Origin of the sequence: Streptomyces sp. 4N124 (genome assembly GCF_052245395.1) — a bacterium.
GTDB lineage: Bacteria > Actinomycetota > Actinomycetes > Streptomycetales > Streptomycetaceae > Streptomyces.
Map to the genome: position 1 here is coordinate 1 of NZ_JBQQBS010000060.1, position 56,129 is coordinate 56,129.

Here is a 56,129-nt window from a genome sequence, read left to right on the forward strand (position 1 = left end):
TTCATAGTGTTTCGGTGGTCATAGCGTGAGGGAAACGCCCGGTTACATTCCGAACCCGGAAGCTAAGCCTTACAGCGCCGATGGTACTGCAGGGGGGACCCTGTGGGAGAGTAGGACACCGCCGAACAAAATTTGAGAAAACCCCCGTACCGATAACCGGTACGGGGGTTTTCTGCGTTCAGCTACCGTGTCAGGCATGAACTACAAGGTCCGTTCCATACGTGCCGACGAATGGCCCGCGGTGAAGGCCCTGCGGCTGCTCTCCTTGCAGGATCCCGTGGCGCATCTCGCCTTCCTGGAGACCTACGAGCAAGCCGTGGCGCATCCCGACTCCTTCTGGCAGGAGCGGGCCGCGTCGAGCGCCGACGGAGCGTCGGGTGCGCAGCAGATCATCGCTGAGGGGCCGGACGGGGAGTGGGTGGGCACTCTGACCGTGCTGATGGAGGAGGCCGGGGTGACGGACTGGGCCGGGTTTCCCGTCGAGCGCAGGCAGGGGCATGTGGTCGCGGTGTTCGTGCGGTCTGACCACCGTGGCATCGGGCTGACCGAGGTGCTCTTCGACGCCGGCCTGGAGTGGGCGTGGGCGCAAGGCGCCGAGCGGGTGCGGCTCATTGTGCATGAGGACAATGAGCGGGCTCAGCGGCTGTACCGGAAGGTGGGGTTTGTGCCGACCGGGGTGACTGTGCCGTTGCCGCAGGCTCGGGGGGAGCGCGAGTTGGAGTTCGCGATCGAGCGCGAGTGATGCGCGAGTGATGTGGGACGGCGTGCGGTGACGTCAGACCGGGAGTTCGTCGTGCGGCCAGCGGGTGCGGGCCTGTTCCCGGGAGCGGAGCAGGGCCAGGGTGGGCAGGCCCCGGTCCGCTCCGGTGGCCAGCAGCTCCGGGAGCTGGGGGAGTGGAGCCACGGCGGCGACGTCGTCGAGGACGAGCGTCAGTGGTGGGTCGAGGCGACCGGAGGATGACCGTTCGGCCATGCGCCGGCCGCGCTCGACCACGCTGGAGACGAGGGCCGTCAGGAAGGGCATCGCGCCGGGACTGGTCCTGGGGTCCTCGATGGATTCACCCACCACATAAAGCGTGCCCCCTTCGTCGACGAAGGAATCCAGGGCGAGGGCGTCGCTTCGGTTGGGCGTGCAGGTCTCTCGCACGTTGATCGTGGAGAGGGCGGAGAGGGCCCTGGTGGTCAACTCCTGTGCCATGTCCCTGCGTTCGGGATGCGCTGTGAGGGTGGCTTCCAGTTCGCCGGCGGCTCCCGGGGCTGCCTTCGGGTTCGTACGGAGGGTTCGTACGGCGTCCTGGACCTGCATGCCCTGTGACCAGCGGTGGACGTGGCGGATGGTGCGGCCGTCGATGGCGGCGGCGTGCAGGTAGCTCCGTAGGAGCGTTTCGGCGGTGTCGGCCATGGCCTGGTCGATCTTCGCGGTCGGGCGGACCGGGCCGAGCAGCGCCGCCGCTCTCGCGACCGCCGTCGCCTTGTCCTCGCAGCCGGCTGTGGGGGACCAGTGGAGGCGGGCCGGGGTGTCGCAGAGGTGCGTGGGGTCGTAGAGGAGGGTGGGGCCGAGTTTGGCTCGGAGGTCTTTGGTGTCCTGCCAGACGGATGGGTTGGACGTGATGACCAGGGTGGGGCCCGTCGCGTCTCGTACGGCTTGGGTTGCGGTGGTCTGGCGGGTTTCCCTGGGGGCTACGACGATCTTTTCCCGCCCGCCCACTCCGCCCGCCCCGCCCATCTCTTCACCGTTGACCGGGAAGGGGGCCGATTCCACCGGTGGCGCCGTCTCCTGCGGCAGCACCGCAGGCTCAGGCAGCGACTTCGGCTCGGGCTCCGCGCGCGGCATCGGAACCTCCTGGACGAGAGGTTCCTGCACCGGTGCCGTCCGTTGCACTCGCCTGTTTGCCCGGACCACCCGCCATCTCGCCACCGTGCCCATCACGAACACCGTGAGGACGACCAGGATCATCAGCTGGCCGATGAACAGGCCCCAGAAGAGGCCGTAGCCGGAGAGTTGGGCGGCGGGGGTGTCGGGCCAGGCGCCGGTGATGTCGTGGGGATGGGCGATGAGGTGGCGCATGGCGAGGGGGGTGCGGGTGAAGGTCACCGCCTCCGGCCAGGCGCCGTGGGAGAGCACGCCGGCCAGGCCCGCCGCCGACCAGATCAGCAGGGTCATGCCGAGGAGGAAAGCGAGTATGCCGATCAGCAGGCCGTCGGGGATGCCGCCCTGGGCGTTCTGACGGTGATTGCGGTCGTCGTGTCTCATGTCACGCTCTTCTCCACGCTTTTACGCCACCGTCGACTCCGAAGAGCCGTCCAGGTCACCCAGGTGTTGCTCCACGAAGGCCGCCGCCCGCTCCTCCGCCTCCAGCTCGGCGGCGCGCAGGGCGTCGTCCGTGAGGTGGTCGGTGGTGGACTCGGTCATGGCGCGGTCGGTGAAGACGAGGGGCCGTTCCGTCTCGGTGACCAGGTGTTTGACGACCTGGACATTGCCGTTGACGTCCCACACCGCGATGCCTGGAGTGAGCGTCGGGATGATCTCGACGGCCCACCTCGGCAGGCCCAGTACCCGGCCTGTCGCCCTCGCCTCGTCCGCCTTCTGGGCATAGATCGTCCGCGTCGACGCCATCTTCAGGATCGCCGCCGCCTCCTTCGCCGCCGCCCCGTCCACCACATCGGAGAGGTGGTGGACCACGGCCACGAAGGACAGGCCCAGCCGTCGGCCGAACTTCAGCAGGCGCTGGAAGAGCTGGGCCACGAAGGGGCTGGCGATGATGTGCCAGGCCTCCTCGACCAGGAAGATGCGCTTCTTCCGGTCGGGGCGGATCCAGGTGTGCTCCAGCCAGACGCCGACGATCGCCATGAGGATCGGCATGGCGATGGAGTTGCGGTCGATGTGGGACAGGTCGAAGACGATGAGCGGGGCGTCCAGGTCGATGCCGACCGTCGTCGGGCCGTCGAACATGCCGCGCAGGTCACCGTCGACGAGACGGTCCAGCACCAGCGCCACGTCCAGGCCCCACGCCCGTACGTCGTCTATGTCGACGTTCATCGCCTCGGCCGACTCCGGCTCGGGGTGTCGTAGCTGCTCGACGATGTCGGTGAGGACGGGCTGGCGTTCGACGATGGTCTCGTTGACGTAGGCGTGGGCGACCTTGAGGGCGAAGCCGGAGCGTTCGTCCAGGCCGTGGCCCATCGCGACCTCGATGATCGTGCGCAGGAGCGCGAGCTGGCCCGTGGTCGTGATCGCGGGGTCCAGGGGGTTGAGGCGGATGCCGTGGTCCAGGGCCGCCATCGGGTCCAGCCGGATAGGAGTTATCCCCAGCTCCTGCGCGATCAGGTTCCATTCGCCGACGCCGTCCTCGCCCTGGGCGTCGAGGACGACGACCTGGCGGTCGCGGAAGCGCAGTTGCCGTAGGACGTACGTCTTCTCCAGGGCCGACTTGCCGTTGCCGGACTCGCCGAGGACCAGCCAGTGGGGGGCGGGGAGCTGTTGGCCGTAGAGCTGGAAGGGGTCGTAGATGTAGCCCTTGCCGGAGTAGACCTCGCGGCCGATGATCACGCCGGAGTCGCCGAGGCCGGGGGCGGCGGTGGGGAGGTAGACCGCCTGGGCCTGGCCCGTGGAGGTACGCACCGGGAGGCGGGTCGTCTCGACCTTGCCGAAGAGGAAGGACGTGAAGGCGTCGGTGAGGACGGACAGCGGATCCCGCATCAGGTCCTACCTCCGGATGCCGGTGGCGAAGGGCAGTGTGTTGACGAACGCGCGGTGGTGCTCGCGGTCGCACCACTCGATCTTCAGGTACGACTTCCCGGCCGAGGCCCTTATGGTCCGCTTGTCGCGCGCCAGGGCTTCCGGATTGCGGGAGGAGACGGTGATGTAGCCGACCAGGTTGACCCCGGCCGCGCCGCTCGCGAGGTCTTCTCCGCGTTGGTCGAGACGGTTGTGGGAGGCGATGTCGCGCGGGTCGACAGTGCGGTTCATCTTGGCCTGGCGGGATGCCTCGGCCTCGTCGTTCGTCTTTTCGGTCAGCATGCGTTCAATGGCTACCTCGGTGGGCTCGAGGTCCATCGTCACGGCGACCGTTCGGATGACGTCCGGGGTGTGGACGAGGAGCGGCGCGAGGAAGTTGACGCCGACCGGGGTCATCGGCCACTCCTTCACCCAGGCCGTGGCGTGGCACCAGGGCGCGCGGGTGGAGGACTCGCGGGTCTTCGCCTGGAGGTACGTCGGCTCCATGGCGTCCAGCTCGGCCGGCCAGGCGTTGCGCTTCGTCATCGCCTGGATGTGGTCGATGGGGTGGTCCGGGTCGTACATGGAGTGGATGAGCGAGGCGAGACGGCCCTGGCCCAGCGGCTGTCGTACGCGGATGTCGGCTTCCTGGAGCCGGGAGCAGATGTCGGTCAGCTCACGGGCCATGACGACCGCGAGGCCCGCGTCCCGGTCCGCCTTGCCGCCGTGCGGGCGGGCCGCGCGTGCCATGGCGTTCGCCTCGGCGGCGAGTTCGCGGGAGTAGTGCATGCAGGCGACGAGGTAGGCGCGGTGCTGCTCGCTGCTCGTCGACACCATCGACTGGAGCTGGTCGTACGACTGTGACAGCCAGCCCGGTGCGCGGTCGTCGCCGCGTACGGCGACGTCCTTGGCGTGCGCGTCGGGGTCGGCGGGGAGGGTGCGGGCGAGCATCTGCAGCCGCGTGACGAATCCGTCGCCGTTCGCCACGTGCTTCAGCAGGGTGCCGAAGCGGTCGACGAGGGCTTCCTGGTCCTCGCTGTCGCGCAGGCCGACGCCGGGGCCCTCGATCTCGATGGCGGCGGTGACGGTCTTGCGGTCCGCGTGCAGCAGTACGGCGATCTCGTCGGGGCCGAACGGAGCGGCCAGCCAGGTGATACGGCCGATGCCCGGCGGTGGGCCCACCTCGATCTCACGGCCGTCGAGCTGGATGCCGGCCTCCATGACGCCGGAGCGGTACACGGTGCCCTGCTTGAGAGTGCGCTTGTACGTGCGGTTGATCTCGTACCACTTGTAGAACGTCCGGCGCTTGAACGGCACGTAGACCGCGGCCAGCGCGAGCAGGGGGAAGCCCATCAGCAGCACGATGCGCAGGGACAGGACGGGGACGAGGAGGCCGCACATCATGCCGAGGAACGCGCCCGCGATGATCAGCACGATCTCACCGGTCTCACGATTCCGGCCGACGATCGCGTTCGGCCGGGCGCGGCCGATCAGATATGTACGGCGGGGCGTGACCGGATGGGACAGGTGGGACTCGGTCGTCAACGCCCTTCACCTCCCGTGCGGTTGGTACTGCTGTTGCGTGTGTTGCTGGCGTGAGGTGTATTGACGTTGCTGCTCGAACGGGGGGCGGGTGCGGCGGAGGGGACGGATCCGCCGCCGTTCGAGTTGCGCGAGCTGTGCGCGGCGACGCCGCCGGAGGCGGGGTTGGCGGGGCGGGGCGTGTTGGCCTGGTTGCCGCCGCCGTTGTTGTCGGCGCGGGAGCTGTGCGTCTTGATGCCCTGCGCGACCAGGGTCGCCGGGGAGCTGATGACCGCGGCGGCCTTGCCTTCGGCGCCCTGCATGATGCGGTTGTTGCGGGAGCCGGCGATCTCGTCGCCGAAGCCGGGGACGAAGCGGTAGATCATCGCCGACGCGAAGATGGCCAGCAGGATGATGGCGAGGCCGGAGACGACGGCGGAGAAGGCGTCGGGGCCGTCGTCGGTCGACAGCGCGCCGGCGAGGCCCAGCACGATCACGATCACCGGCTTCACCAAGATCACCGCGATCATGATCCCGGCCCAGCGGCGGACGTGACTCCACAGGTTCTTGTCGACCAGGCCCGCGTAGACCACGGTGCCGAGGAGCGCGCCGACGTAGAGCAGGGCGGCTCTGATGACCAGCTCCAGCCACAGGACGCCGGCGGCGAGGATCGACACGAGCGAGACGACGATCAGCATGATCGGGCCGCCGCCGATGTCCTCGCCCTTCTCCAGGGCGCCGGAGAAGGTGCCGAAGAAGGTGTCCGTCTGATCGCCGGTGGTCTTCGCGAGGACGTCGGTGACGCCGTCCGTCGCCGATACGACCGTGTACAGGATCAGGGGCGTGAACGCGGATGCCAGCACCGTGAGCCACAGGAAGCCGATGGCTTCGCCGATCGCCGTGGAGAGGGGGACGCCCCGCACGGCTCGCTTGGCCACGGCCAGCAGCCAGAGCAGCAGCGTGAGGATGGTCGACGCCGCGAAGACGACGGCGTACTGCTGGAGGAATTTGGCGTTCGTGAAGTCGACGTTCGCGGTGTCCTGTACGGCGTCGCTGAGCTTGTTGACGGTCCAGGCGGCGGCGTCTGCGCAGCCCTTGGCGAGGGAGGAGAGGGGGTCGAGGGTGGAGGTGGGGTCGTTGAGGGTGGATCCGCCGCCGGTGCCGCTGCTGTTGTCGCCGCGTTCGCAGTAGTCCTTGGCGGGACCGTGGATCAGGTCGCACGGGTCGTTGCTGGGCGTAGGCGTGGGAGCGGCGAAGGCACGGGTGGCCGTGAGTAGCGCTGTCGCCTGTACGGCTGCGACGGCAGCGGTCAAGGTGAGTACGCGGCGGCTAGCGGGCATACGTGAACCCTCCGTACTCCTCGACGGCCTTGGCCATCTCGTCGGCGCTGGAAGCCCTGTCGTCGCCGGGTACAGGCGCGGGGCCGTCCTTCTGAGAGTGCGTCACGATCTTCCAGTCGCCGCCGGTCCACTCGAGATTCATGGTGATGGTGAACCAGTTGTTGGTGACTGGGTTCGTGGAGTTCTCGCCTGCGAGGCCCAGGAGGCCGCTGCACCAGACCTCCACGGTTGCGTTGTTGCCGGAGGCTTCGGTGACTTTGGTGCCGATCGGGCTCGTGCGGGACACGAATGTGTAGCCCTGCGGTGTGGAGCCGTCCTCGTTGAGACCGACGTTCTTGTTGAAGGCCGACGTGTAGGCCTGGTCCAGCGTCGCCTCGAACGATGAGACGCGGGAGGGCGTGATGATGGTCTGCAGGATCGCGTCGCGCCGGGTCTTGCTGAACATCTCGGCGGATCCCAGCGCGACCGAGTAGTTGGCCGCCGCGCTCTCCGCCCCCTGCTGGTTGTGCGCGTACCCCGTCGGAATCCCGCCCGCCGTCGACTCCACCGGCCGCTCCCCGCTCGCCGCCGTGCTCCCCGCTTCCGGCTTGCCGGCGCTCGTTTCGCCGCCCGAAGGGGAGTCGTCTCCTCCGCGGTTGGCGAATGCGATCGCGGCGATGAGGAGGACCACCACGCCCACCACCGTGATCAGGCTCCGCGAGGAGGACCGTGGGCCGCGCCTCGCGCCGCCGTAGACGTCACCGCCGCCCCCTTCGGGCAGCCGCGTGCGGGTGTGCCCCGTGCCGCCGTAACCCCCGGAGGGCTCGTGCTCGTCTCCGAGACTCATGCGCCGTACGCCCCCTCGATGTCATAGCGGACCGCGTAGATGTACGACGGTAGCCGTGCTGGTTCCCGCATGGGCGCGGTGTGGTGACTCGACATCAGGGACATCAGGGAAACGCAACCTCAGCCGGGGGCACGACGGGCGGGTGGGTAGGGGGAGGGGGACCGGACCGGCGCCCGGAGGGGCAGGTCGCTAGACGGCCATGCCGTACACGATGGTGAAGAGTGTGCCGAGTGAGCCGATGATGAAGACTCCGGTGAGGCCGGCGACGATGAGGCCCTTGCCCTGTTCCGCGCTGAAGGTGTCGCGCAGCGCTGTCGCGCCGATGCGCTGCTTCGCGGCGCCCCAGATGGCGATGCCGAGACAGAGCAGGATGGCGACCGCCATGACGACCTGGATCATCGTCTTCGCTTCGGCCCCCAGCGCCCCGAAGGGGCCCCAGTCCGGAGCGATCCCGCCGATGATGGTGTTGATGTCTCCCTTGTCGGCCGCAAAGAGCATGTAAGTCACCGCCCCTGTTGGGTAGTTCCGCATCCCCTGCGGTGCGCAGAGGTCAGGCCTCATTCTCGCCGACAATTCCGCTGTCGTATGTCGACTTGGCGTCATTGATGGGCGGGATTCGTACGAATAGCTCGTACGGTCACTCTGTGTATCACGGCGGGTTACGCCGGGCAATGAGGCCTGAGCGGAACCGTCGTGTGGTTCCGTCGTTGACCTCTCTTGCGATCATGCGCGGAAGGATGTTCTCCGGGTGAAGGCTATCCTCCGCCGGCCCGGGCGTACGAACGGGCCGCGGCTGAGCAGTCGTGGCCCGCCGGCGAGGTGACTGGGCGTCAGCGGGGCTTGATGCCGTGCAGCATGTGGTGGACCAGCTCGTCGACGCCGTCGAGGGCGGCCTCCGGGGTGAGCAGGCAGGCGGCCGTCATGGAGGCGAGTCCGTGGAGTGCGGCGCCGGTGAAGAGCGTGAGGTGCTCGGGGTCCGCCTCGATGATGTCGCCGCGCTGCTGGGCGTCGGCGAGGACGCGTGCCAGTGAACCGATCGTGCGGTCGACGGCGGCGGCCATCTGCTCGGCGGCGTCCGGTTCGTGCTTGCGGGCGTACATCAGCTCCAGCAGGGCGGCGTTGTCGATGGAGAACCGGAGATAGGTGCGGGCGAGCGCCGTGAGTCGGGGCTGGAGCGGCTGTGCGGGGTCGTCGGCGGTGTCCAGGGCCTGGGCGAGCCGCTCGTATCCGCTGAGCGCGAGGGCGTTGAGCAGGGCCTGCTTGTCCTTGAAGTGCCGGCCGGGGGCCGCGTGGCTGACGCCGATCTCGCGGGCCAGCTCGCGCAGGGACAGCTCGGCGACGCCCTTCTCCCGCAGGGTGCGCTCGGCGGTGGCGAGCAGGGCGGAGCGGAGGTCTCCGTGGTGGTAAGGGCGGCTGGCTGCGGGCATGGGGTTCATCGTAACTCGATGTAGGCGACGTCAGCTTTGTTGGCGATGCCATCTTTGTTGACATTGACAGCATTGTTGGCGCCGCCTACATTCGAGGCATGACTGAGAAGAAGACGGAAATGAGCAAGCAGATGGACAAATGGGATGTCGCGCGCCTCCCCGGCCTCACCGGCCGCACCGTCGTCGTCACCGGCGCCAACAGCGGCATCGGGCTGACCGCGGCGGACGCGCTGGCCCGCGTGGGGGCGCATGTGGTGTTCGCCGTACGGGATCTGGAGCGCGGGCGGGCGGCAGCGGCGACCGTGTCCGGGAGCACGGAGGTGCGGCGGCTGGATCTGGCCGATCTGCAGTCCGTGCGTGACTTCGCGGACGGATGGCGGGACCCGATCCACGTCCTGATCAACAACGCGGGCGTGATGATGCTGCCGCGGCAGCGGACCCGGGACGGCTTCGAGATGCAGTTCGGCACGAACCATCTGGGCCACTTCGCCCTGACGAACCTGCTGTTGCCGTATGTCCAGGACCGGGTGGTGACGCTGTCGTCCGGCGCGCACCGCTGGGGAGCGGTGACCATCGCCTTCGACGACCTGAATCTGACGGCCGGGTACACGCCGCGCCGGGCCTACGCCCAGTCCAAGCTGGCGAACCTGCTCTTCACGCTGGAACTGCAGCGGCGGCTGACGGAGTCGGGGTCGTCGGTGCGGGCGTATGCAGCCCATCCCGGGTACGCGGCGACCAACCTCCAGAGCCACGCGGCGAATCCGGTCGCCCGCGCCGGGATGGCGTTGGGCAACAGGTTCTTCGCTCAGGACGACCGCGCGGGCGCCCTGCCCACGCTGTACGCGGCGACGCAGGATCTGCCGGGTGCGAGCTACGTCGGACCGGACGGGCTGGGCGAGCTGCGCGGCGCGCCCACGCTGGTGGGCCGTACGCAGGCGGCGAGCGATCCGGCGGTGGCCCGCCGCCTGTGGACGGTGTCGGAGGAACTGACCGGAGTGACCTGGCCGTTGAGGCAGCCGGCCGCCCAGCGATAGGGGGACCGACCGCTACGCCGTCAGCCCTCCGGCTGCGTCACGGTCAGCGCCCACCGAAGGGTGTCCGCCGAGGCATCCACACCCACGCCGAAAGACCCGGTAACCACGCCGGCGGGCAGGGTCACCGAACCCACCCCCGCCGTCCCGGCAGGACAGTCGACCGAGAACGCGGCGACCTGCACGCCCTGCGAATCCATCGTCACCCGCACACTTCCGCCGCCCTCGCAGGCCACCGTGAGCACGGTCGGCAGCCCCCGCCACGCGCCCCCCGACACGACACCGCCGTCCCCCGTCCGCTCGTCCACCCAGACCAGGCCCTCCGGACCGGGATGGGGCAGCAGGCCGTCGTCGCTCGACGCGGCGGCCGGACCCGCCGCACCCCCGTCAGCCCGCAGGCCACCAGCACCGTCACGGCCAGCGCACGACTCGTCCGTCTCAACTTCGCTCCCCTGTCGATGTGTTGCGGAACCCACAGTCTGCCGGGGCGCGTGGTGTCGTACATGAGTACGGGTACTCATGGGAGGTGGTCGACCGATGCCGGTGTCGGTGCCCAGTCTGCTCGGGGTCTTTGCCCATCCGGACGACGAGTCGCTGTTCTCGGGTGGAGTCCTCGCCCGGCATGCCGCCGCGGGCGCCAGGACCGCCGTCGTGACGGCGACCTGGACCGAGGGCACCCGGCGTGGTGCGGAACTCGCCGAGGCGCTGGGGATCCTGGGTGCGGGCGGGCCGCGGATGCTCGGCTATGCCGACGCCCGGGTGCCGGAGTCCGCTCCTGGGCGGGCGCGGCTGTGCGAGGCGCCGCTCGACGAGGCGGTGGGGCGCCTGGTGGCGCATGTCCGGCAGTTCCGCCCGGAGATCGTGGTCACCCACGATGCGTACGGCGGGGTGACCGGCCACCCGGACCATGTGCACACCCACCGGGTGACCACGCTCGCCGTCCAGGCGGCCGGGCTGGAGCGGCTCTACCCGGAGGCCGGTGAACCCTGGCGGCCGAGCGCGCTCTACCTGGCCACGCACCCGGACTCGGCTGTCGAGGCACTCAGCGAGTTCGCGCATGTCGGCAAGGCCATGAGAACGGTCCCCGACGAGCTGATCACCGCGACGGTCGACGTGAGCCCCTGGCTGGAGCGGAAGTGGGCCGCCGTACTGGCTCATCGCAGTGAGGTGGAGCGGGGCGCCGCGCCGGGCCTGCTCGCCGGTTTCCCGGCGGCCGTCCGGGAACGGTTCCTGTCCACCGAGTGGTACATCCGCCACGACACCGTCTCCAGCGCGTCGGCCCAGACGGAACTGACGGTCTGAGGACGAGACAGGCGGCCCGGCTACGTGCTCACCTCGCTCTCCAGCCTCCGCTTGAGATTCCGGTAACTGACCGGCGCCCCCTTCGCGGCCTGCTTCCGCACCAGCGGCAGCAGCGGTACGCCGATGCCGTGCGGGTCGAAGTCGAAGGTGAAGGTGATGCGGGAGGCGGTGCCGTCGGCGACCGGCTCGACGGTGATGGTCATCGATGGGCGCAGCGGTCCGTCCAGGCCACGGACGCTCCAGCGGGCCGGCGGCCGGGACTCGGTCACCTCCTGCGTGTACGTCCGCTCGCGGGGCCCGATGCGCCGGGTCGTGGTGAACCGTCCCGGCGCCTGCTCCCGTACGCGTACGACGTCGCCCTGCCACTCGGTGAAGTGGGCCGGGTCGGTGACGTACGAGAAGACCTCGGCGGGCGGCCGGGCGATCTCGATGGTGGATACGAGGGGTGCCATGATGCGGCTCCTCACGTGTCATGTCGGCTGGGCTTGTGCTGTCCCCACCTCCATGACGGATCCCGGACGGCGTTTGTGACCCGCCGAGAAGTCAGCTCGCGAACATTCCGGCGGTCGCGTTGACCCAGGTGCCCGTGATGGCGGCAGCGGCGTCGGAGGCGAGGAACGTCGCCAGGGCGGCGATGTCCGCGATCCGCGGCGAGCGCTTCGTCATCCGCAGGCTGTCCAGGTGGGAGCGGATGCCGTCCACCGCGGCCTCGTCCATGGCCGGGGCGCCTGCCGCGGTGAGCTTCTCGGGGGTCAGGCTGTCGGTGACACCCGCCGTCCAGATCCCGCAGACACGGACGCCGGCCGGGCCGACCTCCTGGGCGAGCTGGCGGATCAACGCGTCGATCGCGCCGTCGGCCGCGGCGGTGCCGCCCATCATCGGGCTGCCGTTGGCGGACCCGCTGTCCAGGGAGAGGATCACTCCCGAGCCCTGTGCGGCCATCCGGCGCGCCGCCGCCCGCGCGGTGATGAACTGGCAGGTGATCCCCTGCGTCACCGGACGTGTGTAGTCCTCGACCGACATCTCGGTCAGCGGTACGCCCTGGAAGTCGCCCCGCGGCACCAGGTTGACGGAGATGTCGATCCGCCCCGCCCGCTCGACGACCGACGTCGCATGGGACTCGACGGCGTCCTCGTCCCGCGCGTCGAGCACGTCGTACTCGGCACCGGCCTCGGCGGCGGCCTTCCGCAGCGTGTCCTCCGTGCGGCCGACGAGGAACACCCGGGCCCCCGCCTGTACGTACGCCCTCGCGACTCCCGCGCCGAGGGAACCGGCTCCGCCGTAGACGACCGCGACCTTGTTCTTCAGCATGGCTTTCCGCCTCCGTGGCTGGGGCGCCCTGTGCGCCCGTCACTTCGTGGGACGCGCAGGACGGGAAAACTCATCGCGGCAGCGCGAAATCCGTCCTCAGAGCGCCATCAGAGCGTCATCGGCAGTCCGAACGCGGGGAACAGATGCGGTTCGAAGGTGGTGATCTGGGCGACCCGACCCTCTGCGACCCGCAGTACGTCGATGAGCTGCGCCCGGAACACGCTGGTCCCGGGCCGTTGCAGATAGCCGGCGACCGCCAACTGGCCGTTGGCCCGCACCGGTACGACCCTCCAGTGCCCGGCGAACATCGGCGACGCGGGATCGAGGTTCGGCCGTACGAAGGCGAACATCGCGTCCCGCGAGGTGAACCAGAACGGGTTCGGCGGCATGGTGAGCACGACGTCCTCGCGCACCAGCTCGACCATGGCGTCGATGTCGGTCCGGGCGAAGGCGTCCATGTAGCGCTCCAGCAGCGCCAGATCCTGGGTGCTGCGGCCGACCAGTCCTCGCGCCGCCCCGGCAACGCCTGCCGCAGCGCCGAACGGCCTCGCTGCACAGCGCTGTTGGCGGAGGGGACACTGGTGTCCAGCAGCCCGGCGGTCTCCTGGGCCGACCATCCGGCGACGTCGCGCAGGATCACCGCGGCCCGTTGGCGTGGCGGGAGCTGCTGGATGGCGGTGAGAAAGACCAGTTCGAGCGTCTCGCTCGCCACGGCCTGCTCGTCGGGCTCGTGCTGCGGCGCGGGGACCTCGGGCAGCTGATCGTCCGGGAACGGCTGCAGCCACGGCAGCCGCGGGGGCGGCGGGCCGTCTCCGGAGTCCATGCCGGGTACGGGTTCGTACGGGGTCGGGCGCCGGTTCTGCTTGCGCAGGAAATCGAGGCAGGCGTTGGTGGCGATCTTGTACAGCCAGGCGCGCGGGTTGTCGACGCCGTCCAGCGTCTCGCGGGCACGCCAGGCCCGCAGGAACGTCTCCTGGGTGAGGTCCTCGGCCTCGTCGTACGAGCCGAGCAGGCGGTAACAGTGGACGCGGAGTTCGCGGTGGTGGGCCTCGATGAGGACCGTGAGGGCGTCGTCCTCGCCGGATTTCGTCACGTCGGCGGGCGTGACGTTTTCGGCGGCGTCACGTGCCTCGCGGGCCAGACGCCGGAGCTGGGCGAATCGCGGTGACAGGGCCTCCACGTCGGCCTGGAACGCGAGCGCGGGTTCCAGACGCAACCGGGTCAGCCGTTCCCCGAGGTCCGACACCAGCTCCTGGGTGGGGACACCGGCTGGCCGCCGTCGCTCGCGGTAGGCGCGCTGCCGGCACGCCTGCGAGCAGTACGACGCGGTCCGCCCCGGGCCGCCGGTGCTGTCGATCGTTCGCCCGCAGGCTTGGCAGCGCGCTGTCACGCGTCTACGCGCCTTCTACGAAGTGGTCGAACTCGCCCGCCTGCACGCCGAGGACGAAGGCGTCCCACTTGCGGCGGTTGGTGGTGACCACGTTGTCCGGGGCGCTGGTCTCGCGGATGTAGACGGGCGCGTCGCCGTCGTCCCCCTCGCCGAAGGCGATCTCGATCCAGGGGCCGGGTCCGGTGGCGTCGGGTGGGGCGGCGCGTTCCCAGGTGAGGTTCGGGGGGATGTCAGGCACGGGGGGATTCCGTTTTGAGGGTGGCGAGGAGGGCGTCGAAGGCGGCCGGGCGGGCGTCGAGTATGACCCCGCGGGGGTCGGCGCTTTCGGTGAGATGGATCGTTCCGGCGGATGTGGCTACGTGGACGCAGGAGTTGCCTTCGCTGCAGTACGACGACTTCTGCCAGTGCAGGTTCATGGACTCGCCTCACAGCTCTCGCATGACGTTGTGGATCAGGTCTCGGGTCTTCTCGGGGCTCAGGGCTACGGCCTCGATCCTTTCGAAGAGCGTCCGGTACTTGTGCAACTGGGCTTCGGCATCGAGGAATGCGACCCCATGAGACTGGTCGAGCTGAACAGTGTCCAGTTGCGGTACGGGACCGCGGGCGTAGTAGATCGATTGCCCGGACCCGGGGTAGGCCCCGACGTCGAAGGTGATGGCGCGCAGGGTGATGTGGTCCCGCTCGCTCATGTCGAGCAGGTGCTGCAGCTGCTGTCGGGCCACAGTTGTGCCGCCGACCTTCATGCGCAGGGCGGCCTCGTGGATGATCGCCGCGTACGGGGTCGGCTTGTCCTCGCGGAACAGGATCGTCTGGCGCTTGATGCGGAACGACAGGCGGTGCTCGATGTCGGGCGGTGAGAGTTCGGTGACCGCCTGACGGAAGATCTCGAGTGCGTACTCGCGTGTCTGGAGCAGTCCGGGAACGCGGGCCGTGGTGAAGTCGCGCAACGACCGGGCGTGGTGCTCCAGTTCGGCCAGATCGAGGAGCGGACGGGAGAGCTGCTCGCGGTACTCCTCCCACCAGCCGCGCTTCCGGTCGCCGGTCATCCCGGCGATCGCCTCGACGAGGGCCTTGTCCGGGCAGTCGTAGTGGCAGGCCAGTGTGCGTACGCGCTCGGCGCTCACACCGAGTCGGCCGGTCTCCATGTTGCTGACCTGCGCCTGCTTCATGCCGAGCAACTCCGCGGCCTGCGTTGAGGTCAGGCCTGCGCGCTCGCGCAGTTTGCGTAGCTCGGCGCCAAGCCGGAGTTGACGTCCCGTCGGGTTGGTCCTCACGGGCATCCCCGTCTCTCCCTGCGCGCTGCCGTCACCCACACGGATGAATGCTTTTAGTATCCCCGGGTTTGGGAGAAGAATATATCCGGAGCCCGCTACCTTCGTAGTGAGGCCCCAACTCCCCTCAGTGATCGGAGACGTCCATGTCCACCGTATCCCCGCCCTGGACCTACACCCTCCACCTCCCACACGATCCCCGCGCCCCCCGCATCGCCCGCGCCACCCTCCGTACCGTCCTCGCCGCCCACGGGCTCACCCACGTCATCCCCACCGCCGAACTCATGGCCTCCGAACTCCTCACCAACGCCCACCTCCACACCGCCGGCCCCTACGCCCTCCGCGTCCGCCCGATGGAATCCGAACGCCTCCGGGTCGCCGTATGGGACACCGACCCCCGCGTCCCGCCCGGCTTCACCACCGACGGCGCCGCCGTCGCCGTACCGCCGGACGATGCCGAATCCGGACGCGGCCTGCACCTCGTCCGGGCCTGTGCCGACTCCGTCGGTGTGTCCGTGCTGCGGGAGTTGGGCGCGTCCAAGGGCGGGAAGCTGCTGTGGGCCGAGTGTCCTTTCGTGTGATCACACCGGACCTTCGGGGCAGTCTCTAGACTGACGTGGGCGCAATCCCGGGCGGCGAGGGGCGGTTGACGGTGCGTAAGGCATGGATCGTGGCGGCTGCCGCGCTCGCGGCGGGGCTCAGCTTCGTGATGCTGCTCGTCGTGGGTGTCTACATCGTCGCCGGGAACCTTGCCAACGGGGTCGGCGGAGGCGCGAAGACGCTCGCCAAGGGGGCCGTGCCCGCCGCCTATCAGCCGCTCGTGCAGAAGTACGGCAACATGTGCCGCGCGATCAATCCCGCGCTGCTCGCCGCCCAGCTGTATCAGGAGAGCGGGTTCAACCCGAGCGCGCGGAGCGCGGCGGCGGCGCAGGGGATAGCGCAGTTCATCCCGGGGACCTGGGCCACGCACGGCGTCGACGGGGACGGGGACGGGGACCGGGATGTGTGGGATCCGGCCGACGCGATCCCGTCGGCCGCTTCGTACGACTGCAAGCTCGCGTCGTATGTGAAGGACGTGCCGGGCGACGCGACGAAGAACATGCTTGCCGCCTACAACGCGGGGGCGTACGCGGTCATCAAGTACGGGGGTGTGCCGCCGTACGCGGAGACCCAGAACTACGTGAAGACCATCACGACCCTTGAGGACAGCTTCGCGGCGCCCGTCTCCCGGGTGGACCCCTCCAGGCAGGCCGCCGGCGCCATCTACTATGCCCAGAAGAAGCTCGGCACGCCCTACCTGTGGGGCGGCAACGGGACCGCCGACCAGGGAGGGCGGTTCGACTGTTCCGGGCTGACCAAGGCGGCGTACGAGAGCGTCGGGATCACGCTGCCCCGGGTCGCCAACGACCAGTACAACGCCGGGCCGCATCCCTCGCGGGCGGAGCTGCTCCCCGGGGACCTGGTGTTCTTCTCGGACGACCTCACCAATTCCCGGGCCATCCGGCACGTCGGGATGTATGTCGGCGGCGGGTACATGATCGACGCGCCCCGGCCGGGTGCCGTGATCCGGTTCGACCCGATCGACACCCCCGACTACTTCGGGGCGACGCGGGTCACCGAGGACGGTGGGAAGGCGCTGGCGCTGACGGGGCAGGGATGAGCGTCGTAGGCTCTCGGATGTGACCAGCCCCCCGCCCGTTCCGGAACAGCGGCTGCGCGATCTCGCGCGGCTGCGCCGGGTCCGTGACCGGATCGACCGGGAGTACGCGCAGCCGCTGGACGTCGAGGCGCTCGCGCGTGGCGCGCACATGTCGGCCGGGCATCTGAGCCGGGAGTTCCGGGCCGCGTACGGGGAGTCGCCGTACAGCTATCTGATGACGCGGCGCATCGAGCGGGCGATGACGTTGCTGCGCCGCGGGGACCTCAGCGTCACCGAGGTCTGCTTCGAGGTCGGCTGCGCCTCGCTGGGCACCTTCAGTACGCGCTTCACCGAGCTGGTCGGCATGCCGCCCAGCACCTACCGGCGGCTCGCGGCGAGCGCGACGGAGGGGCTGCCGGCGTGCGTGGCGAAACAGGTGACGAGGCCTGTCAGGAATCGAGAAGCGGCGCCGGTGAGCCGCCGCTAGCGTGACGTCCATGGACATCACCATTCACACGAGCTTCCTTCCGCAGGACGACCCCGAGGCGGCCCTGGCCTTCTACCGGGACGCCCTCGGCTTCGAGGTCCGCAGTGACGTCGGACAGGGCACGATGCGGTGGATCACGGTGGGGCCCGTCGGACAGCCGGACACGTGCATCCTGCTGGCGCCGCCTGACGCGGACCCCGGGATCACCGATGAGGAGCGGCGCGTCATCGCCGAGATGATGGCCAAGGGGACGTACGGCTGGATTCTGCTGGCCACGAACGATCTCGACGGTGCGTTCGAGAAGGTGCAGGGCAGTGATGCGGCGGAGGTTGTTCAGGAGCCGACTGAGCAGCCGTACGGGGTTCGGGACTGTGCGTTTCGCGATCCCGCGGGGAACATGGTGCGCATCCAGGAAGTGAAGTGAGTTGAGCTGAGGGCTCTGGTTGTCGGTTGGCTGCGGGTTCGTTGTGGCTGGTCGCGCAGTTCCCCGCGCCCCTGTCGGGGCGCTGTTGTACCGTCCCTTGATTTGGAGACACGATGACGCCGCATGCTGCTGACCTGCACGACATGATCCGTGTGCATGGTGCCCGCGAGAACAATCTCAAGGACGTCAGTATTGAGATACCCAAGCGGCGGCTGACGGTGTTCACCGGGGTGTCCGGGTCGGGGAAGAGTTCGCTGGTGTTCGACACGATCGCGGCGGAGTCGCAGCGGCTGATCAATGAGACGTACAGCGCGTTCGTGCAGGGCTTCATGCCGAATCTCGCGCGGCCCGAGGTCGATGTGCTCGATGGGCTGACGACTGTGATCAGCGTGGATCAGCAGCGGATGGGTGCCGATCCGCGGTCCACGGTCGGTACCGCCACCGATGCCAACGCGATGCTGCGGATCCTCTTCAGCCGGCTCGGCAAGCCGCACATCGGGCCGCCCAGCGCGTACTCGTTCAACACCGCCACGGTCAGGGCGGCCGGTGCGATCACCGTCGAGCGGGGCAACAAGACCAAGGCGGAGAAGGCGACGTACCAGCGCACCGGGGGGATGTGCAATCGCTGCGAGGGCCGGGGCAAGGTCTCCGACATCGACCTCACGCAGCTGTACGACGACTCCAAGTCGCTCGCCGAGGGAGCGTTCACCATCCCGGGCTGGAAGTCGGACAGCCAGTGGACCGTGCAGCTCTACGCCCAGTCCGGCTTCGTCGACCCGGACAAGCCGATCCGCCGGTACACCAAGAAGGAGATGCACGCCTTCCTCTACGGGGAGCCGGTCAAGATCAAGGTCAACGGCATCAACCTCACCTACGAAGGGTTGATCCCCAAGATCCAGAAGTCGTTCCTGTCCAAGGACAAGGAGGCGATGCAGCCGCACATCCGGGCGTTCGTGGAGCGGGCCGTCACCTTCACCATCTGCCCCGAGTGCGACGGCACCCGGCTCAGCGAGGGGGCCCGGTCGTCGAAGATCGAGAAGATCAGCATCGCGGACGCCTGCGCGATGGAGATCCGCGACCTGGCCGAATGGGTCCGCGGTCTCAAGGAGCCGTCGGTGGCGCCGCTGCTCACCGCGCTGCAGCAGAGCCTCGACTCGTTCGTGGAGATCGGCCTCGGCTATCTCTCGCTGGACCGGCCCGCGGGCACGCTGTCCGGCGGTGAGGCGCAGCGCGTCAAGATGATCCGCCACCTCGGGTCCTCGCTCACCGATGTCACGTACGTCTTCGACGAGCCCACCATCGGCCTGCACCCCCATGACATCCAGCGGATGAACAACCTGCTGCTGCGGCTGCGGGACAAGGGCAACACCGTGCTCGTCGTGGAGCACAAGCCGGAGGCGATCGCGATCGCCGACCACGTCGTCGACCTCGGCCCCGGCGCCGGTACGGCGGGCGGCACCGTCTGCTACGAGGGCACCCTCGACGGGCTGCGGGCCTCCGGCACCATCACCGGGCGCCATCTGGACGACCGGGCCGTGCTGAAGGAGACGGTGCGGACGCCGAAGGGTGCGCTGGAGATCCGCGGCGCGACCGCGAACAACCTCCAGGGCGTCGACGTCGACATCCCGCTCGGGGTGCTGACCGTCGTCACCGGCGTCGCCGGCTCCGGCAAGAGCTCGCTCGTGCACGGCTCGATCCCCGCCGACGAGGGTGTCGTGGCGGTCGACCAGACGCCGATCCGCGGCTCCCGGCGCAGCAACCCGGCGACGTACACCGGACTGCTCGACCCGATCCGCAAGGCCTTCGCCAAGGCCAACGGCGTGAAGCCGGCGCTGTTCAGCGCGAACTCCGAGGGCGCCTGTCCCACCTGCAACGGCGCCGGCGTCATCTACACCGACCTGGCGATCATGCAGAGCGTCGCCACCCCCTGCGAGGACTGCGAGGGCAAGCGGTTCGACGCGTCGGTGCTCGAGTACCGGCTCGGCGGGCGGGACATCAGCGAGGTGCTGGCGATGTCGGTGACCGAGGCCGAGGAGTTCTTCGGTGCGGGCGAGGCACGTACGCCCGCCGCGCACACGATCCTCGACCGGCTCGCCGACGTGGGGCTCGGCTATCTCACCCTCGGCCAGCCGCTCACCACGCTGTCCGGCGGCGAGCGGCAGCGGCTCAAGCTGGCCACGCACATGGGCGACAAGGGCGGTATCTACGTCCTCGACGAGCCGACGACCGGCCTCCACCTCGCCGACGTCGAGCAGCTGCTCGGCCTCCTCGACCGGCTTGTCGACTCCGGCAAGTCCGTCATCGTCATCGAGCACCACCAGGCGGTCATGGCGCACGCGGACTGGATCATCGACCTCGGACCGGGTGCCGGGCACGACGGTGGCCGAATCGTGTTCGAAGGGACCCCCGCCGATCTCGTCGCGGATCGCTCCACTCTCACAGGTGAGCACCTCGCGGAGTACGTCGGAGGCTGACCGGCGAGCGGCCGGTGCGGAAGGGGAAACCCTGGCCGACTTGGCCTGAACCGATCCCTGAACTGAGCGTCAACCACCCCCCTGAGCTGCGGTGATGAGTCTCTCTTCGATAACGTCTGAGTGATCATTCGGTGGAGTGTGGAACGTATTAACAGGAGCCATGCGTTCCTGGTGACGTAGCCGAGCGGACGTCTGGCGGAAGCGGATCTACATCCACGGGGGTGGCAGTTCGGCGTACGCGCATGTGCGCCGGGGAGAGACGACGAAGGGGCCGCGCACCATGGCTGGACTCGCCGAATCCGGGTCGAACCCCGACGTCGAGCTGCTTTACGACATCAATGGCCTGGCCAAGGACGCGCCCCGGTGGTTCGACCGGGGTGTGGAATTCCTCGGTGAGTTCGGGCTGCTGATCGCGATGGTGCTGCTGGTGCTCTGGTGCTGGTGGGCTGTGCGGCGGCGGGGTGGGGAGGATGCGGCTTCTTCTGTCGCCGCGTTGGTGTGGGCGCCGCTCGCTGCGGGGATCGCGGTGCTTGTGAATGTGCCGATACGGGGATTTGTGGAGCGGCGTCGGCCCTTTCTCGATCATCAGGGGCTGGACGTTCTGGTGGGCGGGAAGACCGATTTCTCCTTTGTGAGCGATCACGCGACGATTGCCATGGCCATGGGGGTCGGGCTGTTCGTGGCGAACAGGAAATTCGGTGTTGCGGGGATCTTGCTGGCCTTTGTTGAGGGGTTTTGCCGGGTTCTTATGGGTGTGCACTATCCGACGGACGTCGTGGGTGGGTTTGCGCTCGGTACGGCCGTGGTGTTGCTGTTGTCGCCGCTTGCGATGGCTTTGCTGACGCCGGTGATGAAGGCGGCTGAGGGGTCGGGCAGGGCGTCTTGGCTTATCAGGGGGCGGGGGAGAGCCGCGGGGACTGAGCAGGCGGTGATTCCGGGGGCGCGGAGTGAGGCTGCTGATGCCGCTGAACGGGACCTGGCTGCGTAGCTGAGCGGCGTTGGGGCTGGGCGGGGGTGGGTCGCGCGGCCCGGCGCTTGCGGGGTGCCGCCTGCGCCCACCCGTGCCGCCCTAGGCGGCACGAATGCCCGCAGCTGGAGCGGACCGGCTGCCCGCAGCTTGGCGGGACGGACGCCCGCAGCTTGCGCGGCGACTTGCTTACAGCGCCTGTGGGTATGTGAAGAACCTCTTCGGGTCGTACTGCCTCTTCAGTTGCTGGAGGCGGGGGGCCGCGTCGCCGTAGTACGCCTTGCGCCAGTTCCTCAGGGTTGCGTCCGTGTAGTTCTGGTAGGCCGCGCCGGAGGCGTACGGCTGCATTGAGGTGTGGGCCGCGGTGAGCCAGGTCTGGGAGGTCGTGCCGGAGGTGCCTGCTCGCCAGGAGGCGACGTACTGGGCCAGCATGCGGGAGCGGCGGTGGACGAAGGCTGTGGTGGTGGGGGAGACGCGGTTGACGGCGCCGCCGAGGGCCGTGACCTGGATGCTGCCGGCGCCTCCTCGGACCGAGGTCAGCTGGGACAGGAGCTGCTGGATGCCGGCCGTCGGGAGTGAGGCGTCGAAGAAGTCCGACTTCGCCGCGTATGTCTCGCGGTTCAGGGCGCCTTCGGGGGAGCGGCCGGGGGTGGAGCCGGGAAGGTGGCACTGGGCGTCCGACGCGAAGGACGAGCAGCCCGCGTAGAGCTCCATCGAGGCCTCGTAGGAGCGGCGCTTGAGGGAGACGCTGGTGGCCGGGGAGCCTATTCGGTCGGCCAGTCGGTCCACCGCGTTCTGCAGTTCGCCGTAGGTGCCGAGGGAGAACGCCGCGACGGAGATGGTCGGGGTGCCGCCCGCCGCGTTGGCCAGGTGCAGGGAGGACCAGATCTCGTCGGGCTGGCTCGGACCCCACTCCTGCCAGGCCCGTACCACCGCCGCCGCCTTCGACCACGGCCAGCTCAGATACGCCGACACCGCCTGCGGGGCCGGGTGGGTCTTGAACCGCAGCTCCGTCACGACACCGAAATTGCCGTTGCCCGCGCCGCGCAGCGCCCAGAACAGGTCCTTGTTCTCGGAGGCATTGGCCGTCAGCTGCTTGCCGTCCGCCGTGATCAGCGTCGCCTGCGTGAGGCTGTCGCAGGTCAGGCCGTACGCCCGGGAGACCACGCCATGGCCGCCGCCCAGGGTGAGGCCCGAGATTCCCACCGTCGGGCACGAGCCCCCGGGGACCGTCACGCCCTTGGCCGTGAGCGAGCGGTAGACGTCGATCAGCTTGGCGCCGGCGCCGACCACGGCCGAACCGCCGCTCGCGCGGACCCGGCTGAGCTTCGACACGTCGACGATCAGACGGCCGTCGCCGGACGACCAGCCGGCGTACGAGTGGCCGCCGTTGCGGATCGCCACCCGGAGGTCGTGGGCCTGGGCGTAGGCGAGGGCCGTACGGACGTCGTCCGCGTGCGCCACATACGCCACCGCGACCGGCTTCAAGCTGTCGAAGCGGGTGTTGTAGAGCTGGTGGGCCGCCTTCCACTGCTGCTCGCCGGGGCGGACCAGGGTGCCGTCCAGGTCCTCGGCCAGGCCGGACCAGTTCTTCGCGGCAGCGGGCAAGGCGCCGGTGGAGGTGGACATGCCCGTGGTGGCGGCGGCGGTGGTGGTGCGGGTCGCGCCCGAGGTGCCCCCGCCGCTGCACGCGGCTGCCGTCAGCCCTGCGAGCGCGGCCGCGCCGCCTCCGATGAACGTACGCCGTTCCATGTGCGCCTCCCGTCGGCTTCCGTGGAGCGAGACGGGACCCCGGAGTCTCGGGTTCCACAACAGGCCGTCTGTGACAAGAACGCGGTCATGTCACAGAACACAGGACACAGGATGCCGGAGTACGGCCCGACGTGCCGGAACAGCGTCACTACCCGAATGCGTTCGCGTGCCCCTGCGCATCCGTCCTGGCCTGGCTGCGGGCTCTGCGGGCCGGGCCGCGCCAGCCGCAGCTGCAACGCGCTACGCAGAACTTGCCTTGGTCAACCGTTGTTGTCCGATGATCCGGGTGTGCCTGGCGGGAATCCAGGCCGTCGTACTGCGCCACGCCCTCCACCGTACCCAGCGCGGGCAAACGGTTTCTCCGCTCGCCGTCCGTCTTCGGTCAGCGTGACGAGGCCACGGACCCGTCGTTATCCGGAACGACAGGGGGCCCGGGACGGACGTAGCGGCTGGGGGTAGGCAGGCGATGGCGGAGCGGCAGCGGCGACAGTGGCGGACAGCGGCGGGGGTCGCGGGACTCATGGTCTGTGCGTGCGCCACCGGGTGTTCCGGCGGAGCCGCCGCGGAGGACGCGCGTGCGGCCGCCGATCCCGTCGAGACCCTGCACCGGGCCGCCGACCGGCTGGTGGACGCCGGCAGCGCCCAGGCCCGTACATCCATGGAGATGGCCACCGGCGGGACCCGCGTCACCATCCGCGGAGAAGGGGTCTACGACTTCTCCCGGCAGCTCGGGCGGCTGAAGGTGCTGCTTCCGCAGGATCCGGCGGGGAGCCGGGAACACCGGTCGATCACCGAGCTCCTCGCGCCCGGCGCGCTGTTCATGAAGAACCGGGGGGCCGGGGTCCCCGCCGACAAATGGGTGCGCGTGGACACCGCCACGCTGTCCGACGGCAACCTCGTCACCGGCGGCGCCACGGACCCGTTCGCCGCCGCCGAGCTGCTGCGCGGGACGCGGGCGGCGACGTATGTGGGGGAGACCGAGGTCGCGGGCACCGCCGTGCGGCACTACAGGGGCACCGCCGATCTCGCGGACGCGGCGCAGGAGGCCTCGGAAGGAAACCAGAAAGCGCTCAACGCGGCGGCGAAAGGGTTCGCCAGGGCCACCGTGCCGTTCGACGTCTACCTCGACGAACAGGGGCGCATCCGCAAGATCCGGCACCGGTTCAGCTTCGTCAACGGACAGCAGCAGAACACGGTCGCGGTCGCCTCGACGACGCTGCTGTACGACTTCGGGGCCCCCGTCGACGTAGAACTGCCGGCGGCCGGGGACATCTACGCCGGGAAGATCGCCGAGGAGTGAGCGGGGGCTTACGGGGAAGCCGAGCGGAAAGATGCGCGGAAGCATGACGGGCGTCAAGAACTAGCCCTTCCGTGCCATGCGCGTTGTGTAGGCCGCTCCCTACTCTAGGAAGTCGGTGACGGCAGAGAAGAGGTGATGCACGTGGCTCCGGTCGGCGGTACGGCAGTTCAGGACCACGTGGCCCTCGCCGAGATCGAGCTGTGCGGAGACCTGATCATCGCGGCGTCCGCCGCCGAGGACCGGCTCAGCCTTGAGAGCATCGACGAGGTGCTGAAAGTGGCCGAAACGCGTGAGCGCTCCGCTGGGGGCCAGTAGGTCTCTGCGGGTCCGTTGTGGCTGGTCGCGCCCACGCGGCGGAGCCGCAAATTTGATACAGCCCCGCGCCCCTTTGGGGCGCGGGACCATCACGTACGCGACAAGAGTCACGTGCGTAGCAGGCGGGCGATTGCCTTCGTTGCTTCCTCCACCTTTGCGTCGATCTCTTCGCCGCCCTTGACGGCGGCGTCGGCGACGCAGTGGCGTAGGTGCTCCTCCAGGAGCTGCAGGGCGAAGGACTGCAGGGCCTTGGTGGAGGCGGACACCTGCGTGAGTATGTCGATGCAGTAGACGTCCTCGTCGACCATGCGCTGCAGGCCACGGATCTGGCCCTCGATCCGGCGCAGGCGCTTGAGGTGCTCGTCCTTCTGCTTGTGGTAGCCGTGGATCCCGCGGTCGTGGTCGGTGACCACGGCCGGGGTGGCCTCGGAGGGCACTCCCGCGCCGGCCTCGGTGGTCGTCATCGCGTCCTCCAGACACATATACCCCTACTGGGTATATCGTACCGAACTTTGCTGGGTATAGGGCTGTTGGCCCATGCCGCAGGCAGAAGCCAGGACCGAACCCTTGTTACGCCCCTGTGTGGATCAGTCTCCGCGATGGGTGACACTGGGGGACGGCCCATTAGCCATGGCCGGATGATGTGCCTAGCATCAGCCTGACCGAAACCGAAGCATCTTGAGGACCCCACGTGCGCTTTCGTCTGACCCCCAGGGAGACGAGCTTCTACGACATGTTTGCCGCGTCCGCGGACAACATCGTCACGGGCTCGAAACTCCTGATGGAATTGCTCGGGGCGGACACCGCCGGCCGGGCCGAGATCGCAGAGCGTATGCGGGCCGCGGAACATGCGGGTGACGATGCCACACACGCGATCTTTCACCAGCTGAACTCCTCGTTCATCACGCCGTTCGACCGTGAGGACATCTACAAGCTCGCTTCATGCCTCGACGACATCATGGACTTCATGGAGGAGGCCGTCGACCTCGTCGTCCTCTACAACGTGGAGGAACTGCCCAAGGGTGTCGAGCAGCAGATCGAGGTGCTGGCGCGGGCGGCCGAGCTGACGGCCGAGGCGATGCCGAGTCTGCGGACGATGGACAACCTCACCGAGTACTGGATCGAGGTCAACCGGCTGGAGAACCAGGCCGACCAGATCCACAGAAAGCTTCTTGCTCATCTCTTCAACGGCAAGTACGACGCGATCGAGGTGCTGAAGCTCAAGCAGATCGTGGATGTGCTGGAAGAGGCGGCGGACGCGTTCGAACATGTGGCGAACACGGTGGAGACCATCGCCGTGAAGGAGTCCTGAGCCCACGCCATGGACACCTTCGCGCTGGTCGTGACCGTCCTGGTCGCGCTCTTCTTCACGTACACCAACGGCTTCCACGATTCGGCGAACGCGATCGCCACGTCGGTGTCGACGCGTGCGCTGACTCCCAAGGCCGCGCTGGTGATGGCGGCGGTGATGAATCTCGCCGGTGCCTTTCTGGGCAGCGGGGTCGCCAAGACCGTCAGTGAAGGGCTGATTCAGACACCCGAGGGGTCGAAGGGGATGGGGATCCTCTTCGCCGCGCTCATCGGGGCGATCACCTGGAATCTGGTCACCTGGTACTACGGGCTGCCGTCGTCGTCCTCGCATGCGTTGTTCGGTGGCATGGTGGGGGCCGCGCTGGCGGGTGGGACCACCGTCTACTGGGACGGGGTGCTGGAGAAGATCGTCATTCCGATGTTCGTGTCGCCGGTGGTGGGGCTGGTGGTCGGATATCTGGCGATGACGGCGATCATGTGGATCTTCCGGCGGGCGAATCCGCACAAGGCCAAGCGGGGGTTCCGGATCGCGCAGACGGTGTCCGCGGCGGGGATGGCTCTGGGGCACGGTCTGCAGGACGCGCAGAAGACCATGGGCATTGTGGTGATGGCGCTGGTCATCGCCGATGTCGAGGACTACGGCGATCCGATTCCGGTGTGGGTGAAGATCGTGTGTGCTGTGATGCTGTCGCTCGGTACGTATGCCGGGGGGTGGCGGATCATGCGGACGCTGGGGCGGAAGATCATTGAGTTGGATCCGCCGCAGGGGTTTGCGGCGGAGACGACCGGGGCGTCGATCATGTTCACTACGGCGTTCTTGTTCCGGGCGCCGATTTCTACGACGCATGTGATCACGTCGGCGATCATGGGTGTGGGGGCGACCAAGCGGGTCAATGCCGTGCGGTGGGGTGTTGCCAAGAACATTGTGCTGGGGTGGTTCATCACCATGCCGGCGGCTGCGGTGGTGGCTGCGGGGGCGTTTGGGGTTGTGAACCTGGCGTTTCTGTAGCGGTCCCGTGGGTGGGGGTTGCTGTGGGGGTGGGTCGCGCAGCCCGGCGCTGACGGGGTGCCGCCTGCGCCCACCCGTGCCGCCCCAGGCGGCACGCATGCCCGCAGCTTGCGGCACGTATGCCGCAGCTGGGCGGGGCAGCGGCCTGCCGCCTGCTGGGTGGGCGCCGTCCTTGCGGCACGCATGCCCGCAGCTTGCGGCGCGCGGCCCGCAGTCTGGCGGACGGCACAACGACGACGGGCCCGCCCCCCGTTGCCGGGGGGCGGGCCCTTATCGGCCTCGCGGTGGCACCGCCATGCAGCACCGCGAGGGGTCTGTCAGCCGAAGCGGCCGGAGATGTAGTCCTCGGTGGCCTGGACCGACGGGTTGGAGAAGATGCGCTCCGTGTCGTCGATCTCGATGAGCTTGCCGGGCTGGCCGACGGCGGCGAGGTTGAAGAAGGCGGTGCGGTCGGAGACGCGGGCGGCCTGCTGCATGTTGTGCGTCACGATGACGATCGTGAAGCGTTCCTTCAGCTCGCCGATCAGGTCCTCGATGGCGAGGGTGGAGATGGGGTCGAGGGCCGAGCAGGGCTCGTCCATCAGCAGCACGTTCGGTTCCACCGCGATCGCCCTCGCGATGCAGAGGCGCTGCTGCTGTCCACCCGACAGGCCCGAACCCGGCTTGTTCAGGCGGTCCTTGACCTCGTTCCAGAGGTTGGCGCCCTTGAGGGACTTCTCGACCACGTCGTCCAGCGCGGACTTCTTGTACGAGCCGTTGAGCCTCAGTCCGGCCGCCACGTTGTCGTACACCGACATCGTGGGGAAGGGGTTCGGACGCTGGAAGACCATGCCGACCTCGCGCCGCACGGACACCGGGTCGACCCCGGAGCCGTACAGGTTCTCGTCGTCGAGCATGACCTTGCCCTCGACCCGGCCGCCCGGCGTCACCTCGTGCATGCGGTTGAGCGTGCGCAGGAACGTGGACTTGCCGCAGCCGGAGGGGCCGATGAAGGCGGTCACGGAGCGGGGCTCGACGGTCATCGAGATGTCTTCGATGGCGCGGAAGGAGCCGTAGTAGGCGTTGAGCCCGCTTACGTCAATTCGCTTGGCCATGGGTATCACTGCTTCTTTCGGGAAATCTGAGATCGGTCGCTGTATGGCCGCGTCAGCGACCGGTCTTCGGCGCCTTCCAGCGGGCGATGCCGCGGGCCGCCAGGTTCAGGATCATCACGAAGGCGATCAGCGTGAGGGCCGCGGCCCAGGCACGGTCATAGGCCGCACCCGAACCGGCGCTGTTCTTGAACTGCTGGTAGATGTACAGCGGCAGCGACGCCTGCGCACCCTCGAAGGGGTTGTTGTTGATGAACGGGTTGCCGAACACCAGCAGCAGTACGGGCGCGGTCTCACCGGCGATACGGGCCACCGACAGCATGATGCCGGTGGTGATACCGCCGATCGCGGTCGGCAGGACCACCTTCAGGATGGTGCGCCACTTCGGAATGCCCAGCGCCAGTGACGCCTCGCGCAGCTCGTTCGGGACGAGCTTGAGCATCTCCTCCGTGGAGCGGACCACGACCGGCATCATCAGGATCGTCAGCGCGAGCGCGCCGGCGAAGCCGGAGAAGCCCATGTCCAGGATCAGCAGGAGGCTGAGGATGAACAGACCGGCGACGATCGACGGGATACCGGTCATCACGTCGACGAAGAAGGTGACGGCCCGGGCGAGGTTGCCACGCCCGTACTCCACCAGGTAGATCGCGGTGAGCACACCGATCGGCACGGCGATCAGAGTGGCGATGCCGACCTGCTCGAGGGTGCCGATGATGGCGGCGTAGATGCCGCCGCCCGGCTCGGTGTCGGCGACGACGCCCATCGAGTGGCTGAGGAAGTATCCGTCGAGCACCTTGGTACCGCGCTCGACGGTGGCCCAGATCAGCGATGCGAGCGGCACCACGGCGAGCAGGAAGGCGACCCAGACGAGCGAGGTCGCGATGCGGTCCTTGGCCTGGCGGCCGCCCTCGACCCGTCCGGCGATGACGAACGTACCGAGGACGAAGAGGATCGCGGCGATCAGACCCCACTGGATCTTGCTGTCGATCCCGGTGGCCAGGCAGAGGCCGACGGAGACGGCGACGGAGCCCGCGGCCAGCACCCACGGGAACCACTTCGGCAGCCGGTCACCCTGCAGGGTGGAGCCGGGGCGCTTGTCGTTGATGGCGGTGGTGCTCATGCGTTGGCCCCCGAGAACTCCTTGCGACGGGCGATGATCATGCGCGCCGCGCCGTTGACCAGCAGGGTGATGACGAACAGGACCAGACCGGAGGCGATGAGCGCGTCCTGGCCGAACTCGTCCGCCTCGGGGAACTTGGCGGCGATGTTCTGGGCGAAGGTGCCGCCACCCGGGTCGAGCAGGCTGCCGTGGATCAGGAAGTCCGGGGAGAGCACCGTGGCGACGGCCATCGTCTCGCCGAGCGCGCGGCCGAGGCCCAGCATCGAGGCGGAGATCACGCCGGAGCGCCCGAACGGCAGCACCGACATGCGGATGACCTCCCAGCGCGTGGCGCCGAGGGCCAGCGCGGCCTCCTCGTGCATCTGCGGAACCTGGTTGAAGACCTCACGACTGACGTTCGTGATGATCGGCAGGATCATGATCGCGAGGAGGATGCCGACGGTGAGCATCGAGCGCGCGGGGCCTTCTTCCCAGGAGAAGATGCCGGTCCAGCGGAAGTAGTCGTTCAGCCAGCCGAAGAGGCCGTCCATCTGCGGTACGAGGATCAGGGCGCCCCACAGGCCGTACACGATGGACGGTACGGCGGCGAGCAGGTCGATCACGTACGCGATGGGGCCGCTGAGCCTGCGCGGGGCGTAGTGGGTGATGAACAGCGCGATGGCGACGGCGATCGGTACCGCGATGGCCATGGCGATGATCGAGGAGACCACCGTGCCGTAGGCCAGGACCGCGATGCCGAAGACGGGCGGCTGCGTGCCGGTGTTCCACTCGAAGGTCGTGAGGAAGTTGCCTTCGTCCTCGCTGATGGCGATGGCGGCACGCCAGGTGAGGAAGACCGCGATCGCGGCCATGATCGTCAGCAGGAAGATGCCTGACCCTCGGGCGAGACCGAGGAAGACCCGGTCTCCGGGGCGGGTGGCACCGCGGGCGGCACGCTTGCGTTCGGCCTCGGTCGGCTGGGGTGCGGGGGGAGGTGTGTCTTGTGTGGCTATGTCCATCGGGTTCTCCGGTCTGCGGAGCCACACTCGGCGTACGGCTCCATGGCGGCGGTGCACCGGACGGTGCGGCCCGGCCCCTCAGTGGGACCAGGCCGCACGCTCAGGTCAGCTCAGGCCCGCGATGGTGGTGCGGACCTTGGTGATGATCTCGTCGGGGATCGGGGCGTAGGAGTTGTCGGCGAGAATGCCCTGACCCTCCTCGCTGGCGATGTAGGTCAGGAACGCCTTGACGGTGGGCAGCGTCTCCGCCTTGTTGCCCTTGTCGCAGACGATCTCGTAGGTCACCAGGGTGATCGGGTAGGCGCCGTCGGCCTTGGTGTTGTAGTTGATCTCGAGCGCGAGGTCCTTGCCCGTGCCGACGACCTCGGCGTCCGCGATGGCGGCCGTGGCGCTGTCGGAGGAAGCCTTGACCGGCTCAGCGGCGCCCGTGTCGATGGCGACGGTCGACATCTCCTTGGCGTAGGACTCCTCCATGTAGCTGATCGCGCCGGAGGTCTGCTTCACGCTCTGCGCGACGCCGGAGGAACCGGACGCGGCCTGGCCGCCCGGAGCGGCCCACGCCTTGCCGTCCCCGTAGGTCCAGTCCGCCTTGGCGGCGGCACCCAGGTACTTGGTGAAGTTGTCCGTGGTGCCGGACTCGTCCGAGCGGTGGAACGCCTGGATCTTGGTGCTGGGCAGCTTGGCGTCGGGGTTCAGCTTCTTGATCGCCGCGTCGTCCCAGGTCTTGATCTTGCCGCTGAAGATCTTGGCGATCGTCGGCGCGTCCAGGACCAGGTTGTCGACACCCTCGACGTTGTACGCGAGGGCGATCGCGCCGCCGACCATCGGGAGGTCGATGCCCTGGCCGCCGGAGCAGACCTTCTTGGACTCGGTGACCTCTTCGGGCTTCAGCGCGGAGTCCGAGCCGGCGAAGGCGACCGTGCCCTGGTTGAACGCGGTGATACCGGCGCCGGAGCCGCCGCCCTTGTAGTTGATCTGGACCTTGCAAGCAGCCGAGAACTGCTTGACCCAGGCGTCGATAGCGTTCTTCTGCGCGGACGAGCCATCGGCGAGCAGCTGGCCCTTGGCGTCGTCACACTTGATCGAACCGGCCTGGGCGTTCGTGGTGGCGTCGCCACCGTTGCTGTTGCCGGTGTCGTCCGAGCCGCACGCCGTGAGGGCCAGGGCGCCGGAGAACGCGATCGCGCCGAGAGCGAGAGCCCGCCGGTTCTTGCGCTGAAGCTTCACTTGAGGGAGTTCCTTCCAGGAGCCGCCGTCCTGAATCGGCGGCGTGCGAAAGACTGGTTGAAACGGGCGCGTAATCGAGGCGCACCCGTCATCAGGTAAGGCCGAAATTAGGCAGATCAGGTGAAGCCGCCAATGGCTGAAAATGAACGGAGGGTGAACCCCTGCCGTCGGTGTGGTTAGGTCACGGAAGGCTCACGTTGTGGACACGGGACGATTCCGGACTATGCCAGGCGAAGGGCGTCCAGCAGGGCGTCCACCAGGGTGCGGTCCCTCGGCTGGGTGAGCCGGTCGCGGGCGGACGTCGGGGAGAGCCACAGCAGGCGGTCCACTTCGTCGTTGGGGGTGAAGGTGCCGGGTCCCGCCTCGGCCGCCCAGTAACGCACCTGCTTGGGGCGGCCGGCCGTGAAGTAGTGGGCGGTGGGCAGCTCGGCGCCCGGTACCGCGCGGTAGCCCGTCTCCTCCGCCACCTCGCGCACGGCGCCCGCGAGCGGTTCCTCGTCGCGCTTGAGCTTGCCCTTGGGGTGGGACCAGTCGTCGTATTTCGGGCGGTGCACGAGACATATCTCCAGTTCACCGTCGACCGGCGAGCGGCGCCACAGGACGCAGCCGGCCGCCTGGACGATGCCGTCGTTCGTGTGAGTCACCGGGGCTCCACCGCCTCCTCGAAGGTACGCGTGCGGGTCAGGCCGTGCCGACGGCCTGCTTCTGCCATGACTGCTGGAACGCGAAACGTGCCGCCTCCACCTCGTGCCGCTGGTCGGCGTGGAGCACGCCGAGGGCGTACGCCGTCGCCGGGGCGATACGCGGGGTGCGTGCCGCGGCGGCCGCTGCTGCTGCCGCCTCCGAGGCGTCGCGGTGCCGGTTGAGGGCCTGGCCCGCGGTGAGCAGGCGGGTGTCCACGGGTGCCTTCTCGCCGTGCAGTACCTCAAGGGCGTAGCGGTGCAGGCGCAGCAGCAGGCGGACCTGGTGCCAGGGGGCGTCCTGCGGATGCGGGGCCGGGTCCGGTGAGAGGCCGTGGATCAGCGCCTCCGCGTTGTACGGGCTGCCGGCCGTCACCAGGGGGAGCGCGGCGATCGCGTCGGTGAGGCGCTCCTCCGCCGCGGCGGCGAGGGGGCGGAGGTCGGCGGTGGGGGCGGCGGGCGTGAGCGGGACGTCGCTGGCCAGTACGGCGATGTTGTCGGCGACCGCGTGGAAGCGGGAGGAGCCGAGGGCCTGGAGGGCCGTGGAGTGGGCCCGGGTCCGGGCGAGGGTGAGCTGGCGTTCCAGCAGGGCGCCCGCTTTGGCGGCGCCTACGGTGAGGTTGCCGCGTTCCGTGGGCTGGCCGCTGGGGGGACCGGCGTCGCTGTGTGCCGCCGCTCCCATCCGTTCCGCCCCAGCGGAACGACTGCCCACGCCGGTGGAACGGTTGCCCCCGCCCGCCGTCTCCGTCGACTGGCCCGGGAACACCGTCGCCCCCGACAGCCGGTGCAGCGCCAGCAGCAGCCGCTCCAAGCGGCCCGCGTACGCGTGCTCCATCGCCAACGTGCCGGAGAGCCAGGCCAGTTCGGGGCGGATGGCCTCGGCCCAGTCGGGGTCGAGCAGGGGGCGGAAGGTGTGCAGGCTGCCGCTGATGCGGCGGGCCGAGTGGCGCAGGGCGCGCGCCGCGTCGACGGCCTCCTCCGAGCCCGAGCCCGCGGCCGAGCCGTTGGCCGAGCCACCGGTCTCCCGGTGCAGCCGCAGCGCACGGAGGAACTCCGTGGCCTGGGCGCGCAGATAGCCCGCGAGGGCGTCCCCGGTCAGCCCGGCCGTGGGGTCCGTCGGTTCAAGGTGTTGCTGTGCCACGCCGGCGCCTCCGGGCGTCTATGAGCATCTCCTGGATGTTCCGCAGGGGCTGGCCGTCCGCGTCGAGCGCGTGCCGGGTCCACTCGCCGTCCGGGCCGAGATGCCAGGACGAGGTGGTGTCGGACATGCCGGTCTCAAGGAGCCGGTTGAGCGCGGCGCGGTGAGCCGGGTCGGTGACCCTCACCAGGGCCTCGATGCGGCGGTCGAGGTTGCGGTGCATCATGTCGGCGCTGCCGATCCACACCTCGGGCTCGCCGCCGTTGCCGTAGGCGAAGACCCGGGAGTGCTCAAGGAAGCGGCCGAGGATCGAGCGGACCCGGATGTTCTCCGAGAGGCCCGCCACTCCGGGGCGGATCGCGCAGATGCCGCGTACCCAGATGTCGACCGGCACGCCCGCCTGGGACGCGCGGTACAGGGCGTCGATGACGGCTTCGTCCACCATCGAGTTGACCTTGATCCGGATGAACGCGGGGCGTCCGGCACGGTGGTGCTGGACCTCCTTGTCGATCCTGGCGATCAGGCCGTCCCGGAGGGACTTGGGGGCCACCAGCAGCCGTCGGTAGGTCTCGCGGCGCGAGTATCCCGACAGCCGGTTGAACAGGTCGGACAGGTCCGCGCCGACCTGGGGGTCGGCGGTGAGCAGGCCGAGGTCCTCGTAGAGGCGGGCCGTCTTCGGGTGGTAGTTGCCGGTGCCGACGTGGCAGTACCGCCGTAGCGTGTCGCCTTCCTGGCGGACCACCAGCGACAGCTTGCAGTGCGTCTTCAGGCCGACCAGGCCGTAGACGACATGGCAGCCGGCCTCCTCCAGCTTGCGCGCCCACTTGATGTTGGCGTGCTCGTCGAAGCGGGCCTTGATCTCGACCAGGACGAGGACCTGCTTGCCGGCCTCGGCCGCGTCTATGAGCGCGTTGACGATCGGGGAGTCGCCGGAGGTCCGGTACAGGGTCTGCTTGATCGCGAGGACGTCGTCGTCCTCGGCCGCCTGCTCCAGGAACGCCTGCACGGAGGTGGAGAAGGAGTCGTACGGGTGGTGCAGCAGCACGTCCCGGTTGCGCAGCGCGGCGAAGATGTCGGGCGCGGACGCCGACTCGACCTCGGCGAGATCGCGGTGTACGCCGGCGACGAACTTGCGGTACTTCAGCTCGGGCCGGTCGATGCCGCCGACGCGGAAGAGGCCGGTGAGGTCGAGCGGGCCCGGCAGCGGGTAGACCTCGGCCTCGCTGATCTTCAGCTCCCGCACCAGCAGGTCGAGCACCTCGCGGTCGATGGACTCCTCGACCTCCAGGCGCACCGGCGGCCCGAAGCGGCGCCGCATGAGCTCCTTCTCCAGGGCCTGCAGGAGGTTCTCGGCGTCGTCCTCCTCGACCTCCAGGTCCTCGTTCCGGGTGAGCCGGAAGGCGTGGTGCTCCAGGACCTCCATGCCCGGGAACAGCTCTTCCAGGTGCGCGGCGATGACGTCCTCGATGGGGACGTACCGGCCGGGGGAGCTCTCCAGGAAGCGGGACAGCAGCGGCGGCACCTTCACGCGCGCGAAGTGGCGGTGGCCGGTGACGGGGTTGCGTACGACGACGGCCAGGTTCAGCGAGAGGCCGGAGATGTACGGGAAGGGGTGCGCCGGGTCGACCGCGAGGGGCGTGAGGACCGGGAAGATCTGGTGCCGGAACAGGGTGAAGAGACGCGCCTGCTCCTTTTCGGTCAGCTCGGCCCAGCGGACCAGGTGGATGCCCTCCTCGGCGAGCGCGGGGGCGACGTCCTCGTGGTAGCAGGCGGCATGCCGGGCCATCAGCTCGCGGGAGCGGGCCCAGATCATCTCCAGCACTTCACGCGGCTGCAGGCCGGAGGCCGAACGCGTGGCGACGCCGGTGGCGATACGGCGCTTCAGACCGGCCACCCGGACCATGAAGAACTCGTCCAGGTTGGAGGCGAAGATCGCCAGGAAGTTCGCCCGCTCCAGCAGGGGCGTGTTCGGGTCCTCGGCGAGCTCCAGGACCCGCTCGTTGAACGCGAGCCAGCTCCGCTCCCGGTCGAGGAAGCGGCCCTGGGGCAGCTGCGGCCCGTCGTACGGTGCCTCCTCGTAGGCGTCGAGGTCGGCATCGATGTCGGGTTCCAGGTCGGACACCGCGGCGGACACCGTGTGTGGCCGGTGCGCGGCTATGGAACCGACGGACGGCTGTGCATGCTGGACCTGTGCCTGGGTGTTCGACTGACTCATGAACCCATTGTTCCGCGCCGGGAGCTCTACGGGCGCGTCGGAGGACGCGGGAGGCAGGGCGGCGACGGTCAGTCTGCTCTCCCCGTTCCTCGCTCGGCCCTCCTCGGGCGTCGAAGGCTCTGGCACGGCTTGGTTCATTGGCTGAGCGTCGCAAGCCCGCCTGAACCAATGGTTACGGCGACATGACGTGCGGGATAGCGGGGGGCGGCCCCCGGGCGTCTACGTCCCCCGGGTTTCCGTACGAAGGGCGGCACGAAGCCCCGCGCATACGCCCCTACCCGCTCTCAGGGACGTATGCGCATCGGGATGCCTCAGCCGGTACGGCGCCTGACCAGCCGGAACGCGATCAAGGTGGCTGCGGCGGCCACGACGAGGACGACGGCCGTCGCGGTGAGCTGGAGGGGCCAGTAGTGGGAGGCGGGGTGGAAGTCGGTGTAGTAGGCGGCGGCGTCGAGGCGTTCCATGACGGGGCGGCACACCGGGATGAACGTGCCGCCGCAGTTGGGGTCGGCGATCCGCTCGCCGGACGTGGTCAGCAGGCCGTAGCGGACCTCATCGCCTACCAGCGCCGGGCCCTCCTGAAGGCTGCTGATCCGGGTTTCCGCCGGCCACAGATACGGCAGCGCCTGCCAGACGGCGAACCACAGCCCGGCCACCGCGACCGCGCCCGCGCCGAGCCCGGCGAGTGAACGGCGCAGGACCAGGCCCGCGAGGGCGCCGACGAGCAGGCCGGTCAGGGCGAGGGCGACGGTGACGGGGCCGCCCGCGAAGAAGGTGAGGGAATCGTGCCAGGGCTTGGCCGTGTCGATCTTTCCCTTCGACGCCGACCAGGCCAGATGGTGCAGGAGAACGAGCAGTCCGGTGCCGGCGGTGACCAGGACGGCCGGTGCGGCGAGCTTGGCGGCGAGCCAGTGGGCGGGGGAGACGGACTGGGTCCAGGCCAGCCGGTCGGTGCCGTTCTCCAGTTCACGGCCGATCAGCGAGGCGCCCGCCCAGGCGGCGACCAGGAACGGGATCGCCAGGACGACGATGGTCGCGTAGTTGTAGACGTCCTTGTAGCGGATGATCGCGTCCTGCTCGTACGGGCACAGCTCCGGCTGTGGCGAGCAGGCCCGGTACTCCCGCCAGGCCGCCGCCGCGTCGTCGGTGAGCGGGCCGCCCAGCCACAGGAGCGTGGCGGTGGTGACGACGAGAAGTGCCCCCCAGATGTACAGGGCGGGCCGGTGGAGGCGTATCAGCCAGCGCAGCAGGTGGGGTGCGGGCGCCGGACTCGGAGTCGCAGTCGGGGTGGGGGCGGTCAGGGCGGTCACGCGGCGGTCTCCTGGCTGTCGGCCTGCGGGTTGCGGAGGTAGGCGAGGACCAGCTCCTCCAGGGACGGGGCGCTGGTGCGCATGTCGTCGGGCAGCGGGCCCGACGGGCGGAGCAGCGCGGTGAGCTGGCGGCCGGTGGTACGGGACTCGACGACGGTGTGGTGCGGGGCGAGGGAGGTGTCGGCGGGACCCGACACGCGCGTGTGCACCTGAAGCAGCTCGTCGAGCTCGCCCGCGAGCCGGACCCGGCCGCCGCCGACCAGCAGCAGGTGGTCGCAGGAGTCCTCCAGCTCGGCGACCACGTGCGAGGACATCACGATCGTGGTGCCGTGCTGAGCGGCCTGGGACATCAGGACGCCCATCAGCTCATGCCGGGCCAGCGGGTCGAGGTCGGCCATCGGCTCGTCCAGGAGCAGCAGTTCGGGCTGCTTGGCCAGCGCGAGGGCGAGCGCGACACGGGTGCGCTGGCCGCCGGAGAGGGAGCGCACCCGGGACTTCGGGTCGAGGTCGCCGCCTGCCACGATCCGCTCGGCGGTGGGCAGGTCCCAGCGGCCGGGGTTGAGGTCGGCGCCCATGCGCAGCGTCTCGGCGACCGTGAGCTGCGGATACAGCGGCTTGTCCTGGGCGACGTAGCCGACGCGCGCGCGTGCCGCCGCCGGAGTTCCGCCGAGCACGCTCACGGTGCCCTCGGTCGGGGCGAGGAGCCCGGCGGCGAGGGCGAGCAAGGTGGACTTGCCGGCGCCGTTCGGGCCGACGACCGCGCAGACGCGTCCGGCGGGCAGCCGGACGGTGCAGTCACGCAGCGCCCAGCGTTTGCCGAAGCGTTTGCCGAGGCCGGCTGCCTCTATGGCCGTGTCGGTCATGACGGGTCTCCCTGGAGGTGCTTCTCGCCTGCGGCGAAGTGTGTGTCGAGTACGGCGGTGAAGAGTGCGGCCACGTCCTCCCGCCCGAGTCCCGCCTCGCGGGCCCTCTCCGCCCAGGCGGCCAGCTCGCTGCGCAGGGGGGAGTCGGCGGGGGTGGTGCTCAGCCCGCGGCGGACGAAGGTGCCCAGGCCCCGGCGTGCCTCGACCAGGCCCTCCCGTTCCAGTTCGCGGTAGGCCTTGAGGACGGTGTTGGGGTTGATGGCGGTGGCTTCGACGACCTCGCGGGCCGTGGGGAGCTTGTCTCCCTGCTTCAGCAGGCCCAGGCGGAGCGCCTGCTTGGTCTGCTGGACGATCTGGACGTAGGTGGCCACGCCGCTGTGCCGGTCGATGCGGTACTCGACCATGGGACAACCCCCTTTCACTAATTGAGTAGTGAAAGGGTGGTGGAAGGTGATCCCGAAAGTCAAGCCGGAAGGTCGGCCGGAACGTCATGGGCGATGGTGTGAACCGATCCGTGACGTCCGTGCGATGAGGAGACGTGAGCGAAACGAGAAGCGACGGGGATCTGCTGCGGGCCATCGCGGCGGACGGGGACCGGCGCGCCTTCGAGGAGCTGTACCGGCGGTTCGCGCCCTGGCTCGCCGCCCGGCTGCGCGGCCGGTGCGCCGACGCCGGGATAGTCGACGACGTCGTACAGGAGACGTTCCTCGCGGTGTGGCGGGGCAAGGCCCGCTACCGGGAGGACGGGGATGTGGCCGGGTGGCTGTGGCGCATCGGGTCGCGGCGGCTGGTCGACGCCCTGCGGGGCGACGGGGCGCGCGGCCGGCTGCGGCAGGCGCTGGCGCGGCTGCGGCACCGGGACGAGGCGTCCGCGGAGGAGCGCGTGCTCGCGGGGGTGGAGCACGGGGACCTCGCGGGTGCCCTGGTCCGGCTCTCACCGGAGCTGCGCGCGGTGCTCCAGGCGACGGTCATCGACGGGCTGACCACCCGCGAGGCCGCCGTCGTGCTGGGGATTCCGCCCGGCACGGTCAAGACGCGGGCGATGCGTGCCCGCAAGCAACTGCGGGAGGCGCTGGCATGACGCACGTAACCGCACACGAATTGAGGAGGTGTCCGCATGACCTGGCACGTACCTGAAGAAGATCTACGGTCGTACGCCCGCGGCGAGCTGACCGCCCCCGCCCTCTGGTCCACCGACACCCACCTCACCGCCTGCGCCCCATGCCGGGCCGTGCTCGCCGAGGTCAGCGACCCGGTCGCGCTCGACGCCGGCTGGGAGCGGCTGGACGCCGAGATGGACGCGCCCCGGCCGGGGTGGCTCGAGGCGCTGCTGGTGCGGCTCGGGGTGCCCGATCACACGGCGCGGCTGCTCTCGGCGACGCCGGTGATGCGCGGCTCGTGGCTGGGCTCGGTCGTCGCGTTGCTCGTGCTGACCGTGCTGGTGACGAACCTGTCCCCGGTCACCGACTCGCCCACGCTGTTCCTCGCCCTCGCTCCGCTGTTGCCCCTCGCCGGGGTCGCGGTGTCGTACGGGCCCGCGCTGGACCCGACGTACGAGATGGCCGTCGTCTCCCCGATGCACGGGTTCCGGCTGCTGATGATCCGGACGGTCGCCGTGCTCACCGCCGGACTCGCCCTCAACGGACTGGCGACGCTCGCCCTCCCGGCGTACGGCCTGCGCGCCCTCGCCTGGCTGCTGCCCGCGCTCGCGCTGACCGCGACCGGGCTCGCGCTGATCCCGCGGCTGGGGCCGGTGCTCGCGCCGTCCCTCGTCGGCGGGGGCTGGATCGCGCTGCTGCTGGTGGCGCAGGCGACGGCCGACGGCCCGCTCGCCCCCTTCACCGCCGCCGGACAGAGCACGGCAGCCGCCGTCGCCGTACTCGCCGCCGGTCTCCTCGTCTTCCTCCGTGACCGCTTCGACCTCTTCCACGGGAGCGCCGCATGACCCCCACCGTCTCCGCCTCCGGGCTCAGCCTCCGCTACGGCGGCACGCGCGCCCTGGACGATGCCGCACTGCGGCTCACGCCGGGTGTGACGGGCCTGCTGGGCCCCAACGGCGCGGGAAAGACCACCCTGTTGCGGGTGCTCGCCACAGCCGTCCCCGCCGACAGCGGCGCCTTCACGGTCCTCGGCCACGACCCGTCGACCACCTCCGGCCGCCAGGAGGTCCGCCGCAACCTCGGCTACCTCCCCCAAACCCCCGGTTTCCACCCGGACTTCACGGCCTTCGAGTTCGTCGACTACGTGGCGATCCTCAAGGAGCTGACCAACCGCGCCGCACGGCACCGGGAGGTGCGGCGGGTGCTGGAGTGCGTCGATCTGTCCGACGTACGCGGCAAGCGGATCAAGAAGCTGTCCGGCGGTATGCGGCAGCGGGTCGCGCTGGCCGCCGCGCTCGTCGGCGACCCCGGTTTCCTGGTCCTCGACGAGCCGACCGTCGGTCTCGACCCCGAACAGCGCATGCGGTTCCGGGAGTTGATCGCCACGGCCGGAGAGGGCCGCACGGTCCTGCTGTCCACCCACCAGACCGAGGACGTGGCGATGCTCTGTCACCGTGTCCTGGTGATGGCGAGCGGCACCATCCGCTTCGACGGCACCCCCGCCGAGCTGACCGCACGGGCGGCCGGCCGGGTATGGAGCAGCGCGGAGCGCGCGCCGGGCGCGAAGGCGGGCTGGCGGACGGGCATGGGGACATACCGCAACGTCGGCGACCCGCCCCCCGGCGCCGAACTCCTCGATCCCACCCTGGAGGACGGCTACCTCCTCTCCCTCGACGGCGAGCACGCGGAGGTGGCCGCGTGAGCACCGTGCTGCAGGCGGCCCCGCCCGCCGTGACCACCGAGCCGCGCCACACCTGGGCGGCCGTCTTCGCCCTGGCCCGCTTCGAGGCGCGAAAGCTGCTGCTGAGCAGCCCTGTGCTACTGGCCTTCACCGCATACATCGCCTGGATCGTCTACACCGACCGCGAGGCCTTCCCCGCGCTCCAGGACGCCGACCGCGCCACGCAGAGCGCACCGCTGCTGGTCGCCGTGGCGGTGCTGCTGACGGCGAACCTGGCGGTGCTGAGATCCAGGCGGCGGGACACGGAACGCCACTTCGGCGTGCTCGTGCTGCTGCCCTGGCAGCGCACGGCGGCCCACGCGCTCTCCGTGGTCCCGGCGGCCGTCCTCACCGCGCTCTGTGCGGGGGCCCAGTTCACCTGGCAGGCGCTCAAGCCGGGTGCGATAGGGCACGGTTCTCCGGCGGAACTCCTCGTCGGCCCGCTGACGGTGCTGCTGCTCGGCGCGTTCGGGGTACTGATGGCACGGCTGGTGGCATCGGTGGTGGCTGCTCCGCTGGCGGCGGTCTTCTCCCTCTTGTTCTACCTCATGGTCGCTGTCCCCGTCGGAAGCGGGCAGGGCACGAGATGGCTGGCGCCCGTTGTCGGCGAGAACACGGCCAACACGCTCCCGTCCGACCTGCTGGGCCGCCCGGCCGCCTGGCACGCTCTGTATCTCGCGGGGCTGGTCCTGTGCGCGGTGCTGGCCGCGGTGCTGATCAGCGGTGGCCGCAAGGCGATCGTCGCGGGTGCCCTGGCCGCGGCGGTGGTCCTGACGCTGACCGGCGCCGTCGGCCAGGCCCGGGACATCTCACCGGAGCTGACGGCGGCCCGGGAGCGGGTCTCGGTGACGCCGGAGAAGGAACAGACCTGCGTGAGGCACGACGGCTCGACGTACTGCGCCTTCCCGGAATGGGTGCCGCGGACGGAGACCTGGGCGGACGTCGTGGACCACGTCAAGTCGCTGGCCGGCGGCAGCGCGCGGGACCGCGAACTCCTCATACGGCAGCGGATCGACGCCCGCTACGGCCTGGAGAGCGACGCAGCGCTGGATCCTTCGGCCACCCCGAACCAGGTCACCGTGGGCACCCGCTGGGGCGGCAACCGCGTCCCCGAGTTCTCGGCGGCGGTCGCCTCCGTGCTGGTGACAGGCACCGAGAACAAGGCGGGCGAGATATGCGACGGCCGCATGGTCACCGTCATGTGGCTCGCGCTGGGCTGGGCGGACGACCCGATGCAGTCCTTGCGCAACGTCCGCCTGGACGACAGCGTGTCCGGCTCCGCCATCGTCCTGTCGCCGACCGATCCGCTGTCCATGACGTCCGCTCACACCGACGTCGTACGGGAACTGCTGGAGCAGCCGCGCGACACCGTCACCGCGAAGGTGAAGGCGAACTGGGCCGAACTGACGTCACCGGACGTCAAGACCAGCCGGGTCGCCCAGCTGCTGGGCGTCGACGCGCCGAAGGACGCGGACTCGTGCGAGGAGTGACGGCGCTGGCGGTGCCGGTCTTCCGCGCCCTGCCGTGGCGGGTACTGGGCGCGTCCGCGGTGGCAGGGCTGCTGCTCGCGGGGCTGCCGCGGCTGCTCGGCCTGAACGCGTGGTGGGCCCTGTTCCTCCTCCGGGGTGCCGTGCTGGCCTTCGCCCTCGGACTCGCGTTCGTCCTGGACGACCCCGCCCGGCACACCACGGCACCGGTACCGACCCGCCGCTGGATCCGCCACGCCCTGCGGGCGGCGCTCGTCGCACCGGCGGCGGGGGTGTGGTGGGCGGGGGCGGTGCTGCTGGTTCCTGGGTCGCTCCGACCCCCGCTCGCCGACATCACGCTGGAGGCGGGCGCGGTGTTCGCCGTGGCGCTGGCAGTGGCGGCGGCAGCGGTACACCGCACGGACGAACCCGCCCCGGGCACGCTGGTGGCGGCGGTCCTGCTCGCGTCCGCCGCCCTGACCCCGCTCCTCCTGCCGGACGACTGGGCCCTGTTCGTGTCCGTCACCGACGAGCGGTGGGGGGCCGCACATGACCGGTGGGCGATGGTGCTGGCCGGCGCGGTGGTGGTGTGGGGGGTGTGCGGGGCGGAGCCGGTGCGGAGGCGTCGGCTGCGGGCCGCTTTCTGACGGGCGGTCACGGCACCGACGCCGGTCACGGCATCGGCACTGGCACTGGCATCGGCACTGGCACCGGCACAGCGCAGCGTCACGGCACCGGCACCGGCACCGCGTCAGGTCTCCGTTCGGTACATCAGGTCCGTCTCATGCGTGACGAAGCCCAGCCGCTCGTACACCGACACCGCCGCCTTGTTGTCGGCGTCGACGTACAGCATCGCGGTCGGGAGGGCCTGGGCCGCCAGATGACGTAGCCCGATCGTCGTCAGGGCCTTGCCCAGGCCGCCGCCCTGGGCGCCGGGGCGCACGCCGAGGACGTACACCTCGCCCAGCCCTTCGGCCGCGTGGACCTTCGTCCAGTGGAAGCCGATCAGCTCGCCCTCGCGCTCCGCGAGGAAGAACCCGGCGGGATCGAACCACGGCTCGGCCATACGGTCGTCGAGGTCCCGCTGGGTGAGGGAGCCCTGCTCGGGATGGTGGGCGAAGGCGGCGGCGTTCACGGCGAGCCAGGCGGCGTCGTCCTGGCCGGGGACGAAGGTGCGGACGGTCACGCCGGGCTGGAGGACCGGATCGGGCAGGGAAAGGTCCGTCAACGGCCGCCGCATCTGGCGCAGTTCACGGAACAGGGTCAGCCCCAGCACCTGGGCCAGATGCCGCGCCGCCGAGTGACCGCCGTGCGCCCATACCCGTAGCCGCTTCCCGGACGCGGCCAGCAGTGCCGAGCCCAGCGCCCGCCCGTGCCCGTGCCCGCGGTGCGCGGGATGTACGACCAGTTCGGCGGCCGGCGCCTCCACCGGATCGGTGTCCTCCAACTGGGCGTAGCCGACGAGTTCGTCGTCGACGGTGAGCAGGAGATGGGCGATGCCCTCCCGGGCGCCGCCGCGCAGATACAGCCGCCCCTGCTCGGACACCGCCTGCTGCCCGTCGTTGTCCGCGGCCGCCGCCAGCAGCGCGAGCACGGATTCGGTCTGTTCCGGGGAGAGCACGGAGTAGGTCTCGATGGCGCGGGAGCGGGCCGGGTATGCCGTGTCGTCGCTGGTCATGAGTACGAGGGTACGGCGGCAACCAGGTTGTAACACCGAAAACCCTGTCGCGCTACGCGCGTTGACTTTAGGCTGCCGCCCCAAGGGACCACACCTACCTCAGCAGACCCACAGGGGAGCGCATGCCAGCCACATCCCAGCCGCACCACCGCCGCAGACGCCGTACGCACGCACTTCTCGCAGCAGCGGCGGGACTGGCGACCGCCGGTGCGCTGCTCGCGGCGATCCCGGCCGGGGCGGCACCGGACAGCAAGGGGGCCGGCCACCATCTGCCCGGCCGCTACCAGGACGTCCAACTGCTGTCCTTCAACGACCTGCACGGCAACCTGGAGCCGCCGTCCGGTTCCTCGGGCCGGGTCACCGAGGTGCACGAGGACGGCACGACGAAGACGATCGACGCGGGCGGTGTCGAGTACCTCGCGACCCACTTGCGTGACGCGCGCGCGGGCAACAAGTACTCCATCACCGCGGCCGGCGGCGACATGGTCGGCGCCTCCCCGCTGATCTCGGGCCTCTTCCACGACGAGCCCACCATCGAGGCGCTGAACAAGCTGAAGCTGGATGTGACGAGCGTCGGCAACCACGAGTTCGACGAGGGCGCCAAGGAACTGGCCCGCCTGCAGAACGGCGGCTGCCACCCCACCGACGGCTGCTACGCGGACGAGGAGTTCGAGGGCGCCGACTTCCCGTACCTCGCGGCGAACGTCCTGGACGAGAAGACCGGCAAGCCGATACTCAAGCCCTACTGGGTCTGGAAGAAGAACGGCGTCAAGGTCGGCTTCGTCGGCGTGACCCTGGAGGACACCCCGGGTGTCGTCTCCGCCGAGGGGGTCAAGGGCCTCAAGTTCAAGGACGAGGTCGAGACGGTCAACAAGTACGCCAAGGTGCTGCAGCGGCAGGGTGTGAAGTCGATCGTCGCGCTGATCCACGAGGGCGGGGCCCCGGCCTCTTCCGCGTACAACTACGACTGCGACGCGCCCGGCGCCGGCGACGGCATCTCCGGCCCGATCGTCGACATCGCCAAGAACATCACCCCGCAGGTGGACGCGCTGGTCACCGGGCACACCCACGCCGCGTACGCGTGCACGATCAACGACCCGTCGGGCAAGCCGCGCACGGTCACCTCGGCCGCGGCCTTCGGCCGCCTCTACACGGACACCACGCTGACGTACGACCGGTGGACGGGTGACATCGCCCGTACGGCCGTCAAGTCCGCGAACCACGTGGTCACCCGGACCGTCCCCAAGGCGACGGACATGACCGAGCTGATCGCCAAGTGGAACACCCTCGCCGCGCCCATCGGCAACCGCGCGATCGGCCACATCTCCGCCGACATCGGCAACTCCGGTACGGAGTCCCCGCTCGGCGACCTCATCGCCGACGCGCAGCTGGCGTACGGCAAGGAGCTGGACGCCGAGACCGACGTCGCGCTGATGAACCCGGGCGGTATCCGGGCGCCGCTGACCTTTGCGGCCAAGGGTGCCGAGGGCGACGGTGTGGTGACGTACGCCGAGGGCTTCGCGGTGCAGCCGTTCGCGAACACCGTGAATCTGCAGGACTTCACCGGCGCCCAGCTGATCCAGGTGCTGAAGGAACAGGTCAGCGGTACGAACACCGCGTCGCCGAAGATCCTCCAGCCCTCGTCCGGGCTGACGTACACGCTCGACATGACGAAGACCGGCGCCGACCGTGTCGTCACCGACTCGATCAAGATCGATGGCACGGCCGTCGACCCGGCCGCCACCTACCGCGTCGCGACGAACAGCTTCCTCGCGGGCGGCGGCGACGGGTTCCCGACGCTGGGCCAGGGCGCGAACGACCTGGTCGGCGCGGACGACCTGACCGCTCTTGAGCAGTACCTGACGGCCAATTCCTCGGCCACGGACCCGATCGCGCCGCCGAAGGCGGACCGGATCACGATCGTGAACTAGCGCGAACCAGCGTGAACTGGATCGTGAGGTAAATCGCATACCGGCAGTAGAGGTTGCGGGTGGGGCAGGTACGCATGTTCGGATGGCTCGATGCGTACCCCCCACCACATAGCGACGCATTATCGTTCAAACCCGTATGAAGAGCTGGCCGCTCTCGACGACGGCCCTCTGGAGGAGTTCCTCCAAGAGCCCGATGACGACGATGACGACGAGGAGTGGTCCCCGCCCAACCACCGCCGCAACGGCCGGCGCCGGCGGGGCCGCTTCGCGGGCCTGTCGCTCGGGATGAAAGCGGTGGTGGGAATCGTCGCCCTCGCCGCCTGTCTCACCCTCGCCGACCGCTGGGCACTGCTGTACGCCGAGCGCAGGGCGGCGGACGCCCTCAAGGACCGTCTCGACCTGGCGGCGGCGCCCGAAGTCGAGATCAGCGGCTTCCCCTTCGTCACCCAACTCGCCGACGAACGCCTGGACTCGGTGAAGGTGACCGTGCCCGACGTGGCCGCCGACCGGGTGTCGCTGGCGCAGGTGTCGGCGACGGCGAAGGGCGTACGACTGGACGCCGACGGCCCGACGGCCGTGCGCGGCGCGAGCGTCCCCGAGCTGGACGGCGACGTACTGCTGTCGTTCGCCGACCTGAACCGTGAACTGGGCGCGTCCCAGGTGACGTTCACGGGTGAGGGCCACGACCGGATCAAGGCGCGCGGCACGCTGCCGGTCGCCGGGCACGACCTGCGGCTGCGCGCCGAGGCCCGCCTCCTGCGGGAGGGCGACCGCGGCATCGCGACGCACATCGGCGGAATGCGCCTGGACATCGGGGACTTGGCGACGTACCGCCCGGGTACCGCCGCCTCGGAGGGCCTGCATCTGACCTCCGACGCGGCGGCCCGCCTCACCCGTGAGACGCGCAAGGCGAAGGCACTCCTTTCGGTCCCGGCGGTCGTACGCCGCTTGGGCGTGCCGGACTCCGCCGTACGCGAGGCCCTGCGCGACGACTCCAAGCTCGCCGAACTGACCGGCTCCGCGCGCTTCGCCCGCCAGGCCATGAGCCTCAACCTCATCGACCTTGCCCTCGCCCACCCCCAGCTCCTGAAGCTGCTGGGCTTCGACCCCACCCTCCTGGACGCCCTGCCCCGGCTGACCCGCCCGGTCCTCGCCGACCAGCTGTCGCTGGGGTTCGAACTGCCGAAGCCGCCGAGCGGGGAACTGCGGCTGCGGGACGTGCGGGTGGAGGAGGACGGGATCAGGGTGCGGCTGGAGGGGTCGGGGCTGTCCATCGGTCAGACAAGTTCTGGGTGAATTGCGGCCGCCATGAGGGTCACGATGCCGTCGGCGTCCAGCCGCCGAGCCAGTCCGCGACCTCCTGGCCGGCGGCCTGGGCGTCGGTCAGCTGTGGGCGGTCGCTGCTCGCGGTGCCCGCACCCGGGCCGGTGTTCTTGTACTCGGCGAACCGGTCGTCCTTCCAGGAGAAGCCGCCCATGTCGGACCAGGGGGTGGACTTGATGGCGGCGCTGAGGGAGGACTCGCGGACCGTGGTCTGCGGGTCGACCGTGGTGGAGCCGCCGGGGTGCCAGTTGCGGCCGAGGAAGAAGCTGGCGGCCGAGACGTCGCCGTTGACCGTCGAGCGGTTGATCAGGAGGCCCTTGCGGTCGGCCGGGGTGCTCGGGGCCGTGATGTACCCCGCCGACGTGCCGTTCCAGCGCTTCTTGAGCGTGATGACCGAGCGGTCGATCACGGCCGTCGCCCGGCCGAAGATGAAGTCGACGTTGCCCGTGACGTAGGAGTTGGTCACGTACACGCGGCCGAGCTTGTCCGACGCCGCGGTCTCCAGCTCCAGCGTGTCCTGGTCGCCGTTGACGATCAGCGAGTCGAGGACGACCTTGTCGGCCTGGGTCAGCAGGGCGACCGCCTGGTGGCCGGAGAGGGACTGGTTCGCGGCCTCGTCGAAGTCGTTGGTGACGGTGAGATTGCGGACCTGGGAGTCGTCCGACTGGATGGACAGGGTCGCGCTGCCCGGAGTGCCGTACGTCCCCGACCCGTCCGGCTTCTGCATCCCGGCCGCGTTGCCGTAGACGATCACCGTGTCCTTACGGCTGCCGCCGCTGCCCTGGATGGTGACGTGCGGCTTGTTGGCCGGGACCTTGACGACCTCGCGGTACGTCCCCGGCTTCACCGAGATCACGACCCGGGAGGGGTTGTTGGCGGGTACGGCGTTGACGGCGGCCTGGACGGTCCGGTACTGGCCGGACCCGTCGGCCGCGACGGTGAGGGTGGTCGCGGCGGCAGCGGTCGTCGAGGCGGTCGCCGTGCCGATGGAACTGCGGGGCCCCGCACCGGACTTGAGCAGGTTCGGGACGTCCGCGGCCTGGTCGAGCGTGTAGCTGTAATAAGTCTTCGGATCAAAGGCGGTGCCTCCGCTCTCGTTCCGCCCACTGGTCCCGGAGAAAACATTGCCCCTCTGCACGACGCTCGCGGTGCCGTCCTTGATGACGGGGTTGTTGATGCCCTGGAAGGAGGAGTTCTCCAGGACCATTTTGGTCGCGCCGCGCGAGTAGTTGCCGTACGAGGACTTGATGTCCGTCCCGGCCACGTCCTCCAGGAAGTTGTTGTAGAGGTGCGCGTGAGCGGCGTTGTCCGTCGACGGGTTGCGCTGCTCGGTCTCGCGGATCCAGTTGTGGTGGATCGTGATGTCCGTCTTGACGTTCTCGGTCCAGCCGATGCCGAAGGTCTTGTTGTTCTGGCTGAGCTTGTTCCAGGACACGGTGACGTTGGTGCTGTCCTTGCGGACGTCGATGAGCCCGTCGGCCATGTGCCGCAGATCGTTGTGGTCGATCCAGACGTGGTGCGCGCCGTCCATCTGGATGGCGTCGAAGTCGTGGTCCTTGTCGTTCCAGATGCCTTGGTAGGCGTCCCGGATGGTCAGGTTCCGGATGATGACGTTATGCACCCCGGACCCGAGGAAGAAGCCACCGCCGACGATGTGCCCGGAGGTCCCGGCCCCGACGATGGTCTTGTCGGACGCGACCTTGATCTCTTTCCCGACGGGATTCATGGTGATGGTGGCCGCGACGACGATGACGTACGGCTCGGCGGCGGTCGCGTACTTCTCCAGGTCCGCAAGGGTCTTCACGGTGACGGTCTTGCCGTCCCGGCCGCCGTAAGTCCCGTTCTGACCAAGTGAGTTGACCGAGGCGAAACCGTCGGCGGTGGCGGTGGCCCAGGCGGGCGCGGCGGCCGCGGCCGTGTTCTGCGCGTCCTCGCCGAAGAGGCCGAGGTCCGTGCCGTAGGCGAGGGTTCCGGCGGCGGTGAGGGCGAGGGGGACGCCGACGGCCAGGGCCTTGCGGCTTCTGCGGTGACGGGGCTTGCTGTGCTGCTCACTCATGGGGCGATCCGTTCCGTGCGGGGGATGGTCCGACAGGTCGGTTGCCGCCCCGTAGGGAAAGGTTGCCGGGGGTGGAGGGTTGTTTCGGCGGTGGTGTGCGGTGCGGGACTCGGGGGATGTACAAGGGAGTTGACGCGAGCTGGAGTCCGACGCAGGGGTGAATTCGTGGCGGGGAGCACAGAGGGAGCCGAATCGCTGCTCGGAGGGCGCTACCGGCTGTCGAACCAGATCGGCTCGGGCGGCCGCGGCACGGTGTGGGAGGCGGAGGACGAGGTGCTGGGCTTCCCCGTGACGCTGCGGAGGATCCACTGGCCCACGGAGTCGATGGAGGACGACGCGGAACGGGCGCGGGTTCTGCGGGCGATCTCGGGGCTGGCGAGGCGGCCGGTGCCCAATCCGCACATCCTGTCCGTGTTCGACTTTCTGTCCGACGACGACGGGATATGGGTCGTCATGGCGCGTCTTCCGGGCGCCCGCCCGCTGGCCGACGTCCTGCGGGAGTCGGGACCGATGCCAACGGGGCAGGTGGCGCGGATCGGGCTGGACGTGCTCGACGCGTTGACCGCTGTGCACAGCGCGGGCTTGACGCATGGCCACCTCACCGCGGAGAGGATCATCATCGACCGGGAGGGGCGGGCTCTGCTCCTCGGCTTCGACCCGGCCATGCCGGTTCCGTCGGACCCGGCCCGGCTCACATCGTCCGGAGAGATCTCCGCCTCAGCCCGCTACATGGCTCCCGAGCTGATAACAGGCGGACGGCAGACCCTGGCCACCGACCTTTTCTCGCTGGCCGTCGTCCTGTACGAGGCGGTGGAGGGCCGCAACCCCTTCAGCGCGGAGGGTGACATGGGCACCTTGGCGGTGCTCCATGCCGTGATGCACGAGGAGCCAGCGACGCCGTCCCGGGCCGGTCCGCTCGGCCCCCTGCTGCTGCGGCTGCTGGGCAAGGATCCGTACGGGCGGCCGACGGCCCATGAAGTGACCGAAGCGTTGCGGGACTTGGCAGGGCAACCGGTCGTCTGGGTAGGCGCCGCCCAGGGCCAGGCGCCGGCAACGTCGATGACGTACGGCACGCAGCCCGGGGCGCCGCCGGCGCAGATGGCGTATCCGTCGGCAAGCTCCATCGGCCTCACCGGGGGAAGGAAGCACGGCCGGCTCCTGCTGGGCGTGCTCACCGCAATCCCGCTCGCCGCGCTGCTCAGCGCTCTCGTCGACGTACTGCCGTCCCTCGACGGCCCCTGGTGGCTCCTCGGCCTCTGGGTGCCGCTGGTCGCAGCCGCGGTCTTCAACGTCGTTCGCCGCCCGGTGACTTCGCAAGCGATCTCCGCCGCGACGACGGTGGCACCCGGGTCCCGCACCGCCCCTCGCCGGGGCAGGGCACTCCTTGCGGGAGCCACCGACGCCACCGTCTTCCTGAGACCCCGTACGGCCGTGCCCCCGCTGCCGCCGACACGGGACGCGTATCTGCACGAGGCCTACAACCGGCTCGGCCCGCCCCCGGCGGCCGGGACCCGCGCGGCGGGAGGCGGCGAATGACCGATCCCATGCCCGCGCCCGGACCGGGGCCGGCCGGTGAGAGCAGGAGTTCGTGGCAGGACCTTCCACTCGACCAGCAGGCCGCCTCCTGGGAGGCGGCCGTGCCGGGCAGCGCCGAGCGGATGCTGAGACAGATCGAGGCGGACTACGAGCACCGGCGGTGGATGGACCGGGTGGAGGTCCGGTTCCGGATCTTCGGTGCGGTGCTCGCGGGCACGGGCATCACCGGGGTCTTCTGGCTGACGAAGTACCTGGTGGACCACGACGCCCCCGGCTTCGCGGCCGGGGTCTTCGGCGCGAGCATCGCCGCGTTCGCCGGCCTGGTGCTCAGACGCGACCGTTCGGGGGCGTGATGCGGAGCGGGCCGGCTGGACGCGGGACCACTCCGCAAAGGATCTACTTCGGGACCTACTTCGCGCAGGACTTGGGGTCGAGGTTCTCCTGCCACTTGTCCACACGGCCGTCGGGCTGGCCGTTGGGGAGGAGCTTGTCGTGGTCGCGATGAAGATAACGGGGGTTCCGTTTCCGCCCGTCCCAAAGGAGGAATCGGTCGAGCAGTCGGAGGACAGCACAGCGGGGGTACAGGGCCATGGACACCATCGACGCCGAACCCGACTACGAACGCTTCGTCGCGCTGGGCCGCGCTGCGCTGGCCGCCGGGCGGTTCGAGGAGGCCGGGCGGCTGCTGGGGGAGGCCGTGGCGCTGCGCCCGGACCGGGCCGTGGCGCACGTCGAGCTTGCCGGCGCCTTGCGCGGACTCGGACGTACCGGGATGGCGCGCCGCGCCTACGCCCAGGCCCTGTCCATCGACCCGGACTGTGCGGCTGCCGAGGCCGGCCTGCACGGCATGAGCCCCGACCAGCACGCGCGGGAGAACTTCCGGGTCGGCCAGCGCCTCGGCAGTCACCGGCACATCGGCCACTGGACCGTGCTGGACGTGCGCCGCGGCGGATTCGGCGTCGTGTACGTGGTCCGCAGCAGCGACACCGGCGAGCGCAAGGTGCTCAAGACCTATGACACCCGCCTGCTGTGGAGCGACGCGGACCGGGCCCGGTTCGAGCGCGAAGCGCTGACCTGGGTACGGCTACCCCCGCACCGGCACGTCGCCCCCGCCGACCACGTGGAGTGGATCGAGAACCTGCCCTGTGTGGTCACCGAATACGCCGAGGGCGGCGATCTGGCCGGGCTGATGGCGGACGGCGCGCTGCCGCCCGCGAAGGCGCTGCGGTTCGCCCGGCACCTGTGCGACGGGCTGCGCCACGCCCACGACCAGCTGGGCCTGGTGCACCGGGACGTGAAACCGGCGAACTGCCTGCTGACCGGCGACGAGGCGCTGTGGGTGACCGACTTCGGACTGGCCCGTGCGTTCGAGTCCGGCGAAGCCGGTCTTCCCGGCCTGGGCGAGCTGCCGGCGGACGCGCAGGCGCTGTACACGACGGTGGCCGGCACGCCGCGCTACATGGCCCCCGAGCAGTTCGTTCCCCGAGCCGTGCTGGACACCCGTGCCGACGTGTACGCGTTCGGCGTGGTGCTCTTCCAGATGGTCACCGGCGCGCTGCCGCCCGGGAACGGGCGGGCCAAGGCGTACATCGACCGCACCGTCGGCCTACGCACCCGCCGTACCCGGCTCTACCAGCTGATGCGCGCGTGCACCGAGCCGGATCGAGACGACCGGCCGCCGGACTTCGCTGCGGTGCGCGAGCTGCTGGACGGGGTGTACCGGGAGGTGCTGGACCGCCCGGCACCGGCGCCCTCGAAGCCGGCGCGGCTTACCGCCGAGGGCTGGGTGTCCAAAGCGGTGGGGCTGCACCAACTGCACTGCTACGACGAGGCATTGGATGCGGTGGAGCAGGGCTTGGAGACGGCCGAGCAGGACGGGGACGGCGACGTCGTCCGCAGCAAGCTGTGGCAGGTGCGCGGCATGTCCCTGGGCGGCTTGCGCAGGGCCGACGAAGCGCTGGCCGCCTACGACCGCACCGTCGAGCTGAACCCGGGCGAGCCGAGCGCGTGGGTGAACAGGGGAAACCTTCTGCGCAGCCTGGAGCGGAGCGAGGAAGCTCTGGCGTGCTACGACCGTGCTCTGGAGCTCCGGTCCGACCTGGCTCATGCCTGGGGAGGCAGGGCGGGCGCCCTGAGGGAGCTGGACCGCTTCGGGGAAGCGGAGGAGGCGTTCGACCGGGCGCTGGAGCTGCGGCCGCGCGACCAGAACTTTCTGCTGGACCGGGCCCTGCTGCGAAGTCGGCACAATCGGCATGCCGAGTCGCTGGTGGACCTCGACCGGGCGCTGAGCATCGCCCCCCGCTTTTTCAAAGCGCACTACAACAAGGCGCTCGCGCTGCTGGATCTGTCACGTCCGGCTGAGGCCGTCGAGGTCCTGGAGCGGGCGGCCGAGATGGAGCCGGACGACGCGGGCGTCTGGTCGAACCTGATGCGCGCGGCCTACCGGCTGGATCGCTACGAGCAGGCCCTGGAGTACATGGAGAAGGCACGGCTGCTGGGCGGGGACACGGTCGACCTGCTGGTGTACGAAGGGGCGATACACGCCGATCTCCACGGGACCGACGAGAAGGAGCTGGCCTGCTACGAGCGTGCTCTCGAGCTCGATCCGGACTCGGCCTGGGCGTGGTTCCGCAAGGCCGGGGCCCTGTACGCGCTCGGCCGCTCGCAGGAGACCCTGCCTTGCTACGACCGTGCCGTCGAGCTCCTTCCGGACTACACCGCGGCCTGGAAGTGGAAGTCCGTCGTCCTGCGGGAGCTGGACCGGCCCGACGAGGCGCTCGCGTGGATCGACCGTGCCACGCAGGCCCTGCCGGACGAGCCCACGGTGTGGGAACAGAAGGGCGGAATCCTGAACAAGCTCGACCGCCTGGAGGAGGCCCTGCCCTGCTTCGAGCGATGGCGGGAGCTCGATGCCACAGACGTCGACGCGTGGGTGAGCACCGGCTGGGTCCTGGGTGAGCTGGGCCGCCGCGAAGACCAACTCACTTGCTACACAGACGGGTTGGCGATCTGGCCCGACGACGGGAAGTTGTGGAACGGCAAGGCGGTGGCGCTGCGGGAGTTGGGCCGCCTCGAGGAAGCGGAGCAGGCGTACGCCCGCACTCTGGAGCTGCGGCCGCGCGCGGAGAACTGCCTCTTCGGCCGGGCCCTGCTGCGGCGGCGGCAGAACCGGCAGGCCGACGCGCTGGTGGACCTGGACCGAGCTCTCTCCGTCGCGCCCCGTTACGTCCCGGCCCTCCTGGAGAAGGGATGCGTGCTGCTGGTGCTGGGACGTCCGGCCGAGGCCATGGAGGTTTTGGAGCAGGCAGCCGAGATCGACCCGGACGACCGGGACGTGCGCTGGAACATCCTGCGGGCCGCCTGCGATCTCGGGAAGTACGAGCGGGCCAAGGAGTGCTGCGAGGAACTTCAGCGGACGGGTGAGGACTGGGCCGACCTGCTGGTCTACAAGGGCTCGATCCACTGGGCGCTGCACGGGCGCGACGAGGAGGAGCTGGCCTGCTACGAGCACGCGATCGAGCTGGACCCCGAGCTGCCGGAGGCGTGGCAGAACAAGGCCGACGTCCTGTGTGCGCTCGGCCGTCAGGACGAGGCCCTGTCCTGCTACGACCGCGCCATCGCGCTCGGCGCGGGGGTGGCGGCCGGCTGGTACAAGAAGTGCTTGGCGCTGAGTGCGCTGGACCGGCACGAGGAATCACTCACCTGCGCCGACCGCGCCCTCGCTGCGGCACCCGATGACGCCATGGCGGCCAGAGCCGAGGGGATGAAGGGGGTCGCCTTGGCGGCACTCGGACGCCTGGAGGAGTCATTGGCCTGCTACGACGAGAGCCTCAAGACCGCGCCGGACGCTTCCTGGCTCCAGGAAGGCAGACGGTGGGTGCTCGAACGCCTCGGGCATACCGACCAGGCGGCCGCGCCGATGCAGCACGGCCGCCGTCACGGATGACACACCGGGAAACAGCCGTCAGGACGCCGTGGGCGTTCAGTCGGCCAGCCAGTCCGCGACCTCCTGGCTGGTTGCCTGCGCGTCGGTTTCCTTTACTTGGCGCAGGACTTGGGGTCGAGGTTCTCCTGCCACTTGTCCTCACGGCCGTCGGGCTGGCCGTTGGGGAGGAGCTTGTCGGAGATGCCGTCGATGTAGTAGCCGTGCGAGTAGATCGTCTTCCAGCTCGCGTCCCGGCCGCGCCAGGTGTGCGCGGTGACGCGGTCGTCGCCGGTCTTGTTCCACTCGTAGTCCTCGACGTAGAAGACCGGGTTGACGCGGACCACGCGCTGGTACGGCGTCCAGGTCGTCGCGACCTGGGTGCACGGCGGAATGGACTTCTCGCTGCGGCGCTCGAAGGACGAGGTCTTCTCCCAGCCCCACTCGTAGCTGAAGCTGCCGCCCGCGGTGCCCGAGAAGATGCTCTTGGCGAGGGAGAGGCTGATGTTGGCGCCGACGCTCTTCTTGACGGACGTCTTGGTGCTGTAGCCGCTGACGAAGGTCACCTTGTCCTCCGTCGTGCCGTGGTTGCCGGTCCACTCGGAGGTGCGGACGGGCTCGCCCTTGATGGACCAGGTGGAGGCCTGCCCGTAACCGCACCAGCCCCGGAAGGTCTCCCACGGCCCGATGGGCTCCCACAGCGGGATGACGTCGTTCAGGTACTCGTCCTGCGTCTTGAACTCCCCGGTCTCGACATTGAGGGCCCCATAGACCCCCGTCAGGCTCGTCTCCTGACCGCAGAGCCGGTCCAGCATCCGGTCGGTGTCACCGGGATCGACACCACGGACGTTCTGCGCACCGGCCGGTCCGGCCTGGGCGGTGCCGGCACCGGTGACGACGGCGGCCAGGGCGAGGGCGGCGGAGGCGGCGGTCAGGGCGCCCTTCTTCAAGACGCCTTTCTTCCGGGCGGCCTTGTTCAGGACAGACGTGAGCGCACGGCTCATGGGCATGCTCCTGCTCTTCTGATCGTGAAGTGGGGGGCGATGCCGGCAGCAGTGAGCACGGAGGCGCCACAGGGGACCCAGCAGCATCAGAAGCGATCGGAAGATAACAGGGGTGATTGAATCTTTAGCAACTTGGGATGGCTCGATCATGGCCGAAAGCAGCCGTGGGAGCAGCGGTCTCCGACTGGGGCTCGGCCCTCCTGTCAGGGCGTTTCTGGTGGCGGCGCGGTGGGCGCCGGGCAATGGGATCGTCGCGATCGTGCCGCCGCGAGTTGAGTGGGTCCGCCGAACCGAAGACCCCCGGATCGTGGTCGAAGAGGTCTTCTGGCAGGGGGGGCGAACCGGCTAAGGCACCTCCGGCGGAGGCGTAGGCGCTCCCGGCAACCGGACAGTGGCCACCGTGCCGCCACCGTCCGCGTGGCCCAGCGTCACCTCGCCGCCCGCCTGCTGCACCGTCCGCGCCACGATGGACAGCCCCAGCCCTGAGCCCGGCAACGCCCGTGCGCTCGGGGAGCGCCAGAAGCGGTCGAAGACGTAGGGGAGTTCCTCGGCGGGGATGCCGGGGCCGTGGTCGCGGACCGTGAGGATGCCGGACGCGAGCTGGACCTCGATCGTGCCGCCCTCGGGGCTGAACTTCACCGCGTTGTCGAGGATGTTGACGACGGCGCGTTCCAGGGCCGCCGGTTCCGCTCGTACGTACCAGGGCTGGAGGTCCGCCGTGATCGTCAGCTCCGGGCCGCGGAGCCGTGCCCGGCGCAGGGCCGACTCCACCGTGTTCTCCAGGGAGATCACCTGGACGCGCTCGCCGCGCTGGCCTTCCGAGCGGGACAGTTCCTGCAAGTCCCCTATCAGGGAGGCCAGTTCTGTCATCTGTGCCTTGACCGAGGCGAGCAGGGCCTTGCGGTCTGCCTCCGGGATCGGGCGGCCTGTCTCCTC

General features: G+C 69.7%; 53 protein-coding genes, 1 rRNA gene and 1 pseudogene (1 of these 55 running past the window's edge). 24 read left to right on the forward strand and 31 right to left on the reverse strand.

Annotated features, from left to right (window positions below; all coding sequences use genetic code 11):
* Positions 1-10 precede the first annotated feature (10 nt).
* Together rrf and ACTWQO_RS39520 are read left to right on the forward strand one after the other, a co-directional pair.
* Positions 11-127 (forward strand): 5S ribosomal RNA (gene rrf / locus ACTWQO_RS39515).
* A 69-nt stretch (positions 128-196) separates the two neighbouring features.
* The gene (locus ACTWQO_RS39520; protein WP_443242211.1) at positions 197-742 is read left to right on the forward strand and encodes a GNAT family N-acetyltransferase; all 546 of its coding nucleotides are present in this window, start codon (positions 197-199) and stop codon (positions 740-742) included.
* Positions 743-775: 33 nt separating this feature from the next.
* On the opposite strand, the gene ACTWQO_RS39525 is transcribed toward ACTWQO_RS39520, so the two are convergent.
* The 7 genes from ACTWQO_RS39525 to ACTWQO_RS39555 form a co-directional block, all read right to left on the reverse strand.
* Entirely contained in the window at positions 776-2,254 is a 1,479-nt protein-coding gene (locus tag ACTWQO_RS39525; RefSeq protein ID WP_443242212.1) for a TraM recognition domain-containing protein, read from the reverse strand.
* 21 nt (positions 2,255-2,275) lie between these two features.
* Positions 2,276-3,700, reverse strand: coding sequence for an ATP-binding protein (locus tag ACTWQO_RS39530; RefSeq protein ID WP_443242213.1), 1,425 nt, complete (start codon positions 3,698-3,700; stop codon positions 2,276-2,278).
* Between the two features lie 6 nt (positions 3,701-3,706).
* Positions 3,707-5,263, reverse strand: coding sequence for an SCO6880 family protein (locus ACTWQO_RS39535; protein ID WP_443242214.1), 1,557 nt, complete (start codon positions 5,261-5,263; stop codon positions 3,707-3,709).
* Positions 5,260-6,579, reverse strand: coding sequence for a hypothetical protein (locus ACTWQO_RS39540; protein WP_443242215.1), 1,320 nt, complete (start codon positions 6,577-6,579; stop codon positions 5,260-5,262). Before ACTWQO_RS39540 ends, ACTWQO_RS39535 begins: the two co-directional genes overlap by 4 nt.
* On the reverse strand, positions 6,569-7,405 hold the full coding sequence (locus ACTWQO_RS39545) for a hypothetical protein (protein ID WP_443242216.1): 837 nt from the start codon (positions 7,403-7,405) through the stop codon (positions 6,569-6,571). The genes ACTWQO_RS39540 and ACTWQO_RS39545 overlap by 11 nt, the downstream gene beginning before the upstream one ends.
* A gap of 189 nt (positions 7,406-7,594) precedes the next feature.
* Complete coding sequence (locus ACTWQO_RS39550; protein ID WP_210582519.1) at positions 7,595-7,903, reverse strand: hypothetical protein; 309 nt, start codon at positions 7,901-7,903, stop codon at positions 7,595-7,597.
* A 332-nt stretch (positions 7,904-8,235) separates the two neighbouring features.
* Positions 8,236-8,841 carry a TetR/AcrR family transcriptional regulator gene (locus tag ACTWQO_RS39555; RefSeq protein ID WP_443242217.1) on the reverse strand — a complete coding sequence of 202 codons (606 nt, stop codon included), beginning with the start codon at positions 8,839-8,841 and terminating at the stop codon, positions 8,236-8,238.
* 89 nt (positions 8,842-8,930) lie between these two features.
* Between ACTWQO_RS39555 and ACTWQO_RS39560 the strand changes: the two genes are divergently transcribed.
* Positions 8,931-9,866, forward strand: a complete 936-nt coding sequence (locus ACTWQO_RS39560) for an oxidoreductase (protein ID WP_443242218.1) — start codon at positions 8,931-8,933, stop codon at positions 9,864-9,866.
* 20 nt (positions 9,867-9,886) lie between these two features.
* On the opposite strand, the gene ACTWQO_RS39565 is transcribed toward ACTWQO_RS39560, so the two are convergent.
* Positions 9,887-10,171 (reverse strand): hypothetical protein, encoded by a 285-nt coding sequence (locus ACTWQO_RS39565; protein ID WP_443242219.1) that lies wholly within the window; start codon positions 10,169-10,171, stop codon positions 9,887-9,889.
* A 235-nt stretch (positions 10,172-10,406) separates the two neighbouring features.
* On the opposite strand from ACTWQO_RS39565, the gene ACTWQO_RS39570 reads away from it, so the two are divergent.
* A complete protein-coding gene (locus ACTWQO_RS39570) occupies positions 10,407-11,165 on the forward strand; it encodes a PIG-L deacetylase family protein (RefSeq protein WP_443242267.1) in 759 nt (252 codons plus the stop codon).
* Between the two features lie 20 nt (positions 11,166-11,185).
* Here the strand turns inward: ACTWQO_RS39570 and ACTWQO_RS39575 are convergent, their stop codons facing one another.
* From ACTWQO_RS39575 to ACTWQO_RS39605, 7 genes and pseudogenes are all read right to left on the reverse strand, one after another.
* The gene (locus tag ACTWQO_RS39575) at positions 11,186-11,617 is read right to left on the reverse strand and encodes an SRPBCC family protein (protein ID WP_443242220.1); all 432 of its coding nucleotides are present in this window, start codon (positions 11,615-11,617) and stop codon (positions 11,186-11,188) included.
* Between the two features lie 91 nt (positions 11,618-11,708).
* A complete protein-coding gene (locus ACTWQO_RS39580; RefSeq protein ID WP_443242221.1) occupies positions 11,709-12,476 on the reverse strand; it encodes an SDR family NAD(P)-dependent oxidoreductase in 768 nt (255 codons plus the stop codon).
* 107 nt (positions 12,477-12,583) lie between these two features.
* Positions 12,584-12,934 (reverse strand): nuclear transport factor 2 family protein, encoded by a 351-nt coding sequence (locus ACTWQO_RS39585; RefSeq protein ID WP_443242222.1) that lies wholly within the window; start codon positions 12,932-12,934, stop codon positions 12,584-12,586.
* Positions 12,935-13,056: 122 nt separating this feature from the next.
* Positions 13,057-13,866 (reverse strand): annotated as a pseudogene (locus ACTWQO_RS39590) (sigma-70 family RNA polymerase sigma factor); the annotation flags it as partial.
* Between the two features lie 4 nt (positions 13,867-13,870).
* On the reverse strand, positions 13,871-14,104 hold the full coding sequence (locus ACTWQO_RS39595; RefSeq protein WP_443242223.1) for a DUF397 domain-containing protein: 234 nt from the start codon (positions 14,102-14,104) through the stop codon (positions 13,871-13,873).
* Complete coding sequence (locus tag ACTWQO_RS39600; RefSeq protein WP_443242224.1) at positions 14,097-14,282, reverse strand: DUF397 domain-containing protein; 186 nt, start codon at positions 14,280-14,282, stop codon at positions 14,097-14,099. Before ACTWQO_RS39600 ends, ACTWQO_RS39595 begins: the two co-directional genes overlap by 8 nt.
* Before the next feature lie 9 nt (positions 14,283-14,291).
* Entirely contained in the window at positions 14,292-15,146 is an 855-nt protein-coding gene (locus ACTWQO_RS39605; protein WP_443242225.1) for a helix-turn-helix domain-containing protein, read from the reverse strand.
* 137 nt (positions 15,147-15,283) lie between these two features.
* Here ACTWQO_RS39605 and ACTWQO_RS39610 point away from each other — a divergent pair, with 137 nt between their 5' ends.
* The 6 genes from ACTWQO_RS39610 (at position 15,284) to ACTWQO_RS39635 (ending at position 21,149) form a co-directional block, all read left to right on the forward strand.
* Positions 15,284-15,718: an ATP-binding protein gene (locus tag ACTWQO_RS39610; RefSeq protein ID WP_443242226.1), complete on the forward strand. Its 435-nt coding sequence runs from the start codon at positions 15,284-15,286 to the stop codon at positions 15,716-15,718.
* Between the two features lie 65 nt (positions 15,719-15,783).
* Entirely contained in the window at positions 15,784-16,797 is a 1,014-nt protein-coding gene (locus ACTWQO_RS39615; protein ID WP_443242268.1) for a C40 family peptidase, read from the forward strand.
* 19 nt (positions 16,798-16,816) lie between these two features.
* Complete coding sequence (locus ACTWQO_RS39620; protein ID WP_328361938.1) at positions 16,817-17,263, forward strand: helix-turn-helix transcriptional regulator; 447 nt, start codon at positions 16,817-16,819, stop codon at positions 17,261-17,263.
* Between the two features lie 10 nt (positions 17,264-17,273).
* On the forward strand, positions 17,274-17,687 hold the full coding sequence (locus ACTWQO_RS39625; RefSeq protein ID WP_443242227.1) for a VOC family protein: 414 nt from the start codon (positions 17,274-17,276) through the stop codon (positions 17,685-17,687).
* A gap of 113 nt (positions 17,688-17,800) precedes the next feature.
* The gene (locus tag ACTWQO_RS39630; protein ID WP_443242228.1) at positions 17,801-20,161 is read left to right on the forward strand and encodes an ATP-binding cassette domain-containing protein; all 2,361 of its coding nucleotides are present in this window, start codon (positions 17,801-17,803) and stop codon (positions 20,159-20,161) included.
* 280 nt (positions 20,162-20,441) lie between these two features.
* Complete coding sequence (locus ACTWQO_RS39635) at positions 20,442-21,149, forward strand: phosphatase PAP2 family protein (RefSeq protein ID WP_443242229.1); 708 nt, start codon at positions 20,442-20,444, stop codon at positions 21,147-21,149.
* Between the two features lie 168 nt (positions 21,150-21,317).
* Here ACTWQO_RS39635 and ACTWQO_RS39640 read toward each other — a convergent pair whose 3' ends face one another.
* Positions 21,318-22,880 carry an FAD-binding oxidoreductase gene (locus ACTWQO_RS39640; RefSeq protein WP_443242230.1) on the reverse strand — a complete coding sequence of 521 codons (1,563 nt, stop codon included), beginning with the start codon at positions 22,878-22,880 and terminating at the stop codon, positions 21,318-21,320.
* Between the two features lie 466 nt (positions 22,881-23,346).
* Here ACTWQO_RS39640 and ACTWQO_RS39645 point away from each other — a divergent pair, with 466 nt between their 5' ends.
* Together ACTWQO_RS39645 and ACTWQO_RS39650 are read left to right on the forward strand one after the other, a co-directional pair.
* Complete coding sequence (locus ACTWQO_RS39645; protein WP_443242231.1) at positions 23,347-24,180, forward strand: hypothetical protein; 834 nt, start codon at positions 23,347-23,349, stop codon at positions 24,178-24,180.
* 135 nt (positions 24,181-24,315) lie between these two features.
* The gene (locus tag ACTWQO_RS39650; RefSeq protein WP_443242232.1) at positions 24,316-24,495 is read left to right on the forward strand and encodes a hypothetical protein; all 180 of its coding nucleotides are present in this window, start codon (positions 24,316-24,318) and stop codon (positions 24,493-24,495) included.
* Between the two features lie 107 nt (positions 24,496-24,602).
* Here the strand turns inward: ACTWQO_RS39650 and ACTWQO_RS39655 are convergent, their stop codons facing one another.
* The gene (locus tag ACTWQO_RS39655; RefSeq protein ID WP_246886631.1) at positions 24,603-24,959 is read right to left on the reverse strand and encodes a metal-sensitive transcriptional regulator; all 357 of its coding nucleotides are present in this window, start codon (positions 24,957-24,959) and stop codon (positions 24,603-24,605) included.
* A gap of 227 nt (positions 24,960-25,186) precedes the next feature.
* Here ACTWQO_RS39655 and ACTWQO_RS39660 point away from each other — a divergent pair, with 227 nt between their 5' ends.
* Together ACTWQO_RS39660 and ACTWQO_RS39665 are read left to right on the forward strand one after the other, a co-directional pair.
* Positions 25,187-25,807: a DUF47 domain-containing protein gene (locus ACTWQO_RS39660; RefSeq protein WP_210582535.1), complete on the forward strand. Its 621-nt coding sequence runs from the start codon at positions 25,187-25,189 to the stop codon at positions 25,805-25,807.
* Between the two features lie 9 nt (positions 25,808-25,816).
* Positions 25,817-26,815: an inorganic phosphate transporter gene (locus ACTWQO_RS39665; RefSeq protein ID WP_443242233.1), complete on the forward strand. Its 999-nt coding sequence runs from the start codon at positions 25,817-25,819 to the stop codon at positions 26,813-26,815.
* Between the two features lie 317 nt (positions 26,816-27,132).
* Here the strand turns inward: ACTWQO_RS39665 and pstB are convergent, their stop codons facing one another.
* The 10 genes from pstB to ACTWQO_RS39715 all read right to left on the reverse strand — a co-directional run bounded on the left by pstB (position 27,133) and on the right by ACTWQO_RS39715 (position 37,861).
* On the reverse strand, positions 27,133-27,909 hold the full coding sequence (gene pstB, locus ACTWQO_RS39670) for a phosphate ABC transporter ATP-binding protein PstB (RefSeq protein ID WP_443242234.1): 777 nt from the start codon (positions 27,907-27,909) through the stop codon (positions 27,133-27,135).
* 52 nt (positions 27,910-27,961) lie between these two features.
* On the reverse strand, positions 27,962-29,026 hold the full coding sequence (gene pstA / locus ACTWQO_RS39675) for a phosphate ABC transporter permease PstA (RefSeq protein ID WP_443242235.1): 1,065 nt from the start codon (positions 29,024-29,026) through the stop codon (positions 27,962-27,964).
* On the reverse strand, positions 29,023-30,024 hold the full coding sequence (gene pstC / locus ACTWQO_RS39680; protein ID WP_443242236.1) for a phosphate ABC transporter permease subunit PstC: 1,002 nt from the start codon (positions 30,022-30,024) through the stop codon (positions 29,023-29,025). The genes pstA and pstC overlap by 4 nt, the downstream gene beginning before the upstream one ends.
* A gap of 105 nt (positions 30,025-30,129) precedes the next feature.
* Complete coding sequence (gene pstS, locus ACTWQO_RS39685) at positions 30,130-31,251, reverse strand: phosphate ABC transporter substrate-binding protein PstS (RefSeq protein WP_443242237.1); 1,122 nt, start codon at positions 31,249-31,251, stop codon at positions 30,130-30,132.
* Between the two features lie 221 nt (positions 31,252-31,472).
* Entirely contained in the window at positions 31,473-31,895 is a 423-nt protein-coding gene (locus ACTWQO_RS39690) for an NUDIX hydrolase (RefSeq protein WP_443242238.1), read from the reverse strand.
* Positions 31,896-31,932: 37 nt separating this feature from the next.
* Complete coding sequence (locus ACTWQO_RS39695; RefSeq protein ID WP_443242239.1) at positions 31,933-33,072, reverse strand: CHAD domain-containing protein; 1,140 nt, start codon at positions 33,070-33,072, stop codon at positions 31,933-31,935.
* Positions 33,053-35,284 carry an RNA degradosome polyphosphate kinase gene (locus ACTWQO_RS39700; RefSeq protein ID WP_443242240.1) on the reverse strand — a complete coding sequence of 744 codons (2,232 nt, stop codon included), beginning with the start codon at positions 35,282-35,284 and terminating at the stop codon, positions 33,053-33,055. The genes ACTWQO_RS39695 and ACTWQO_RS39700 overlap by 20 nt, the downstream gene beginning before the upstream one ends.
* A gap of 311 nt (positions 35,285-35,595) precedes the next feature.
* Positions 35,596-36,594 (reverse strand): ABC transporter permease, encoded by a 999-nt coding sequence (locus tag ACTWQO_RS39705; RefSeq protein ID WP_443242241.1) that lies wholly within the window; start codon positions 36,592-36,594, stop codon positions 35,596-35,598.
* Complete coding sequence (locus tag ACTWQO_RS39710) at positions 36,591-37,457, reverse strand: ABC transporter ATP-binding protein (protein ID WP_443242242.1); 867 nt, start codon at positions 37,455-37,457, stop codon at positions 36,591-36,593. The genes ACTWQO_RS39705 and ACTWQO_RS39710 overlap by 4 nt, the downstream gene beginning before the upstream one ends.
* Positions 37,454-37,861: a GntR family transcriptional regulator gene (locus ACTWQO_RS39715; protein ID WP_443242243.1), complete on the reverse strand. Its 408-nt coding sequence runs from the start codon at positions 37,859-37,861 to the stop codon at positions 37,454-37,456. Before ACTWQO_RS39715 ends, ACTWQO_RS39710 begins: the two co-directional genes overlap by 4 nt.
* A gap of 134 nt (positions 37,862-37,995) precedes the next feature.
* Between ACTWQO_RS39715 and ACTWQO_RS39720 the strand changes: the two genes are divergently transcribed.
* The 5 genes from ACTWQO_RS39720 to ACTWQO_RS39740 are packed head-to-tail and all read left to right on the forward strand — an operon-like array spanning position 37,996 to position 42,390.
* The gene (locus ACTWQO_RS39720) at positions 37,996-38,538 is read left to right on the forward strand and encodes an RNA polymerase sigma factor (protein WP_301982109.1); all 543 of its coding nucleotides are present in this window, start codon (positions 37,996-37,998) and stop codon (positions 38,536-38,538) included.
* A 36-nt stretch (positions 38,539-38,574) separates the two neighbouring features.
* The gene (locus ACTWQO_RS39725; protein WP_443242244.1) at positions 38,575-39,402 is read left to right on the forward strand and encodes a zf-HC2 domain-containing protein; all 828 of its coding nucleotides are present in this window, start codon (positions 38,575-38,577) and stop codon (positions 39,400-39,402) included.
* Entirely contained in the window at positions 39,399-40,259 is an 861-nt protein-coding gene (locus ACTWQO_RS39730; RefSeq protein ID WP_443242245.1) for an ABC transporter ATP-binding protein, read from the forward strand. Before ACTWQO_RS39725 ends, ACTWQO_RS39730 begins: the two co-directional genes overlap by 4 nt.
* Positions 40,256-41,767, forward strand: a complete 1,512-nt coding sequence (locus ACTWQO_RS39735) for an ABC transporter permease (RefSeq protein ID WP_443242246.1) — start codon at positions 40,256-40,258, stop codon at positions 41,765-41,767. The genes ACTWQO_RS39730 and ACTWQO_RS39735 overlap by 4 nt, the downstream gene beginning before the upstream one ends.
* Complete coding sequence (locus ACTWQO_RS39740) at positions 41,755-42,390, forward strand: ABC transporter (RefSeq protein WP_443242247.1); 636 nt, start codon at positions 41,755-41,757, stop codon at positions 42,388-42,390. Before ACTWQO_RS39735 ends, ACTWQO_RS39740 begins: the two co-directional genes overlap by 13 nt.
* 104 nt (positions 42,391-42,494) lie before the next feature.
* On the opposite strand, the gene mshD is transcribed toward ACTWQO_RS39740, so the two are convergent.
* Complete coding sequence (gene mshD, locus ACTWQO_RS39745; protein ID WP_443242248.1) at positions 42,495-43,421, reverse strand: mycothiol synthase; 927 nt, start codon at positions 43,419-43,421, stop codon at positions 42,495-42,497.
* Between the two features lie 122 nt (positions 43,422-43,543).
* Between mshD and ACTWQO_RS39750 the strand changes: the two genes are divergently transcribed.
* Together ACTWQO_RS39750 and ACTWQO_RS39755 are read left to right on the forward strand one after the other, a co-directional pair.
* Entirely contained in the window at positions 43,544-45,352 is a 1,809-nt protein-coding gene (locus ACTWQO_RS39750; RefSeq protein ID WP_443242249.1) for a bifunctional metallophosphatase/5'-nucleotidase, read from the forward strand.
* Between the two features lie 90 nt (positions 45,353-45,442).
* Complete coding sequence (locus ACTWQO_RS39755; RefSeq protein ID WP_443242250.1) at positions 45,443-46,648, forward strand: LmeA family phospholipid-binding protein; 1,206 nt, start codon at positions 45,443-45,445, stop codon at positions 46,646-46,648.
* Between the two features lie 19 nt (positions 46,649-46,667).
* On the opposite strand, the gene ACTWQO_RS39760 is transcribed toward ACTWQO_RS39755, so the two are convergent.
* Entirely contained in the window at positions 46,668-48,731 is a 2,064-nt protein-coding gene (locus tag ACTWQO_RS39760; protein WP_443242251.1) for a pectinesterase family protein, read from the reverse strand.
* Positions 48,732-48,896: 165 nt separating this feature from the next.
* On the opposite strand from ACTWQO_RS39760, the gene ACTWQO_RS39765 reads away from it, so the two are divergent.
* From ACTWQO_RS39765 to ACTWQO_RS39775, 3 genes are all read left to right on the forward strand, one after another.
* A complete protein-coding gene (locus ACTWQO_RS39765; protein ID WP_443242252.1) occupies positions 48,897-50,267 on the forward strand; it encodes a serine/threonine-protein kinase in 1,371 nt (456 codons plus the stop codon).
* Positions 50,264-50,620, forward strand: coding sequence for a hypothetical protein (locus ACTWQO_RS39770; protein ID WP_443242253.1), 357 nt, complete (start codon positions 50,264-50,266; stop codon positions 50,618-50,620). The genes ACTWQO_RS39765 and ACTWQO_RS39770 overlap by 4 nt, the downstream gene beginning before the upstream one ends.
* Positions 50,621-50,856: 236 nt before the next feature.
* Positions 50,857-54,213: a tetratricopeptide repeat protein gene (locus ACTWQO_RS39775; RefSeq protein WP_443242254.1), complete on the forward strand. Its 3,357-nt coding sequence runs from the start codon at positions 50,857-50,859 to the stop codon at positions 54,211-54,213.
* 92 nt (positions 54,214-54,305) lie between these two features.
* Here the strand turns inward: ACTWQO_RS39775 and ACTWQO_RS39780 are convergent, their stop codons facing one another.
* Together ACTWQO_RS39780 and ACTWQO_RS39785 are read right to left on the reverse strand one after the other, a co-directional pair.
* The gene (locus tag ACTWQO_RS39780; RefSeq protein ID WP_443242255.1) at positions 54,306-55,193 is read right to left on the reverse strand and encodes a hypothetical protein; all 888 of its coding nucleotides are present in this window, start codon (positions 55,191-55,193) and stop codon (positions 54,306-54,308) included.
* Positions 55,194-55,538: 345 nt separating this feature from the next.
* A protein-coding gene (locus ACTWQO_RS39785; protein ID WP_443242256.1) for a HAMP domain-containing sensor histidine kinase crosses the window boundary here: on the reverse strand, positions 55,539-56,129 show its final stretch. 843 nt of this gene lie beyond the right edge of the window; 591 of the gene's 1,434 nt are visible here — the last part of the coding sequence; the start codon falls outside the window, past its right edge; its stop codon occupies positions 55,539-55,541.

Coding starts and splice junctions, on each gene's coding strand:
- ACTWQO_RS39520 (WP_443242211.1), top strand. CDS start 197: ATGAACTACAAGGTCCGTTCCATACGTGCCGACGAATGGCCCGCGGTG.
- ACTWQO_RS39525 (WP_443242212.1), bottom strand. CDS start 2,254: ATGAGACACGACGACCGCAATCACCGTCAGAACGCCCAGGGCGGCATC.
- ACTWQO_RS39530 (WP_443242213.1), bottom strand. CDS start 3,700: ATGCGGGATCCGCTGTCCGTCCTCACCGACGCCTTCACGTCCTTCCTC.
- ACTWQO_RS39540 (WP_443242215.1), bottom strand. CDS start 6,579: ATGCCCGCTAGCCGCCGCGTACTCACCTTGACCGCTGCCGTCGCAGCC.
- ACTWQO_RS39545 (WP_443242216.1), bottom strand. CDS start 7,405: ATGAGTCTCGGAGACGAGCACGAGCCCTCCGGGGGTTACGGCGGCACG.
- ACTWQO_RS39550 (WP_210582519.1), bottom strand. CDS start 7,903: ATGCTCTTTGCGGCCGACAAGGGAGACATCAACACCATCATCGGCGGG.
- ACTWQO_RS39555 (WP_443242217.1), bottom strand. CDS start 8,841: ATGAACCCCATGCCCGCAGCCAGCCGCCCTTACCACCACGGAGACCTC.
- ACTWQO_RS39560 (WP_443242218.1), top strand. CDS start 8,931: ATGACTGAGAAGAAGACGGAAATGAGCAAGCAGATGGACAAATGGGAT.
- ACTWQO_RS39575 (WP_443242220.1), bottom strand. CDS start 11,617: ATGGCACCCCTCGTATCCACCATCGAGATCGCCCGGCCGCCCGCCGAG.
- ACTWQO_RS39580 (WP_443242221.1), bottom strand. CDS start 12,476: ATGCTGAAGAACAAGGTCGCGGTCGTCTACGGCGGAGCCGGTTCCCTC.
- ACTWQO_RS39585 (WP_443242222.1), bottom strand. CDS start 12,934: ATGGACGCCTTCGCCCGGACCGACATCGACGCCATGGTCGAGCTGGTG.
- ACTWQO_RS39600 (WP_443242224.1), bottom strand. CDS start 14,282: ATGAACCTGCACTGGCAGAAGTCGTCGTACTGCAGCGAAGGCAACTCC.
- ACTWQO_RS39605 (WP_443242225.1), bottom strand. CDS start 15,146: ATGCCCGTGAGGACCAACCCGACGGGACGTCAACTCCGGCTTGGCGCC.
- ACTWQO_RS39610 (WP_443242226.1), top strand. CDS start 15,284: ATGTCCACCGTATCCCCGCCCTGGACCTACACCCTCCACCTCCCACAC.
- ACTWQO_RS39625 (WP_443242227.1), top strand. CDS start 17,274: ATGGACATCACCATTCACACGAGCTTCCTTCCGCAGGACGACCCCGAG.
- ACTWQO_RS39630 (WP_443242228.1), top strand. CDS start 17,801: ATGACGCCGCATGCTGCTGACCTGCACGACATGATCCGTGTGCATGGT.
- ACTWQO_RS39635 (WP_443242229.1), top strand. CDS start 20,442: ATGGCTGGACTCGCCGAATCCGGGTCGAACCCCGACGTCGAGCTGCTT.
- ACTWQO_RS39640 (WP_443242230.1), bottom strand. CDS start 22,880: ATGGAACGGCGTACGTTCATCGGAGGCGGCGCGGCCGCGCTCGCAGGG.
- ACTWQO_RS39645 (WP_443242231.1), top strand. CDS start 23,347: ATGGCGGAGCGGCAGCGGCGACAGTGGCGGACAGCGGCGGGGGTCGCG.
- ACTWQO_RS39650 (WP_443242232.1), top strand. CDS start 24,316: ATGCACGTGGCTCCGGTCGGCGGTACGGCAGTTCAGGACCACGTGGCC.
- ACTWQO_RS39655 (WP_246886631.1), bottom strand. CDS start 24,959: ATGACGACCACCGAGGCCGGCGCGGGAGTGCCCTCCGAGGCCACCCCG.
- ACTWQO_RS39665 (WP_443242233.1), top strand. CDS start 25,817: ATGGACACCTTCGCGCTGGTCGTGACCGTCCTGGTCGCGCTCTTCTTC.
- pstB (WP_443242234.1), bottom strand. CDS start 27,909: ATGGCCAAGCGAATTGACGTAAGCGGGCTCAACGCCTACTACGGCTCC.
- pstA (WP_443242235.1), bottom strand. CDS start 29,026: ATGAGCACCACCGCCATCAACGACAAGCGCCCCGGCTCCACCCTGCAG.
- pstC (WP_443242236.1), bottom strand. CDS start 30,024: ATGGACATAGCCACACAAGACACACCTCCCCCCGCACCCCAGCCGACC.
- ACTWQO_RS39700 (WP_443242240.1), bottom strand. CDS start 35,284: ATGAGTCAGTCGAACACCCAGGCACAGGTCCAGCATGCACAGCCGTCC.
- ACTWQO_RS39710 (WP_443242242.1), bottom strand. CDS start 37,457: ATGACCGACACGGCCATAGAGGCAGCCGGCCTCGGCAAACGCTTCGGC.
- ACTWQO_RS39715 (WP_443242243.1), bottom strand. CDS start 37,861: ATGGTCGAGTACCGCATCGACCGGCACAGCGGCGTGGCCACCTACGTC.
- ACTWQO_RS39725 (WP_443242244.1), top strand. CDS start 38,575: ATGACCTGGCACGTACCTGAAGAAGATCTACGGTCGTACGCCCGCGGC.
- ACTWQO_RS39730 (WP_443242245.1), top strand. CDS start 39,399: ATGACCCCCACCGTCTCCGCCTCCGGGCTCAGCCTCCGCTACGGCGGC.
- mshD (WP_443242248.1), bottom strand. CDS start 43,421: ATGACCAGCGACGACACGGCATACCCGGCCCGCTCCCGCGCCATCGAG.
- ACTWQO_RS39750 (WP_443242249.1), top strand. CDS start 43,544: ATGCCAGCCACATCCCAGCCGCACCACCGCCGCAGACGCCGTACGCAC.
- ACTWQO_RS39755 (WP_443242250.1), top strand. CDS start 45,443: ATGCGTACCCCCCACCACATAGCGACGCATTATCGTTCAAACCCGTAT.
- ACTWQO_RS39760 (WP_443242251.1), bottom strand. CDS start 48,731: ATGAGTGAGCAGCACAGCAAGCCCCGTCACCGCAGAAGCCGCAAGGCC.
- ACTWQO_RS39770 (WP_443242253.1), top strand. CDS start 50,264: ATGACCGATCCCATGCCCGCGCCCGGACCGGGGCCGGCCGGTGAGAGC.
- ACTWQO_RS39775 (WP_443242254.1), top strand. CDS start 50,857: ATGGACACCATCGACGCCGAACCCGACTACGAACGCTTCGTCGCGCTG.
- ACTWQO_RS39780 (WP_443242255.1), bottom strand. CDS start 55,193: ATGAGCCGTGCGCTCACGTCTGTCCTGAACAAGGCCGCCCGGAAGAAA.